Annotated in this window: 50 protein-coding genes (2 of these 50 only partly in view); 11 read left to right on the plus strand and 39 right to left on the minus strand. The window is 60.9% G+C overall.

The annotated features are described in order from the left end of the window. Positions 1-1,842, minus strand: the 5' portion of a protein-coding gene (locus VSP_RS31510) for an ATP-binding protein (protein ID WP_009965754.1). It extends 813 nt beyond the left edge of the window; 1,842 of the gene's 2,655 nt are visible here — the first part of the coding sequence; the start codon lies at positions 1,840-1,842; its stop codon lies beyond the left edge, outside the window. A 947-nt stretch (positions 1,843-2,789) separates the two neighbouring features. Here VSP_RS31510 and VSP_RS31525 point away from each other — a divergent pair. Continuing rightward, a complete protein-coding gene (locus VSP_RS31525) occupies positions 2,790-3,254 on the plus strand; it encodes a hypothetical protein (protein WP_009965758.1) in 465 nt (154 codons plus the stop codon). Then, positions 3,254-4,297, plus strand: coding sequence for a serine/threonine-protein kinase (locus VSP_RS41645; RefSeq protein ID WP_075089646.1), 1,044 nt, complete (start codon positions 3,254-3,256; stop codon positions 4,295-4,297). Before VSP_RS31525 ends, VSP_RS41645 begins: the two co-directional genes overlap by 1 nt. A 664-nt stretch (positions 4,298-4,961) precedes the next feature. On the opposite strand, the gene VSP_RS38380 is transcribed toward VSP_RS41645, so the two are convergent. Next, positions 4,962-5,282: a transposase gene (locus tag VSP_RS38380; protein ID WP_081452841.1), complete on the minus strand. Its 321-nt coding sequence runs from the start codon at positions 5,280-5,282 to the stop codon at positions 4,962-4,964. Between the two features lie 282 nt (positions 5,283-5,564). On the opposite strand from VSP_RS38380, the gene VSP_RS31540 reads away from it, so the two are divergent. The 4 genes from VSP_RS31540 (at position 5,565) to VSP_RS31560 (ending at position 10,967) form a co-directional block, all read left to right on the plus strand. Further along, the gene (locus tag VSP_RS31540; protein WP_009965762.1) at positions 5,565-6,269 is read left to right on the plus strand and encodes a hypothetical protein; all 705 of its coding nucleotides are present in this window, start codon (positions 5,565-5,567) and stop codon (positions 6,267-6,269) included. 333 nt (positions 6,270-6,602) lie between these two features. Continuing rightward, the gene (locus tag VSP_RS31550; protein ID WP_081452842.1) at positions 6,603-8,678 is read left to right on the plus strand and encodes a discoidin domain-containing protein; all 2,076 of its coding nucleotides are present in this window, start codon (positions 6,603-6,605) and stop codon (positions 8,676-8,678) included. After that, on the plus strand, positions 8,675-9,337 hold the full coding sequence (locus tag VSP_RS31555; RefSeq protein WP_009965765.1) for a response regulator transcription factor: 663 nt from the start codon (positions 8,675-8,677) through the stop codon (positions 9,335-9,337). Before VSP_RS31550 ends, VSP_RS31555 begins: the two co-directional genes overlap by 4 nt. Positions 9,338-9,605: 268 nt before the next feature. Next, positions 9,606-10,967 (plus strand): alkaline phosphatase family protein, encoded by a 1,362-nt coding sequence (locus VSP_RS31560; RefSeq protein ID WP_009965766.1) that lies wholly within the window; start codon positions 9,606-9,608, stop codon positions 10,965-10,967. 682 nt (positions 10,968-11,649) lie between these two features. On the opposite strand, the gene VSP_RS31565 is transcribed toward VSP_RS31560, so the two are convergent. From VSP_RS31565 to VSP_RS31580, 4 genes are all read right to left on the minus strand, one after another. Beyond that, positions 11,650-11,970 (minus strand): DUF4844 domain-containing protein, encoded by a 321-nt coding sequence (locus VSP_RS31565; protein ID WP_009965767.1) that lies wholly within the window; start codon positions 11,968-11,970, stop codon positions 11,650-11,652. 226 nt (positions 11,971-12,196) lie between these two features. Then, a complete protein-coding gene (locus tag VSP_RS38385) occupies positions 12,197-13,597 on the minus strand; it encodes an efflux RND transporter periplasmic adaptor subunit (protein WP_009965768.1) in 1,401 nt (466 codons plus the stop codon). Positions 13,598-13,725: 128 nt separating this feature from the next. Continuing rightward, on the minus strand, positions 13,726-16,092 hold the full coding sequence (locus tag VSP_RS31575; RefSeq protein ID WP_009965769.1) for an ABC transporter permease: 2,367 nt from the start codon (positions 16,090-16,092) through the stop codon (positions 13,726-13,728). A gap of 139 nt (positions 16,093-16,231) precedes the next feature. After that, positions 16,232-16,984, minus strand: a complete 753-nt coding sequence (locus VSP_RS31580) for an ABC transporter ATP-binding protein (protein WP_009965771.1) — start codon at positions 16,982-16,984, stop codon at positions 16,232-16,234. A gap of 376 nt (positions 16,985-17,360) precedes the next feature. Between VSP_RS31580 and VSP_RS31585 the strand changes: the two genes are divergently transcribed. Beyond that, a complete protein-coding gene (locus VSP_RS31585) occupies positions 17,361-17,621 on the plus strand; it encodes a hypothetical protein (protein WP_009965773.1) in 261 nt (86 codons plus the stop codon). Between the two features lie 162 nt (positions 17,622-17,783). Next, the gene (locus VSP_RS31590) at positions 17,784-18,677 is read left to right on the plus strand and encodes a site-specific tyrosine recombinase (protein WP_009965774.1); all 894 of its coding nucleotides are present in this window, start codon (positions 17,784-17,786) and stop codon (positions 18,675-18,677) included. A 731-nt stretch (positions 18,678-19,408) separates the two neighbouring features. Here VSP_RS31590 and VSP_RS31595 read toward each other — a convergent pair. Genes VSP_RS31595 through VSP_RS31615 form a run of 5 tightly spaced genes read right to left on the minus strand, consistent with a single transcriptional unit; the run spans position 19,409 to position 26,666 of the window. Continuing rightward, positions 19,409-20,800, minus strand: coding sequence for a DUF1501 domain-containing protein (locus tag VSP_RS31595; protein ID WP_009965775.1), 1,392 nt, complete (start codon positions 20,798-20,800; stop codon positions 19,409-19,411). A gap of 42 nt (positions 20,801-20,842) precedes the next feature. Beyond that, entirely contained in the window at positions 20,843-22,876 is a 2,034-nt protein-coding gene (locus VSP_RS38390; protein ID WP_009965777.1) for a DUF1549 and DUF1553 domain-containing protein, read from the minus strand. Between the two features lie 42 nt (positions 22,877-22,918). Further along, positions 22,919-24,472, minus strand: a complete 1,554-nt coding sequence (locus tag VSP_RS38395; protein ID WP_009965778.1) for a pectate lyase — start codon at positions 24,470-24,472, stop codon at positions 22,919-22,921. A 20-nt stretch (positions 24,473-24,492) separates the two neighbouring features. After that, entirely contained in the window at positions 24,493-26,214 is a 1,722-nt protein-coding gene (locus VSP_RS31610) for a M56 family metallopeptidase (protein WP_009965779.1), read from the minus strand. After that, positions 26,211-26,666, minus strand: a complete 456-nt coding sequence (locus VSP_RS31615; RefSeq protein WP_009965780.1) for a BlaI/MecI/CopY family transcriptional regulator — start codon at positions 26,664-26,666, stop codon at positions 26,211-26,213. The genes VSP_RS31610 and VSP_RS31615 overlap by 4 nt, the downstream gene beginning before the upstream one ends. A 255-nt stretch (positions 26,667-26,921) precedes the next feature. On the opposite strand from VSP_RS31615, the gene VSP_RS31620 reads away from it, so the two are divergent. Next, positions 26,922-28,175, plus strand: coding sequence for an FG-GAP-like repeat-containing protein (locus VSP_RS31620; protein ID WP_009965781.1), 1,254 nt, complete (start codon positions 26,922-26,924; stop codon positions 28,173-28,175). A 108-nt stretch (positions 28,176-28,283) separates the two neighbouring features. Here VSP_RS31620 and VSP_RS31625 read toward each other — a convergent pair whose 3' ends face one another. The 5 genes from VSP_RS31625 to VSP_RS38400 form a co-directional block, all read right to left on the minus strand. Then, entirely contained in the window at positions 28,284-29,861 is a 1,578-nt protein-coding gene (locus VSP_RS31625; RefSeq protein ID WP_198141274.1) for a hypothetical protein, read from the minus strand. A 102-nt stretch (positions 29,862-29,963) separates the two neighbouring features. Then, positions 29,964-31,529 (minus strand): hypothetical protein, encoded by a 1,566-nt coding sequence (locus tag VSP_RS31630; protein ID WP_009965783.1) that lies wholly within the window; start codon positions 31,527-31,529, stop codon positions 29,964-29,966. Further along, positions 31,526-31,894 (minus strand): hypothetical protein, encoded by a 369-nt coding sequence (locus tag VSP_RS31635; protein WP_009965784.1) that lies wholly within the window; start codon positions 31,892-31,894, stop codon positions 31,526-31,528. Before VSP_RS31635 ends, VSP_RS31630 begins: the two co-directional genes overlap by 4 nt. A 15-nt stretch (positions 31,895-31,909) precedes the next feature. Then, a complete protein-coding gene (locus tag VSP_RS31640) occupies positions 31,910-32,422 on the minus strand; it encodes an RNA polymerase sigma factor (RefSeq protein WP_009965786.1) in 513 nt (170 codons plus the stop codon). Between the two features lie 104 nt (positions 32,423-32,526). After that, complete coding sequence (locus VSP_RS38400) at positions 32,527-34,137, minus strand: PhoX family protein (protein WP_157211169.1); 1,611 nt, start codon at positions 34,135-34,137, stop codon at positions 32,527-32,529. A 99-nt stretch (positions 34,138-34,236) separates the two neighbouring features. Between VSP_RS38400 and VSP_RS31650 the strand changes: the two genes are divergently transcribed. Further along, positions 34,237-35,394 (plus strand): right-handed parallel beta-helix repeat-containing protein, encoded by a 1,158-nt coding sequence (locus VSP_RS31650; protein ID WP_009965788.1) that lies wholly within the window; start codon positions 34,237-34,239, stop codon positions 35,392-35,394. Between the two features lie 16 nt (positions 35,395-35,410). On the opposite strand, the gene VSP_RS31655 is transcribed toward VSP_RS31650, so the two are convergent. Beyond that, positions 35,411-36,070 carry a hypothetical protein gene (locus VSP_RS31655; protein ID WP_157211170.1) on the minus strand — a complete coding sequence of 220 codons (660 nt, stop codon included), beginning with the start codon at positions 36,068-36,070 and terminating at the stop codon, positions 35,411-35,413. 170 nt (positions 36,071-36,240) lie between these two features. Continuing rightward, positions 36,241-37,317, minus strand: a complete 1,077-nt coding sequence (locus tag VSP_RS31660) for a hypothetical protein (RefSeq protein WP_009965790.1) — start codon at positions 37,315-37,317, stop codon at positions 36,241-36,243. Positions 37,318-37,506: 189 nt separating this feature from the next. Between VSP_RS31660 and VSP_RS38405 the strand changes: the two genes are divergently transcribed. Continuing rightward, the gene (locus VSP_RS38405; protein ID WP_157211171.1) at positions 37,507-37,986 is read left to right on the plus strand and encodes a CesT family type III secretion system chaperone; all 480 of its coding nucleotides are present in this window, start codon (positions 37,507-37,509) and stop codon (positions 37,984-37,986) included. A 65-nt stretch (positions 37,987-38,051) separates the two neighbouring features. On the opposite strand, the gene VSP_RS31670 is transcribed toward VSP_RS38405, so the two are convergent. From VSP_RS31670 to sctV, 21 genes are all read right to left on the minus strand, one after another. Next, complete coding sequence (locus tag VSP_RS31670) at positions 38,052-38,633, minus strand: YbjN domain-containing protein (protein WP_009965792.1); 582 nt, start codon at positions 38,631-38,633, stop codon at positions 38,052-38,054. Between the two features lie 61 nt (positions 38,634-38,694). Continuing rightward, the gene (locus VSP_RS31675; RefSeq protein ID WP_157211172.1) at positions 38,695-40,794 is read right to left on the minus strand and encodes a hypothetical protein; all 2,100 of its coding nucleotides are present in this window, start codon (positions 40,792-40,794) and stop codon (positions 38,695-38,697) included. A 97-nt stretch (positions 40,795-40,891) separates the two neighbouring features. Further along, a complete protein-coding gene (sctU, locus tag VSP_RS31680) occupies positions 40,892-41,935 on the minus strand; it encodes a type III secretion system export apparatus subunit SctU (RefSeq protein WP_009965794.1) in 1,044 nt (347 codons plus the stop codon). Beyond that, positions 41,932-42,720, minus strand: coding sequence for a type III secretion system export apparatus subunit SctT (gene sctT, locus VSP_RS38410; RefSeq protein WP_009965795.1), 789 nt, complete (start codon positions 42,718-42,720; stop codon positions 41,932-41,934). The genes sctU and sctT overlap by 4 nt, the downstream gene beginning before the upstream one ends. Next, the gene (gene sctS / locus VSP_RS31690) at positions 42,717-42,986 is read right to left on the minus strand and encodes a type III secretion system export apparatus subunit SctS (RefSeq protein WP_009965797.1); all 270 of its coding nucleotides are present in this window, start codon (positions 42,984-42,986) and stop codon (positions 42,717-42,719) included. The genes sctT and sctS overlap by 4 nt, the downstream gene beginning before the upstream one ends. Before the next feature lie 22 nt (positions 42,987-43,008). Beyond that, positions 43,009-43,677 (minus strand): type III secretion system export apparatus subunit SctR, encoded by a 669-nt coding sequence (gene sctR / locus VSP_RS31695; protein WP_009965799.1) that lies wholly within the window; start codon positions 43,675-43,677, stop codon positions 43,009-43,011. After that, positions 43,674-44,702 (minus strand): type III secretion system cytoplasmic ring protein SctQ, encoded by a 1,029-nt coding sequence (gene sctQ, locus VSP_RS31700; protein ID WP_009965800.1) that lies wholly within the window; start codon positions 44,700-44,702, stop codon positions 43,674-43,676. The genes sctR and sctQ overlap by 4 nt, the downstream gene beginning before the upstream one ends. Before the next feature lie 80 nt (positions 44,703-44,782). Continuing rightward, positions 44,783-45,727, minus strand: a complete 945-nt coding sequence (locus VSP_RS31705; RefSeq protein WP_157211173.1) for a hypothetical protein — start codon at positions 45,725-45,727, stop codon at positions 44,783-44,785. After that, entirely contained in the window at positions 45,714-46,226 is a 513-nt protein-coding gene (locus VSP_RS31710; protein WP_009965802.1) for a type III secretion protein, read from the minus strand. The genes VSP_RS31705 and VSP_RS31710 overlap by 14 nt, the downstream gene beginning before the upstream one ends. 33 nt (positions 46,227-46,259) lie before the next feature. After that, complete coding sequence (gene sctN, locus VSP_RS31715) at positions 46,260-47,576, minus strand: type III secretion system ATPase SctN (RefSeq protein WP_029190914.1); 1,317 nt, start codon at positions 47,574-47,576, stop codon at positions 46,260-46,262. A 50-nt stretch (positions 47,577-47,626) separates the two neighbouring features. Next, complete coding sequence (locus VSP_RS31720) at positions 47,627-48,265, minus strand: HrpE/YscL family type III secretion apparatus protein (RefSeq protein ID WP_009965804.1); 639 nt, start codon at positions 48,263-48,265, stop codon at positions 47,627-47,629. Then, positions 48,253-48,939: a SctK family type III secretion system sorting platform protein gene (locus VSP_RS31725; RefSeq protein ID WP_009965805.1), complete on the minus strand. Its 687-nt coding sequence runs from the start codon at positions 48,937-48,939 to the stop codon at positions 48,253-48,255. Before VSP_RS31725 ends, VSP_RS31720 begins: the two co-directional genes overlap by 13 nt. Continuing rightward, entirely contained in the window at positions 48,936-49,682 is a 747-nt protein-coding gene (gene sctJ / locus VSP_RS38415; protein WP_009965807.1) for a type III secretion system inner membrane ring lipoprotein SctJ, read from the minus strand. The genes VSP_RS31725 and sctJ overlap by 4 nt, the downstream gene beginning before the upstream one ends. A gap of 105 nt (positions 49,683-49,787) precedes the next feature. After that, complete coding sequence (locus tag VSP_RS31735; RefSeq protein ID WP_009965809.1) at positions 49,788-50,243, minus strand: hypothetical protein; 456 nt, start codon at positions 50,241-50,243, stop codon at positions 49,788-49,790. After that, the gene (locus tag VSP_RS31740) at positions 50,240-50,647 is read right to left on the minus strand and encodes a tetratricopeptide repeat protein (protein WP_009965810.1); all 408 of its coding nucleotides are present in this window, start codon (positions 50,645-50,647) and stop codon (positions 50,240-50,242) included. The genes VSP_RS31735 and VSP_RS31740 overlap by 4 nt, the downstream gene beginning before the upstream one ends. Before the next feature lie 39 nt (positions 50,648-50,686). Beyond that, the gene (locus VSP_RS31745) at positions 50,687-50,944 is read right to left on the minus strand and encodes a hypothetical protein (protein WP_009965811.1); all 258 of its coding nucleotides are present in this window, start codon (positions 50,942-50,944) and stop codon (positions 50,687-50,689) included. A 66-nt stretch (positions 50,945-51,010) separates the two neighbouring features. Next, the gene (locus VSP_RS31750) at positions 51,011-51,265 is read right to left on the minus strand and encodes a hypothetical protein (protein ID WP_009965812.1); all 255 of its coding nucleotides are present in this window, start codon (positions 51,263-51,265) and stop codon (positions 51,011-51,013) included. Next, entirely contained in the window at positions 51,262-53,199 is a 1,938-nt protein-coding gene (locus VSP_RS31755) for an FHA domain-containing protein (protein WP_009965813.1), read from the minus strand. Before VSP_RS31755 ends, VSP_RS31750 begins: the two co-directional genes overlap by 4 nt. Further along, on the minus strand, positions 53,196-55,148 hold the full coding sequence (sctC, locus tag VSP_RS31760; protein WP_009965814.1) for a type III secretion system outer membrane ring subunit SctC: 1,953 nt from the start codon (positions 55,146-55,148) through the stop codon (positions 53,196-53,198). The genes VSP_RS31755 and sctC overlap by 4 nt, the downstream gene beginning before the upstream one ends. An 8-nt stretch (positions 55,149-55,156) precedes the next feature. Continuing rightward, positions 55,157-55,573: a type III secretion system chaperone family protein gene (locus VSP_RS31765; protein WP_009965816.1), complete on the minus strand. Its 417-nt coding sequence runs from the start codon at positions 55,571-55,573 to the stop codon at positions 55,157-55,159. A gap of 14 nt (positions 55,574-55,587) precedes the next feature. Beyond that, positions 55,588-57,671: the 3' portion of a type III secretion system export apparatus subunit SctV gene (gene sctV, locus VSP_RS31770; RefSeq protein WP_157211174.1), read on the minus strand. Its footprint extends 7 nt past the window's final position; the window shows 2,084 of its 2,091 coding nt (coding positions 8-2,091); the start codon falls outside the window, past its right edge — the gene reads right to left on this strand; the stop codon is at positions 55,588-55,590.

Genomic DNA, 57,671 nt, shown 5'->3' on the forward strand with positions numbered 1-57,671 from the left:
CAGACCTCGAACCTCCACATACCGCTGGGTCGCTGCAAGCATCTGCAATCCTTTCGGTGCCTGCCCTGGCAGCTCCAGCGCCGCCTCCACCGCAAACCGGATGTTGAACTCCTCCTGCCCCACGGTCTCCAGCCATTCCCCCTGGCCATGACCACGGATTTTGGGAGCGGCCTGGATGGCGAAGTTTAGGAAATAATCCAGATGGCGGATGCGAAAGGCCTCCGCCTCGCCGGCGTCAGCCAGCTTCTCATTCGCATAGTCCCAGATGGACTCCAGGATGAAATAACGTGCGCCATGCCGGGGATGCTTCTCCACATAGACCAGGGACTTGTCCACGAGCTGGGTCAGCAGGTCGATGATCTCAAACTCCTCCACGCCCGCTCCGGAGCAGATGGCCTCGATCGCCTCCAGCGTGCGGCCCCGGGCAAAGACGGAGAGCCGGCGGAAAAGACGGCGCTCGGGATCGCTGAGGAGATCGTGACTCCAGTCGATGAGCAGTCGCAGCGTCTGCTGGCGGGGCACGGCATTGCGGCTCCCCGTCGTCAGCAGGTGAAAGCGGTCGTCCAGCCGGTCCACGATCTGCTGCAGGGTGAGCACGCGGATGCGGGAGGCGGCCAGCTCAATGGCGAGCGGAATGCCATCCAGCCGCCAGCAGATCTGCGCCACGAGCGGGGCGGTCTCGGCATTCAGATGGAAGGCCGGGCGCACCATGCGGGCCCGTTCGGCAAAGAGGCGCACCGCCTCATGGCCGCCCAGACGCTCCAGCGCCCCCGGCGCGGTGCTGATCTCCCGCCAGTCGTCAGGGAGGGACATCGGCGGCACAGGCCACGCCGTTTCCCCCGCGATGCTCATGGCCTCCCGGCTGCTGGCGAGGATGCTGAGGCGGGGGCAGGCGCGAAGCAGCACCTCAGACAATCGGGCACAGGCGGCGACCACGTGCTCGCAGTTGTCGAGGATCAGCAGCAGATGCCGGTCCCGCAGAAACTGGGTGAGCGTGCTCGTGAGGGGGCGCTCCGCCTCCTGGCGCAGATTCAGCGCCGCCGCGACGGTCTCCAGCACGAGACTGTCATCATCAATGGTGGCGAACTCCACGAGCCAGACGCCATCCGGGTAGTGGTCCAGCACGTCCGCCGCCACCTGGAGGGAGAGGCGCGTCTTCCCCGTTCCACCCATCCCGGTGAGCGTAAGCAGGCGGGTGGTGCCCAGCGCGCGCTTCACCTCCGCCATCTCACGCTCGCGCCCGATGAAAGTGCTGAGCTGGATGGGCAGATTGTTGGCGACGCTCTCCAGCGACCGCAGCCCCCCGAACTCCGAAGGCAGGTCCGCAGCCACGAGCTGGTACAGCTGCTCCGGCCGGGCCAGATCGCGCAAGCGATGCTCCCCCAGATGGCGGAGGCTCACGCCCTGCGGGATGTGATCGCGCAGCAGCTCCTCCGTCGGCAGGGACACCAGCACCTGCCCACCATGGGCAGCAGAGAGAATGCGGGCCGTGCGGTTCAGCGCCTGGCCGAAGTAGTCCCCATCCCGGTGCTCGGCAGCCCCAGTGTGCAGGGCCATGCGCACGCGCAGTCCCCCCACCTCCCGCCAGTCGGCATCCCGCAGCGCCCGCTGGCACTCCAGCGCCGCCGCCAGGGCCCATTGCGCCGTGTCGAACGCCACGCAAAAGGCATCGCCGATGGTCTTGAAAACATAGCCGGAGCACGCGGCAAAGATCTCGCGCAGCATCCGGTCGTGCTTGCCCAGCGCCACCTGCATCGCGTCAGGGTGCTGATCCCACTTCTTCGTGCTGCCCTCAATGTCGCTGAACAAAAAGGTGATGGTGCCGGTAGGCGCTACGGTCATGACCGCGCAATGTGGGACAGGCCCCGCGCTTCTCAATGATTCACAGTGAAAAGTTGAGAGTAAAAAGTGAAAAGTGACGGCTCCAGGCACCCTCAGGGGACTCTCGCCGCTGGCCGCCGCCTCCCGTGCCATGCCTGAGCTCCGGTCTTTCGTCTTTTGGCTTCAAGCCTTCTGTCTCCCGCGAAGCGCCACTGGGCAGAAACTCGAAGATCATGCGACTCCACCAAAAAGCCATCCTCATCTACGGAGCCGGTGCCTTTGCCTCGATCATGATCGCCTCCTTTTTCATGGGTCGATCCAGTTACGGCATATTTCTCGCCTTGCTGCCCGCATTGGCGACTACCAGGTTGGCAAACCGGCACCTGGTTTGCCCGCACTGTCAAAAACGCGCCACCGTGCTGCAAGGCGGCATAAAGACACCCTGGGTGGGCAGCAAATGCCGCTCATGTGGGAAGCAGGGCCGGGCCCAGTAGTGTGTTAGTGTTTGATTGCCAAGACGAAAACCGGGCCATGTACCAGACTTAAGCAGCAACACAGTGTACACAGGCAAAGCTGAAGCTTCAAACTCTGGGTGGCAGGCGTGGGGAGGCGAACTTTCAGTGGGACACCTTTTCAGCGAGGCGGCCGCCTGCTGTTGCACAACAGGGATCCTTGGCTGTCAAACCATAGCATATGAGAAATGCATACTGGCAGGCTTCCAAATCCCCCCTTAAATTATACGTTCCGCACGATCGCCTTGACGCTTGGCCGCGTAGAGTTCAGGCAATGATTTGGGTGGAGAATGGTGTATTTCATCTTTCCGCATGGCCCCCCCCGCACAAACAGCTAACGTTCGGTTCCAGCATCAAACCACTGTTGACTAATAGGCACCCTGTGACAGGGTGTAGCACAAATCTATTCTGCACGCTTCTCAGCAAGCGTCCGGCCAATTTTTCATCGAAAAAGGTATGCCTCAAAAACTAGCAGGGATGACCATTGGAGGAAATTCCGTCAAACTTGTTGTCTTGGTTTTGGAAGATGACAAGTCATTTACTTTCGAAGATCAGACAACATTCAATCTCCAAGCCGGCTCTCGTCCTAGTGCGTACTGCTACATTAGGGATCAAATCAACGAATATCTCAGACACCGACACGTCAGCTGCGTGGGTGTAAAAGAAAGCGCCCTCAGCAGATCGGGCATGCGAATGTCGCACCTTTACTCAGCCGAATTGAGGGGGGTCGCGCTCGCCGCCGCCGCCGCCGCCTGCGAAAATGTTAAGCTGACCAACAAGTCTCAGGTTAGTAAGAACTTTGGCGAAAGAAAGGTGGACGAGTATCTTGGTGATGACAAATGGTGGCAGGAGCGATCACTCGATTCCATCCAGAAGGGAATGCGTGAAGCCGCCTTTGCTGTCATCAACCATTTCGCATAATGCCATTCGAGAGCGACCTCCAGCTGGGACCTATTCTGGGATCAGGACACTTTGGCGAAGTGCTTGAGGGCAATGAACCTGCTCATGGACTAGTGGCAGTAAAAAGGCTAAAGCAAGCCGCGGGTGAAACACAGGCCGCATTCATTGCCCGCAACTCACACCTTCTTCAGGAAGCCCAGCATTTGAGTGCCGCCGCCCACACAAATGTAGTTAAAGTTCACTCGGTTGTCACAGAGACCAGTTCAGGGGCGGCTCATATGGTAGTGGAATTTTGCGAAGGTGGCTCGTTGCTTACGGAATATGAGGCGGGCCCTTTGAGTGTGATGCGCACCCGCACAATTATGACTCAAGTGGCCGCAGGTTTAGAGCATATTCATAATTTGGGGTTGTTGCATAGGGATATAAAGCCTGCAAACATTCTTTGCAAAGGAAGTGCTTGTAAACTAGGGGACTTTGGACTTGTGACAGATGACCTCGTGCTAGGATATGCGAGCGCGGCAGGATATTTGGACCATCTTGCACCTGAAGTTTATCATGATGGCGTGACTAGCGTCCGCACGGACGTATGGGCAATGGGAATGACAACTTATAGGCTGCTCCATGGCCACGATTTTTATCAGCGGCATTTTGGTGCCGCCAATCCAGCGGCCCTCATTCCACTTGGAAAATTTGCAGGGTCACTGCCTTGGTTGCCGCATATCTCTAAAGAGTGGCGGAAATTTGTCTGCGATTGTTTGCGAGATAATCCAGCAACAAGAATTCAATCCGCTCATGATTTTCAACAAAAGTTGGCTCGGATCCGAGTGTCTCGAGATTGGCGATGCACGCTTGCTACCGATTCCACCCAGTGGGAGTGCGATGAGAAAAATGGTCGGACCGCAATTGTGGAGCTGACAGTGCACAGCGCGAATGAACACGAGTGGACTGCGCATCGGGAAGGCGCTGGAATCCTCCGCAGGAAAATAAGTGGTGTAGGATCGAACGGACGACTCGCTCCCAAAGATGCCCACCAACAGCTATCGGCCTTTTTTGCCCAGTTTTGAGATTTGCCTACCTGTAGGAATTAGATATTTGGCGTCGAGAATTGATGCACCCTTGCTCTCAAAATAAGCTTTTGCACATTTCACACGTTGACAACTGCAATCTGAGCAATGGGGAGAGCGCCTCATTGCGGATGAAATGTGCATATTGCCACAGTATTCACAATGGCCAGAATTGATACGCATCATTTGAACAGTACTATAAAATTATTAAATTGCAATTGCTTTTTCTGAAAACATCGTATGCGTTGTCCCGATGTGTGGAACTGTAACTTGGCACCCTGACCAAAATCCACGAGAACCCAATTCCGCAGTACATAAGCAAGACGGTTTCTATGGGGCAGTTGACGAAGGTAACCACCGCGCGTGGCGAAACCTTTCACAACTGCAAGGCACTGGCCACTTCGGAGTTGTTGAGCCCTTTTGTGCATGGATTGCCACCTGATACCGCAAGGCTACCGCCTGGCTGGTCTCGTGGTGCCAAACTCGAAGTCCAAGGGCAAAAGGATGTCTGGAAAAACAAGACTTCGCTGCCGCCCCTCCAGGGTGGAATATCCTATCACTCATCAGGGGTATTGGTCACTACGCCCCCCCTCAGCCACCCAGCAATCTCTTTGAGGTGCCACCTCCGGCACTGAGAGGCGTGAATGGCATTCGCACGGCTGCATTATGCTGCCTCCACGCTGGTAGTTATACTGCGTGTCAGGAGGCTTTTGAGTTCGGCTAGGTAGTCGGTGGCCATGCGTTGGAGACATTCGTCAACGGCGAGGCGAAAGTCCCGGAACGTTGGGTACTGCCGGTTGCACAAGCACTTCTTCTTGGTGAGCTTCCAAAGCCTTTCGATGAGGTTGAGATTGGGGCTGTAGGCTGGCAGGTAGAGCAGTTCAATGTCTTGGGCCGCCGCATGGGCGGCCACTTCCTGGCAACGCTGGTAGCGGGCGTTGTCCAGGATCAAGGTGATGGGCGCAGTGGGATGAGCCCTGCGTATCTGCCAGTTCCACCATCAACTGCGGAATGGCTAATCCGTCTGCATGCCATGCTCACGGATGCCCCGGAAGAAGGTGTCATTGCCCAACGGGTTGCAAACCACCGCGCCAGCAAGGCAACTCAAAAATCTGGACTCGCCAGCGATCCCCACAGAGCGAAGGGCCGACTTGCCCGACCTTAGCTGCCGTACCACAGTGATCTTGAACGGCTGAGGTAAAACTCTCACCCACTCCCATTCACCTTCTCCCTTGACCAACCGGGGTTTGTTTGGTTCGTTGCGACCATGAAACCCTCCCCCCTGGGCCTCATCTTTGGTGCACTGTGCACCATTGCACCTTTTGCTGTGGCCGCAGACGATTTTGCGGTGCAGTTGCTCAAGGTGACCACCTCGCGTGGCGAGACCTTTCACAACTGCAAGGTGTTGAACTTCACTCCGGATACGGTCACCCTCATGCATGACGATGGGGTGAAGAAGGTGAAGATGCACCAGCTTCCCGAGGCGCTGCAACAGCGGTTCCACTACGATGAGGACCGGGCCACGGCTTTTGCCGAGGCGGAGCGGGCGCAGCGGAAGGAACAAGAGGAGCAGGCCCGGAAGCAGGAGGCTGAGGAGGCACGCCAGGCGCAGATTGCGGCGGCTGACCACCTGTCCCGGATGCCGGTCTATCCGGATCAATCGTCCAGCGTCGCGGGTCTGGAGCGGCAGGTCCTGGCGGCGGCCGGATACAGCAGCGGCTACTACGTCCCCAACTACAGTGACTACAGCAGCCGGTACTACGCCCGGCGCAGCGCCTACCGGGCGTCTTCGTACTACTATTCCTCGGTGCGGCGGCCGGTGGTGATCTACTACACCGCACCAAGCTGCTACGCTTATTCGAGCTCCATCATCAGCCCCTGCCGGTCCCAGGCCGCGGGGCGTTCGGCGTCGGCGATGCGAACCTCACGCCCGCGGACATCCGTGCAGCGCTGGGTGAGCCGGCCACGGTAGAGCGCAGACACAGACGGGAAGCGGCCCCATGCCAGTCAAGAGGCAGATGGGCTGGACTGGCGATAAAAGAGAAAACAGCCCATTTCCGCGAACCTTCATGATCAAACTGGCTCCTGATGCCAAAGCGCACCTTCCAGTGACGCATCGGCACGAGCCCGGCGGCTATGAATCCGGGCTCTGGATGTCCCCAACGGCCTGAAAGACGCCTCCCTGATCATGGCCCGGCCCCTTCTGGGGATGCTCGTGAAGCTGAAGCCCCCGGGATTGCGACTTAAAACACTCGCCTGAGACTTCTGCCTGCGCCAGAATGGATGCCCTGACTTCCACTCTGTGATGCTCCCGAGTCCATGCGACACCCATCCAGCGGGAGGCAGCCGGGAAATGTCCGGCGCTCCCGTCTCCCTCTGCCATCGCCCTCTGGCGTGGGCACGGTGGCGGTGTTGGGCCGTTTTCATCGCGGTCGCGACGCTGCCTGCGCTGGCCAGCCCGCTCCGGGCAGCCTCCGTCTGGTCATGGTTTCACGCACCTCTCCGGACCCTGGAGCAGGAGTCACAGGCACTGGATGCGCGCCTGGCTCAGTTGCCAGCCCTGCCCAACCCCCAGTCTCATGAGCGGGCCGGTTACCACAGTGGCTGGGCGGCGGACGCCGATAGCGTGCGCTGGGTGCAGGTGGATCTCGGGCGCGAGATGCCTCTCGACGCGGTGGTGGTGATCCCCGCCTTTCTCGGCGGCTCCACCGCCTACGGTTTCCCCGCCCGCTTCCGCGTGGACCTCTCACGCGATTCCGAGTTCGCGGAGTCCACCACGCTCTTTGACCACACCGGCCAGGACTACCATCAGGCCATGGCCCCTGTCTATCTGCCCGCAGAGGGGCAGAAGGGGCGCTACGTCCGCTTCACCGCCACCCGCATCACTTCCGGCACCGCCCCCCGCCACTATTTCTGTCTGGGTGAGCTCCTGGTCTTTTCGCATGGGGCGGTCGTCTCGGCGCGCTGCCCCGTCACCTCCTCCAAGTCCAGCGACACCGCCCCCACCTGGAGCAAGACCAATCTGGTGGACGGGATCAGCGCCCTGGGCCTGCCGGTCCTGCCGGGAGCACAGGCCACCAATGGCTGGCATTCCGCCATTCACAAGACCCCGAACCGCCAGAGCTGGGTGCAGATGGATCTCGGCGGCATCCGACCGCTCGATGAGATCCGCTTCATCCCCACCCACCCGGCAGACTTCCCGGACCGGGCCGGCTTTGGCTTCCCCGAGTGGTTCCGGCTGGAGGCCTCCGATGACGAAAATTTCCTGAACCCGCAGCTCCTCTTTGGTGCCGTCACCGCCCCCTTCCCCAATCCGGGCGACAACCCGGTGCCCTTCCCCGTGCAGGGACACCGGGCCCGCTACGTGCGCATGACCGCCACGCAACTCTGGCCGCGCAGTGACGACTACGTCATCGCCTTCTCGGAAATGCAGGTGTTCTCTGAAGGGCACAACATCGCCATGGCCGATGGAGTAAAGGTCACCGCTTCCGACGATGTCTTTGCCCCACTCTGGCAGCGGGAATGGCTCATGGACGGCCTGGCGGCCAACGGACGCCTGGTGGACTGGCCGGTCTGGTTGCAACAGCTCTCCCAGCGACGGGAGCTGGAAGGCGAGCAGGAGGACTTGAAAGCCCGCACCGCCCTCGCGCTCGCCATCGCCCAGCGCCATGCCACCTGGTGGGGGGCGGCTCTGGCGGCGGCAGTCGTGGGACTGGTCATTGTTTCCTCGATGCGCAGCCGGCGGGCCCGGCTGCGGGAGATGGAAGCCCTGCGGCAGCGCATTGCCCGCGACCTCCATGATGAGGTGGGCAGCCACCTCGGCAGCATCTCCCTGGCCAGCGAGCTCGCCCTGCGCGAGTCCCCGGAGGAGGCTCATGCCACGCTGGACGAAATCCACCGCATGTCCCGCCAGGCGGCCGAGTCCATGCGCGGCATCGTCTGGCTGGTGAGAGAGGGGGGTGAGCCCACGCTGGACCGTCTCATGCAGGCGCTCCGGGACAGCGCCACCACCCAGCTCCAGGGCTACGCGTGGGATCTTCATGTTCCGGACCATGCGCCCCGCCTCGCGGCCTCGCTGGACTTTCACCGCCACGTTTTCCTCTTCTTCAAGGAGGCCGTGCACAATGTCGTACGCCACGCCCATGCCACCGCCGTGCATCTGGAGGTGACCTGGAACCAGGACCGCTTCCAGCTCCTCATTGAGGACAACGGCCGCGGCTTCGATCCCGCCGTTGCATCCAGCGGCAGCGGCATGGCCAACCTCCGGCATCGCGCCGCCGCCCTCCATGGGGAGGTGTCTATTTCCTCGCATCCCGGTGTCACCGGCTCCCGCGTCACCCTCACCGTTCCTCTTTCATCCCCTTCCCCCTCCCGCCCATGACGGACTCGCCCGCCGACAGCTCCGCCCCCAGGATCATCTGGATCGTGGAAGACCACGCCTCCTTCCGCCGCACCCTCGCCCGCGTGGTGCAGAGCGAGCCGGACCTCTCCTGCGCCCATGACTTCGACTCCTGCGAGACCGCCCTCGAGGGCATGACCCGCTTCACCCGGCCCGACGTGATCCTCCTCGATGTCGGCCTGCCCGGCATGAGCGGTCTGCAGGGCATCCGTCTTTTTCGCGAGCGCAGCCCCGACACCCTCGTCATCATCCTCACCGTGTTTGAAGACGACGAGAAGATCTTCGATGCCATCTGTGCCGGTGCCGCCGGCTACCTCCTGAAAACCGCCGGAGCCGATGCCATTGTTTCCGCGATCCGCGAAGCCCTTGCGGGTGGCTCGCCCATGAATCCCCGCATCGCCCGCCGCGTGCTGGAGATGTTCTCCAAGCTCGCGCCCAAGACCCACGACTACGGCCTCAGTGCCCGGGAAAAAGAAATCCTCGACCTCATGGTCAAAGGCCTCATCAAAAAAGAGATCGCCGACCGCCTCACCCTCAGCGTCCACACCGTGGATACCTACCTGAGAAGGATCTATGAAAAACTCGAGGTCAACACCCGGACTGGGGCGGTGGCGAAGGCATTGAAGGAAAGACTGATTTAGCCACAGAGAACACAGAGGAATGATTTTTTAGACAGAATTAACGGAATTAACAAAATTCAGGTTCGAGCTGCGGACAGGATCGTGAACACACGGTCATTCAGAAGCTGAACTCTAATTCCGTAAATTCTGTTAATTCTGTCTAAACCTCAGTCTCATTCCTCTGTGTTCTCTGTGCCTCTGTGGTTAAACCCCAATCCCCTCCCACCCCTGACGTAATTTTCCCTCACGTCATCCGTATTCTACCTCTCACCACTTACCTCTTACCAGAATGCGCCTCACGCTCGCCCTTTGTCTCAGCCTCAGCCTCCCGCTCCTCGCCCCTGCGCTGGAGCCCAAGGACCGCAGTGTCGTGCTCATCAGCGTGGACGGCTTCCCGGCTTACATGTGGAAGGATCCCTCGCTGCCAATCCCGAATCTGCGCAAGCTGGCCGCTGAAGGTGCCAGCACGGAGGCGATGACCGTTTCCAATCCCTCCATCACCTGGATCAATCACACCACGCTGGTCACCGGCGTTTCTCCCCGGAAGCATGGCGTGCTTTTCAACGGTCTGCTGGTCCGTCAGGGTGTGGACAAGCCGCCGGTGATTGAACAATGGGTGGACAAGGACAAGCTCGTGTTTGCCCCCACGCTCTATGATCTGGCGCATGCCGCCAATCTCACGACGGCGGAAGCCGATTGGGTCGCGGTGACGCGCGCCCCCACCATCACGTGGAGTTTCCCTGAACTCCCCAACGCCGAAGGCCCCATTGAGAAAGAAATGATCGCCAAGGGCCTCCTCACGCCCGAGCAGGTCACGTGGTTTCACAAAGGCCCCCAAGGCAAGAACATCGCCTGGCGCGACTCCACCTGGACCCAGGCCGCCATTCACATGCTCACCGAGCACAAGCCGAACTTCCTGATGTATCACACGCTGAACACAGATGCGAACCACCACCGTTACGGTCCGCAGAGCTGGCCCAGCTACACCGCGCTCGCTTACGCAGACCGTCTCATCGGTGACGTCGTGGCAGCAGTGGAAAAGGCCGGCATGAAGGACCGCACCACCTTTTTCATCGCCACCGACCACGGGTTCAAGAAGGTGCAGAAGTACGTGTACCCCAACGTCATCCTCAAGCAGGCCGGCCTGGTGCGAGCCCTCGGCCCCAACATCCGCCAGTGCGAAGCGGCCGCCGTCCCCCAGGGCGGCATGGCCTTTGTTTATGTCACCGATCCCGCCCGCCGGGCCGAGTTCCTGCCCAAGCTCAAGGAACTCTTCAGCCAGGCCGAGGGCATCGACAAGGTCATCGAGGGAACCGACGGCCCCACCCTGGGCATGCCCACTCCCGAGGAGAACCAGGGCGTCGGCGACCTCATCCTCTATCCCAAAGCGGGCTATGCCTTCAACAACAGCGCCGCCGGGGATGTGACCACCGGTCCCACCGAGAACTACGCCGGCACCCACGGCTACCTCGCCAGCGATCCCGAGCTCGACGGCATCTTCATCGCCTCCGGCCCCGGCATCAAACCCGGCGTCGTCCTCCCCCGCATGGCCAACCTCGACGTCGCCCCCACCATCGCCAAGCTGCTGAAGCTTCAGATCCCCAATGTGGAAGGGCGCGTGCTGGAGGAGATTTTGGAGAGCGGGAAGTAGAGCCCTACCACACGCCGGGCCCAAGTGGATTTATCGAGCCGCACCGGTGGCTGAATAGCTATCAGACAAAGTAGCGTATTCTCCACCTGGCGGCGCAGCCGCTGTGGAGTGCGTGCGTGAAGCGCCGCTTTTGCCTGCTGAGTAAACGTGTGTGACGGCAGATGACACCTCAGCATGACGAACCTTTGCTGGGCACCTCGATCTCTCCACGACACCCCCTGTTCATCGCCTCGGGTTCGATTAAACTACCCCGATCCACGAAAGCGGCGCTTCACGCACGCACTCCACAATCCCGCAAGCGGGATCAGGTGATGTAAATCAGTCGATGTCAGGACGCATATACCGCCTCCAATCTCAATGTCCTATGTTGCCCGATCCAAACCCGAGATCGGATCACTCCACCAACACACCCTGGGTCCTCGAACCCGAAGGGTTCACCATGCATAGCCATGGGTGAAACGAGCGGAGCGAGTGCAACCCATGGAATACGAGCAAACGCAATTTCTACCGCGGAGCGGTAGGCCGTCAGCGCGATCAAACGTCTCACGGAGGAACCACCCGCCCAAGGCCTACCGCTCCGCGGTAGCGCGGCATTGACGCTTTCCACGGGTTTGGCTCGCTGGACTCGCCCAACCCGTGGCTATTCATGGTGAACCCTCCGGGTTCGGTATTCACCTCCCCCTCACACGTTGTCCTCCCAATCCTCAATCTCCAGGGTGGTCATCACCTCCGCGATGTATTCATCTGCCCGCTCGGCCTCTTCGGTCTCCTCGTCTTCAAAGGCGATGGTCAGCTTCTGGGCCAGGTGAAAGATGTCCTCCACTTCCGCCCCACGCTTCAGGGCCATGACGACCGCCTGAATGAACGTGTTCACCATCCGCTCACAGTCTTCCCGGATCTCCTCCGTAGGGGCACCGGCGTAGTACTCCTCTTCGTTGAACTTCACCTGCTCAATCAGCATATGCAGGTCGGCGAGGGTGGCAGAGGAGTAGGAGAGTGGCATGCGAATGCATAGCGCGACTCCGTAGCGCTGAAAACAAAAACTATGGAGCCCGCCCGATGAGCCCCATCCGCATCCCCCGCGCCCTCTACCAACGCACCCGTCGAGATGAGACCACGCCAAACCTCCCACGCCAATCATCTATCATAAGAAAAGACCTGTAGACCCCATCCTGTTAATCTTAAAAAATCTTGTCAATCCTGTCTCAAAAAGCGTCTCCCCGCTCCCGTCACCCCTCCCCACGCGCGATCACCGCCACGCCGTCCTTCACGATGTCCGGCGGATGCAGCAGCACTTTGGTTCCCACCTCGATCCCGCCCAACACCTGCGTCTGGCGGCCGTCGGTACGACCTGCGTTGACATCGATCTTCTTCGCCTTGGCGCTCACGCCATTCTTCACCTTGTCTCCCACCGCGGACTTGAGCCGGTCCATCGTGCCGTTTCCGCTGCTATGGGCCTCATTGCCACCGCTGCCTGAGCCATGACTGCCAGTATCATACACAAAGGTCTTCCACGCGTTCCCCTCGCGGAACAAGGCCCCTGCGGGGATGAGCGTCACGTCCGGCTGCTGCCATACGGCCACACGCACCTCCACCCGGTAGCGGTCGCCCAGCGCCGCGGCTTCCTTGGGCGGATCCACCAGATCACTCAGCACATACACGCGTTGTTCCTCGACCCCCAGGGCGGACACCTTGGTGAAGGCAGCGGGCTCCACGAGGCGAACGCGCCCCTTCAATGGCGCATCGCCACCCCATTGCTCGATGAGCACGTCCGCGCCCGGCTTGATCGCCACGGCATCACGCGAGAGGATCTCCGCCTCGATCTCGATGTCTGAGGGATCACCAATCTCCATGATCGCGACTCCAGGAGTTACCACCATGGCGCTCTCCTGCTGCACCTTCAGCACTCGTCCGGACACCGGAGCCCGCAGTTCAACCTCGGCACCGGGCACCCCATCCGTCCCCACCGGGGACTCGATCTGAAGCAGCGCCGCCTTGGCCTGCTGCCACTCATACTCTGCCACCTTCTGGGCAAACTCCGCCGCACGCACCTCCCGTGCCCGCATGTCGGCATCCCGCTCGGCGTTGTCCCGATCCGTCACGGAGATGCTGCCCGTCTTGGCCAGCCCTTTGTTCCGTTCCCAGTTGGCCTGGGCAAACTTGTCGGCGGTGCGGGCCATTTCCAGGGACTGCTTGGCGCGATCCCGACTGGCATCTGCCCCCTGCAAGCGCGCCTCCGCCTGAGCCTTGGCACGAGGATCCAGCAGCGGGGTGGTCACTGGTGCAATGGTCGTGATCACCGTCTTGTTGGCCTCAATGACGTCCCCCGCCTTGAAAGGCACACGACGCATCTGCCCGGCCACAGGTGCCGAGATGACGTAGCGGTTGCGGATGCGGGTCTTGCCCTCCTCCACCACGTTCACGGTCAGCGGCCCCTTGCCCACCTCACCCAGCTCCACCTCGATCGGCTTGGGCTTCAACCCATAACCCACCAGGCCAACCATCGCGAGGATGAAGACCCACATGAGGAACTTTCGAAAACGTCCCTTCTTGGATTTGTTTCGCTTCGCATCCCACGGGGGTGTTTCAGTATCCTGCGGCTTGACGATGGGGGTGGAGTCGGTGGCCATGGTTTCGGTAAGGAGTAAGAGGTAAAGTGGTAAGCGGTGGATGACGGCGGCGCTCAACCTTGGGCTGACGCCCTCGAGGCCGTCTCAGTCATTCCTAATTCCAAATTCATCATTCCAAATTTCAATGGTCAGTCCCTCGCCTTCAGCACACCCACCATGTCCAGCTTCTGGATCAGGCGGCTCACCACCAGGAAGGAGAGACCGGCGGCAGAGAGCACCACAATCACGGCCACCGAGTAGGTGGCGGGATTGATGACCAGCGGCATGCGGACGGTCTCGGTGCTGAAGGAGTTGATGATAAAGGTGGTGAGCCCCCGGCCAAACAAGAGCCCCAGCGGCAGAGCGCCCAAGACCAGGAGGCCCAGCTCCCCCAGCAGCACACTGGCCACCTCCTTCTGACTGAAGCCCACCACCCGCAGCGTTGCCAGATCGCGACTGCGCTCAGAAAGGGCAATGCGGGAGCTGTTGTACACCACGCCAAAGGCCACGATGACCGCCAGGGTGAAGTACAACTGACGCAGGATGCCAATGCTCTGCCCGGTGGTGTTGCGGAATGCGGCGAGCTGTTCCTTCTTCACCAGGACAACCGAAGCGCGGGGGGTGTCCTTGGCCTCGCGCATGAACTCCGCCCACTTCGCCTGATCCACCGTCAAGTAGGCACCATTGATGGTGTCTCCCTCCCGCATCATGCGGCGCAGGCTGGCAATGTCCATGTAGGCGGCCACGCCGGCGTAGTCTGTGATCAGGCCTGTGATGGCCACGCGGCGCAGCGGGCGCTGCCCCTCCAGCACCTCCACCTGCACCTCATCGCCAATGCGGGCCCCCAGGATCTCCGCAAGCTTCTCTGACATCACCAGCCCCTCGTCCGGCAGGATGATGGTGTTGCCCTTGTCATCCAGCAGGCGGTTCAGGCTGGCCCCTTTAGGCATGCCCGTAATGGCCAGCTTGCGGGAATGATGACCATACCGCAGCCGTGCCTGCACACTGCGCACGGGCTCCGCCCGCAGCACGCCGGGCAGATGCTCGATGTCATGGAATCCCGTCGGCGATGCCGGCTCCGTGAGGAACACCACCACGTCTTGCCGCTGCTGCAGATTCCACTGGTAGGTGAGCAGGTAGTCGATGCTGTCGTTCATCGCTCCCGGCAACACCATCAGTCCGGTGGCCAGGGAGAGGCCGAACATGGTGAACACCGCCTGCCAGGGCTTGCGCTCGATATTTCGCAGGGCCATGCGGAAGCCGGGGCTGAACCCCTTGGTCAATCCGAGTCGCTCCAGAAGGGAGGGCTTGAAATCTGCGGGCGGTTCCGGACGCATGGCTTCTGCGGGCGGAAGTTTCACCGCCTGACGCACCACCTTCACGACTCCCAATGAGGCCGCACCCGCACTCACAAACAGAGCCAGGCCCAGCGCCCTGAAGTCGAACGTGAACTCCAGCGACGGGAACCGGAAGAACATGGTGTAGAGATTCACCAGCCCACCGCCCATGTAGCGCCCGGCAATGCCGCCCAGAATGGTGCCCAGCACCACGATCACGAGCGCGAACTTCATGTAGTGGAACCCCACCTGGGTCGAGGAGTAACCCAAAGCCTTGAGCTGGGCGATCTGCTCCCGCTGGAGCCGCACCAGGCGTGCGAGCACAGCATTCACCATGAAGGCCGCCACGCTCAGGAAGACCACCGGGTAAGCCACAGAAAGCGCGGTCAGCACGCGAATTTCGTCATCCAGCCGCATGGCGGAGGCATGATCCTTCCTGGTGTAGGCCCCCAGTGCCCCATAGTTGATCAGCAGGCGGTCCATCTCTGCCAGCACAGGTCCGGCCGCCGTGCCCGGGGCGAGATCGGCGCAGAAGTCATTGAAAGCGCCGTCCATGTTGTACGCCACCGCCACGGCGCGATAGTTCATCCAGAACACCCCGTACCGTCTGTTGTCCGGCAGCGTTTCACCCGCCCGGGCTTCGAACACGAACTCCGGTGACAACGCAATGCCCGTGATCACCAGGGTGTCCCGTCGTCCGTTGATGACCGCAGAGACCGAATCCCCCGGTTTCAGGAAATTCGCCTGAGCAAAGGCCTCGCTCACCACCACCTCCCGCCGCTCATCCAGGCGCGGCATGCGTCCCATGCGGAGGAAGAGCTGGTTCAACACCTGCGGCTTGTCCTCCGGCAGGGAGACAATGTGCCCCGTGGCCGGCTCCGCCAGCCCGGGCAGGTCCAGCGTCACATCTAGCACCACGCGCGGCTCCACCGCCGTGACGCCGGGGATCGCCGCCAGCCGGTCCGCCATGGCGAGCGGCGCCCGTTTCAGCGAACCAAACACATCCGCCATCCGGTAGCGCTGGTAGTAGGCCTCCCTCGTGGAATCCAGCGTAAGGATGAGGCTGCGCGTCATCACCATCATCGCCAGACCGCAGGCCATGACCAGGCTCACCGCCACAATCTGGCCCTTCATGCGGCCCAGGTCACGGAACAGCTTGCGGTCAAGAGGAGAGAGCATGGGGGAAAAATTATGAATTATGAATTATGAATGGAGCCCCCCGGAAGCAACCTCCCGCGAGGCACCATGTTGTTTCCTAATTTTTAATTTATCATTTCTAATTTATAATTCTGCATTTTCCGCCTCCGGCAGCGGAGTCTCACCATTCCAGCTTAGAAGCAGGCATGCGGGTCTCATTCGTGCGGGTCTTCACAATCTGTCCGTCGGAGAGGTGCAGCACACGGTCGGCCATTTCCGCCATGGCGGCGTTGTGGGTGATGATCACCGTCAGCGTGCCCAGCTCGCGGTTGATCCGCTCCACCGCCTCCAGCACGGTGATGCCGGTATGCACGTCCAGAGCCCCGGTGGGTTCGTCACACAGCAGCACCTCCGGCCGCTTCGCGATGGCCCGGGCGATGGCGACACGCTGCTGCTCTCCCCCGGAGAGCTGGGAGGGAAAGTGGTCCATGCGCGCCGAAAGTCCCACCATATCCAACGCCTCCTCCGGCTTCATGGGATCGCGCGCAATGTCGGTGATGAGCGCCACGTTCTCCCGCGCCGTCAGGCTGGGGATGAGGTTGTAGAACTGGAAGACGAAACCCACACAGTTCCGGCGGAACAAGGTCAACGTGTTCTCATCCGCATCTGTCAGCTCCCATCCCTTGTAATGGAGCGAGCCGGAGCTCGGCACATCCAGCCCTCCCAGGATGTTGAGCAGTGTGGACTTGCCACTGCCGGAAGCTCCCAGCAGCACGACCAATTCACTGGAATAAAAGTCCAGGTTCACCCCGTGCAGGGCGACGACGTCGAGCTCGCCCGTATGATAGACCTTTTTGAGCTGCCGGGCCTGAAAAACAATCTGCTTGCCGGCTGCGGCAGCCGCGGGCGGGGAGGAGGCGGAAAGCTGGGGCACTGGGGTTTGCCAGTGATCGTTTCTGGCGCGTCAACAGAGTGGAACAACCCGGCGATTTTGCCAATGACAAGTTATTGCATTGTGCAAAGAATCGGCCCTCTCAGGGTTCCCTCCCTCACTTAATGAGTTGAACCACAGTCGTTTATGCAAGGCTGATTCCCGAGGCCGTCCGCGACAATTCGCCACGGATGATTCATTCGCCGTGCGGCGGGCTGCATCAGCTTTTCTCACAGGTTGGTGCAGGCAGGCAACGGTACTTTGGTTTGGTTTATAAATTCACCTGCCGTTAATACTTGCGCTCCGCTTGATTAGTATTACTAATGCTCAAAGGGCGGATGCGGGTATTTCCGCTGAGAATTCAACCTGCTAATGGTGCATGACTGCTTCCCCTGTTCACTCTGCATCAGCACCAGCGGTAGCCACGGGCTGGCTTGATGCCATCCGTGCGCTCCCCGCAGAGGCTGGCACGCGAGTTGCCGCCATCATGCCTGAGCGCAAGAAGGAGGAGGCTCCCTGCCTGCGTCATCGTCGCTTTGCGCCGACCGCTCAGTCCAAGGCGGGATTGGCACGCCGTTTTGCGCGCACGGTGAGCCAGGCCGTCGCCAAGCAGGTCCAGGATCCTCCCGCCGACCCATAAAACCTGTTGGGATAACAAACCCGACAGTGGCAGGTGAGGTTGGGCTGAATGAATGAAGTGCGGCGGCGGCGGAATGAAAGCCCGCCCCTGCGGGTGCGTCCGCGCTCCGCAGTTCAGCACCCCGCGCTTGCTGGGTGCCCACCTCTGGTCCATCGCTAAGAGGTGACTGCCCACATCGACGCCTTTCTTCTCCATCTGGCCACGGAACGGGGGCTTTCGGTGAACTACCAACTGCTCGTGAGACGGGTGCTGGAGACATTTGCCTCCTGGTTGCATCGTGAGCACGATTCAGACGATATCGCCGATGTCACCACCCAGCACATCAGCGGGTTCCTGGGCCATCGCAAGGGGGATGGACTCATCCCCTCCAGCCTGCGCGTGGAACTGGTCGCCCTGAAGATCTTTTTCCGCTGGCTGGCCGCCCGGGGTCGCCGCTTGGGCGATCCTGCCGAGCCGGTGCTGCCGCCTCGCGTGGAGCAATCCCTGCCTGACACGCTCAACGAACCCGAGGTGCGCCGGCTCCTGGAATCCGTGACCGGTCAGGAGCCCCTCGACCTTCGCGACCGCGCCATCCTGGAGATTTTCTACGCCAGCGGTCTGCGCATCAGCGAGGTGACAGGTGCTCGTGTGGAGAACCTCAGCCTGGAAGAGGGGTGGGTCCGCGTCACGGGCAAAGGAAACAAAACCCGCCTCGTGCCCGTGGGCGGGGCGGCCCGGGACGCAATCTCCCGCTACCTCGACTCCGCCCGCCCGCAGCTCGTGAAGCCCAAAACCAAGAGCTTTATTTTCCTGAACCGCAACGGCGGCCAGCTCACCACCGCCCGCGTCTGGCAGATCGTCAAAGAACGGGCGGCTGCGGCCGGCATGGATGCCGATCGCATCTACCCGCACCTCCTGCGCCACTCCTTCGCCACCCACCTGCTGGGCAACGGTGCCGACCTCCGCGTCATCCAGGAGATGCTCGGCCACGCCGACATCGCCACCACCCAGATCTACACCCATGTGGATCAGAAGCGGCTCAAGGACACGCACCGCAAGTTCCACCCGAGAGGGTGACGCGCTCTGCGGGAGCGCGTCAGGTTAACAAGATACAGAATCCAAGAGGAGGTTGTTACTGTGTCTGCACAGAGGCAACCCCACGCCAACGGCGTGATACAAAACAGCCCGGGGTCAGACCGCTAAGCGGTCGCCACCCCGGGTCGCACGCGAAAGCCCTGGAACTCCAAGGGAGTTCTACAAACCGTCCAGATCACCCGGAGACGGCTCTCCTGCATGCGGCAGACACCTCAGGGAGGTAGTCACGGTCTGTAGAACTCACTTCGGAGTTCCGGTGCGCCTGCCCATGAACCCAGGGTGGCGGCTCGTATCTCGCCTTACCCTGGGCTGGTATATGTTTGACGCCCTTGGCGTCAGAGGACTCGTGCCCCATAACCTCACGCGCATGCGCTCCACGGGGAAACTCAAGACACAAGACCTGAGGTGGGCTGAAAGCCTGATGATGGCCAAACTGGCGAGCCCGCTACCCCGACTCCTACCGCCACATCGAAGCTCGAACCCGGAGGGTTCACCATGAATAGCCATGCGGTGAAACGAGCGGAGCGAGTGCAACCCATGGTACGTTCACACCAGGCCATCTACCGCGGAGCGGTAGGCCCATCGCCTTGCCCTCCTCTGACTCCTTTCCACAACATCCCGCCCATCGCCATTTGTCTCCTCAGGCCTACCGCTCCGCGGTAGAACTCTCCAGCCACCCTTATCCCTTACCCCTCTTCCCTTATCCCTCTCCCTCAAGCTACCACCTCCATCGCCACCCTCCCGGACACATCCGTCAGCCGGAAATCCCGCCCGGCATACTCGTAGGTCAGGATCTCGTGATCCAGGCCCAGCAGGTGCAGCATGGTCGCGTGCAGATCATGTGTGCCCATGATGCCGGAGACGGCCTCCGCGCCTGTTTCGTCCGTGGCACCATGCCGCATGCCGCCCTTCACACCGCCGCCGGCCATCCACATGCTGAACCCCTTGGCATTGTGGCCGCGACCGTCGCCATTGCCTTTGTCATCATAAGCACCGCGGCCGAACTCCCCGCCCCACAGCACCAGCGTGTCTTTCAGCATATCCTTTTGTTTGAGATCTGTCAGTAGACCAGCGATGGGCTGGTCGATAGAGGCAGCCCGGCCCAAGGTCCCGATGCGCAGGTTGTTGTGATGGTCCCATCCACCATGCGTAATCTGGATGAAACGCACGCCTTTCTCCGCCAGACGTCTTGCCATCAGGCACTGGGTGCCAAACCTTGCGGTCTCGTTGTTTCCTAATCCGTAGAGGCTCCGCATGGACTCTGGCTCCTTGTCCAGATCCAGCACGCCCGGCACGGAGGTCTGCATCTGGCAGGCCAGTTCCATGGACTGGATCACGCCTTCCAGTTCCGGGTTCGCCGGATCATGCTGCTGCAGCAGACGACGGTTCAGCTTCTGCACAAAGTCCACCTGCCTGCGTTGCGCCGACATGGAAAGATGCGGGTCCAGATTGGGCAGCGCCTGCTGACCGGTCCGAATGCGCGTGCCTTGGAACGTCGCTGGCAGAAACGCCGAGCCATAGTTCATCGCCCCACCCTGATCGTGCGGAGGATCGATGGTGATGTATCCCGGCAGATCCTGCGCCTCCGTGCCCAGACCGTACACCGTCCACGATCCCATGGAGGGCCGGACAAACATGTCATTGCCCGTGTGCAGCGCCACCGTGGCCTGGGAATGCGAGGGCGTGCGCGTCTGGCATCCATTCAGCAGACACAGATCGTCCGCATGCTTCGCCAGCTCTGGAAATGCCTCAGAAATCATGAGCCCGCTCTGGCCCGAAGGATGGAACTTCAATACCGGCCCGAGCAGAGCGTGATTGCCCCCCTCCTTCCCCACCATCTCCGGTTTCCAGTCAAAGGTCTCCATGTGACTGGGACCACCCTGCATGTAGAGGAAGATCACCCGCTTCGCCTTGGCCGGGAAATGCGGCGTCTTGGGAGCCAGGGGGTTCACATACCGGGTGGCCTGCTCCCCGGGTTGCTGGCCATACGTCTTCTGACCGGCCATCGCCGCCAGCGCCAGCCAGCCAAACCCTGCACTCGTCTGCTGGAGAAAGGCCCGCCGGGTATGAGCCAGGACGGTGTTGGAGCAGGTTCGGAGGTTCATGCTGGTGATGGGAGAAAGACGATTGGTTCAATGAAACTCAAATCAAAGCAGATAGCGGAACTCTGCGCTGCACAGCAGCCCCTGCAAAAAAGCGGCCCAGACCTCCCGCCCGGCGAGCCCGCTGCCGGACAAGTCCTTCATCAGGGCCATGGCCGCCTGCACCTCTTGGGCGTCTGGTTTGCGCCCCAGCACTCTCCGCCATCCTGCCTGAACACGTGCCGTGTCATCGCGAAGCGTCTCGTCCTTCACCAACCGATCCGCCGCTTCTTGAGCCAGTTTCACAGTCAGCTCGCCGTTCATCAGGAACAGCGCCTGCGGGGAGACAGTGGTCACTTCCCTTTGTCCTTTGATCTGACTCGGATCTGGGAAGTCAAAGGTCTCCTGCATGGGGCTCAGCAAGGATCGCAACACGGGCAGATAGACACTGCGGTACGGCTCATCTTCATCCACCAGACTTCGTAGTCTGGCCTCGCGGCCCTTGCCTCCGAAGCCTGCCACCTGCACCCCTGTGGGCCGGCGCTCCACCGGCGTACCCGCCACAAAGAAGAGACTGTCCCGGATGGCCTCCACCTCCAGCCGGCGGGAGTTCATCTTCCAGAAGAGCTCGTTGGCCCCGTCCGCCTGCTCTCGCACCGGATCCCCACGACTGCTCATCCGATAGGTGCGGCTCAGCATCACAGTGCGGATCAAGCCTTTGACCGACCACCCTTTTTCCACGAACCGCACCGCCAGATGGTCCAGCAGTTCCGGATGTGTGGGCGCATCGCCTGTCTGGCCAAAGTCATCCACCGATCTCACAATGCCCCGGCCAAAGAGGTGCTGCCAGATCCGGTTCACCATGACGCGTGCGGTGAGAGGATGATTGGGCTTGGTGAGCCAGCGGACCAGTTCCGTCCTGCCGCTCGCCTTCGCATCCACTGCTGGGAACTTGGGCAACTGGGGAATGGCCAGCGCGCCCCGTGCGGGCGCTTCACCCCGGTCATACGCATCCCCTTTGATCGCGATGGGACAGTCCTCCATCTCCCCTTCCTCCACCCCCATGGCGCGCGTGGGGTCGTAGCGGAAGTACACCGGATAACCCCGCGAGGGCTGCGTCATCTCCATGGCCGCCATGGAGCCGCCATCCTCCTCCATGTCGGACTGCCCAGATGCACCCTTCCCATCCACACTGGCCACTGCCGCAGATGCCACCTGCTTCGCCACCGGCACGCGCAGCAGCGCCTCCTCATCCACATATCCGTTGGCTCCTAGATTGCCCTTGGGGCGCTGTCCCGACCAGGTCTGGGTGCTGTAGAAAATGCCCGCCAGGGCGTAGTAGTCCCGCTGAGTGACCGGATCCGTCTTGTGGTCATGGCACCGGGCACAGCTGATCGTCAGCCCCATGAAGGCCCGGGTGGTCACGTCGATCTGGTCATCCACCCGGTCCAACCGGAACAACTCGCCCCCTTCTGACAAATCCAGCGATGCCATGGTGAGCAGGCCTGTGGCGATCAATTGCTCAGAGCGTTGGGCTGGCGTTGACGCAGGCAGCAGATCCCCCGCCACCTGCTCCGCAATGAAACGATGGTACGGCTTGTCCTGATTGAAGGCATCAATGACATAGTCGCGATAACGACGGGCAAACGGAAAGGCCGCATTCATCGTGCGCCCCACGCTGTCGGAGTAGCGCACCACATCCAGCCAATGCCGCCCCCACCGTTCGCCAAACCGGGGTGACTGGAGCAATCGATCCACCACTTTTGCAAAGGCTGCATCGTTGGAAGCACGATCTTGAAGAAAGTCGTCCATCTCCCGCTCCGTCGGTGGGAGGCCGGTCAGGTCATAGGTCGCACGACGCAGCAGCACTTCCCTGCCAGCATCGGGATTGGGCTGGATGCCTTTGGCCTCCAGACGTACCAGGATGAACCGGTCGAGATCGTCCTTCACCCAGTTCACCGCCAGGGGCGCTGGCATCGCAGGCCGGTATAAGGGGCGGAAGGACCAGGGAATCTCCTTTTCCTTGGCCAAGACTTCCCCTGTCGAGGTCAGCAATGTGACTCCGATGGCGACCCCATGTATGATCAACTGTGCATTCATAGCATGCAGCCTTTGATTTTGAGTCCGTATCTTCCCTCGGTTTCACCCCTGCTTGCCCAGCCAGGCACTGAGGGTCTGCACATTCTTCACAAAGGTCTCGCTGTAGATCACGCCGCCGGGCGGGGTTGTCTTTTTCCCGTTCGCATCTCGCATGACACCACGGTCGCCATCCTTCTCCCTCCATGCCCCCTGGCTGTCCAGGGCGGCCACGATGTCGGCGACCTCCGCATCCGTGGGTGGCTTGGCAGCAGCCTTGGATTGGACAAAGCCCGGCACCGGCGTGCCTTGATGGATCCGTTGCCAGGCTGCCTGGATCAGATCCAGTTCCGGATCCCAGAGCCAGCCGTAGTTGGAGGCCGTGCGGTCGTCTTCATACGTCAGCTCGTGCCCTTTGCCACCCGGCCCCCGCTTGAAGTAGAGCGGCTTGTTGGTCTCCAATTCATAGAACCTGGCCAGCTTGCCGGAGGGCAGGATGGACTTGCGCAAATACACCACCGCTGGCGGGATGGGTTGCAGGTATTTCTTGTCTCCCGTCACCGCCGCCAGGCGCAGCAGCGCCCACATCATGCTCTGGGACTCCCTGCCGCTCACGGCGGGACACTCAAAGGCCCTGCTCCACACGGGCTGCATGTTCTCATCATACTGCTGCGCCCAGGCAGGTTGGGGTTGGGGAAGCTGCGCCAGCAGGAGGAAGTCACCCGCGCGTTTTGCCGCCTCCAGATACTTGGGATCCTGGTACACCTGGGAGGCCAGGATCAGGGCGTCCATCGCTGTGGCATGCAGGTTGTCGTTCGTCACGTAGCACCCGGTGAAATCCTTCGTCCAGGTGCGGGACCAGGATTTAGGAAATGACGCCTGCTTCAGGGGATAACGCGACACCGACGGCGGTGCCTCGGGATAGGTCTCGTGATTGGTGGACCAGCCTCCCGCAGGATACTGCACCTTCAACAGGGTCTCCAGGGCAAACCGGGCCGCCTCGTGGATCTCCTCATCCTTGAAACCTGTGGCCTTGTCAGCACGCACCAGCAGGCGGATGGCGCTCTGCGTTACATCATCGTCCAGAGTGGTCTGGTTGTCCCCCTTGTGCTTGCCCACCTTCCACAGGTGCCACCCCGCCTCCCCCTTGGGCCAAGTCTGTCCCGAGATCAGCTTGCCCTGCGCGTCACGACGATAGAGCCACTTCTGCCGGTCCGCGCTGCCGAAACTGCCCGAGTAGTACCACCCCCCAGAGCTGAGTTGCGTCCGGCTCAGGGCGTGCGCGGCATCCACCGCCGCCTTCAGACACGCAGGGTCGCCAGTTGTTTCATAGGCATCCAGAAACGCGAGCCCCACGGCCGGAGTGCCTGGAGGCTGGATCCAGATCGTGTCCGGGCCGGGGATGCCCTCCGCCTCCCGCAGGGAGAAATCCGCACTGTAGCGGTACACATACCCGCCGTGTGTGGCGGCTTTGCCATGGTAAAACGCCACCGCCTTCAGCAGCGCGGCCTTGGCCGTGGCCGGAGAAGCCGGGGGCGCTGCCGACAAGGGACCTGCCAGTGGGAGCAAAAGCAGCCAGCCCAGCCCCGAGATGGAACCGGTTGTGAGGAGTCTTTTCATGTCAGGACGTATGGTGGCGGTTACCTTGAACCTGCGCCGACTGCCTCCCCGGGCCGTGTCGACACGAAACCCACATTGACCACTTGGGCCTGCTGACACAGCTCCAGCGCCCGCGTCACATGCTTGTAGGCGGTATCGGGCGTGGCCTGTAGCTTCACCACCTGGTCTCTCCCGTTGGCAGCCTGCTGTTTCAGCTTGGCCAGCAAGATCTCCTCCGTCACGTCCTGCCCGTTGGCGGTGAAGGAGCCGTCTGCCTGAATCCCCACCAGGAGATCGATCCGGTCCTTCCTGGTCGCCTTGCCTCGCACAGCCTCCCCATCAGCTGCGCCCTTCTTGCCCTCAGCAGCACCCGCTTTTCCATCGCGATCGCCCTCTTTGCGCGGTTGGTCACCGTCCTTGAGTCCGGCCTTCTTCATTTCGCCATCACGGGGTCCCGCCTTTTTGCCTTCACCATCGCGCGGCCCTTGCTTGCCGCCATCGCCATCGCGAACGCCTGCTTTTTTCACGCCATCGCCATCACCATCGCGCCGTCCCTGCTTGCCACCATCACCATCTCTTTGCCTCGTCTTCACTCCTTCTCCGTCACGGGCGGATTCTTTGTTTCCTTTATCCCCTTCTTTGACTCCGCCTTCTCGCGGAGCACCATCCTCTTTGGCAGCCGGTCCCTTCGGGGCTTCGCCATCAGCCTGGGCGGTGGTGAAAGTCACCAGCGCCAGCAGGGGCACCAGGGCAAGGGCGACGCGATGCCACCACGGAGAGGGAAGCGGAGAAGCAATCATATGGATGCGTTTTTGGATCTCACGTTGTCTTTTGCCAAAAGGCATGAGCGCCGCCCCCGCGGTCGCAGGCACACGGACCGCCGTCAGGTGATTCTCCAGTGTCTTGAGCAGGGCCATGCCGTAGGACACCCGCTGCTCCCCGCTCATCGCCGCCAGCGCCACGCGGTCGCATTCCAGCTCCCGGTCTGCGCGCAACCGCCGCAGCATCAGCCACACGAGCGGGTTGCACCAGTGCAGTGCTGCCACTGCCAGCCCCACCCAGCCCCACAACACATCCTGCCGCTTCACATGGGCCAGCTCATGCAGGAACATGCCCCGGATCTCATCTTCCGTGTAGTTTCCTGCAAGCTTCGATGGCACCAGAATGCAGGGCCGCACCCAGCCCCAGAGGGCTACCGTGGGCAGCCCGGGCACCTCCAGCAGCGCCGGACGACGTGCGACACTCAGCCGCTGCGCCGCCCAGTCCAGCATGGGCTGCAACTCCGACCCAGCGGCCCTGCCACGCTGGCGGACCATGCGCCACAGCATGGCATGCGAAGCAGCAGCCCATCCGGCCACAGCCAGCACACCGACCGCCCACAGGCCCGTCAAGATCGTGGCTGCATTCGGCCATGTGCTCGCCGCACTCCGCTCCCCGGGTTGCTGAATCGAGGAAACAATCTCTCTCTCAGCGCCTGCCTTCACGAACTGCCCGAGAGATTCCTGCCGCACCGGCTCGTGACTCACGGACAACACTTGCGAACCTTCCAGCCAGCCGAGCGGATGACTGGCCAGCGTTGGCACCGCAGGCAACAGCAACCGCACAAGGAAGAGGGCTCCCAACAGCAACCGCACGCGGACCGGAAATCTCCCCCACCAGCCCAATGCCACCAGCAGGGCCAGCGCAGGCACCATCACCAGTGAAGTATGTCCCGCCCAGGCGGCCACCTTTTCCAGCAACGGAAGCATGAGATCTGCATTCATGACTGGCTCTCCGGTGCGGGTTTGTTCTGTTGGCTCAGTTGCTTCTGTTGCAGTTCCAGGAGCTTGCGCATCTCCTCCAGCTCTGCGGGCGTGCACTCCTGCCTTTCCAGAAAACAGGCCAGCAAAGGAGCGAGCTTCCCGCCAAAGACACGATCCACAAAGGTCCGGCTGGCCTCATGCACGCACCGGTCCTCCTCCACCCGGGGCAGGTAAACATACTCCCGCCCCTGCTGGCGAAAGCCCAAAGCTCCCTTCTGTACCAGCCGGTTGATCAGGGTCTGCACCGTCTTGGGTTTCCACGCCTGCCGTCCCTTGAGCGTCTGCACCACATCCTTCGCCGTCGCCTCCCCCAGCCTCCAGAACTCCGTCATCACCACCCACTCCGCATCTGAGATCGGCGGGATCGCTTCGTGGTTGTCGGCAGTTCGGGGAGTGGGCTTGGCGGCAGGCATGCGCTGAAAATGAAATTCGGGATTGGATTACACACGTAATCGCAATTCGATCACAATCGTAATCGATCGACAAGCAGGAAATTCAGTCCTTCAAAAAAACTTGGGCCGCTCTGATGCCGCTCCACCAGAAAACTGAAAACTTGAAACGGAAAACTCCTCACCCCGCAAGAACTCCCATTGTCGCCAAGTTTGTCTTGTCCGGGCTTTGCCCATCCGTTCTGATCTGATGCGCTTCACGCCGCTTTCTCTCTCTTCATGAAACCATATCTCGCCCCCCTCTTCACGCTCTCCCTGGCTGCCGCCTCGGCCCTGGGTCAATCCACCCCACCGCCCGCCGCCACCGGCAAGTGGGCCAAACAGCAGCTCACGGATGTCTTCTGGGCGGAAGGAGTGGCCGTGGCTGATGTCAACAAGGACGGCAAAGCCGACGTCCTCTACGGGCCCTACTGGTATGCAGGTCCGGAGTTCAAAACCAAGACCAAAATCTATTCCGATGCCGACCGGTTTAAGGTGAAAGCCGCCGATGGTTCCGAGACGGAGCTGGAAGGGTTCAAGGGTGCAAAGACGCAGGAGAATGGCTACAGCAACAACTTCCAGTCCTTTGCCCACGACGTGAACAACGATGGCTGGGCCGACTACGTGGTGGTCAGCTTCCCCGGCAAGGAAACCTTCTGGTTCGAGAACCCGAAGGGTGGCCAGGGTGAGTGGGCCAAACATGTGGTCTGGACCCCCACCGACAACGAAAGCCCCATGCTCACGGACATCAATGGCGACGGTCTGCCGGATCTGCTCTGCATGAGCAACGGCCATCTCGGCTTCGCCACCTACGATGCCAAGGCCCCCACCCAACCCTGGTCCTGGTACGGCGTCACGCCTCGCATGGCCTGGCAAAAGTACACCCACGGCATCGGCTACGGTGATGTGAACGGCGACGGCAAGGTGGACCTCCTGGAAGGCAGCGGCTGGTGGGAACAACCCGCCTCGCTGGAAGGCAAGCCCGCCTGGAAGAAACACGACGCCACCTTCGCCACCAAGGGCGGAGCGCAGATGTACGTGTACGACGTGAATGGCGACGGTCGCAACGACGTGATCAGCAGCCTCGCCGCCCACGAATACGGTCTGGCCTGGTTCGAGCAGAATGCCGACGGCACCTTCAAGCAACACCTCATCGTCGGCACCCCTGCCGAAGCCGGCACCACCGGCCTCATCTTCTCCCAGCTTCACGCCATTGAGCTGGTGGACATGAACGGCGACGGCGTGAAGGACATCGTCACCGGCAAGCGCTTCTGGGCCCACGGTGCCAAGGGCGACCCCGAGCCCAATGCCCCCGCCGTCCTCTGGTGGTTCGAGCTCAAACGCGACGGTGGCAAGGTCACCTGGGAGCCCCACTTCATCGACGGCGACTCCGGCGTGGGCACCCAGTTCGTGGTGGCCGATGTCAACGGCGACGGCAAACCCGACGTGGTGGTGGGCAACAAGAAAGGCGCCTACGTCCACACCCAGAAGTAAGCTCGTTCACTCCTGAACCTCTCTCTCTAGCCCAGGGCCCGGCCTCATGTGCCGCCCTGGGCTTTTTCATATCCACGACACTCCCAGCTCATGGAAGCTGTTCGTAGTTCAATCTTTAGATTGCTCAGTCTTGACCTCCACATATTCCCATACCCAATCCCCTTCGTAGCCAGGCTCATACAGCTTGGTCTTCTCCGGATTCTCTGAATCGAGGATGCGCCTTCCACCATCGTCCTCTCTGTCAGGCCCCGTCATCCAAAGTCGATATCGCCCGTCCTCGGTGCGTCGATAGCTGACAGGACCGTTCGTCATGGGATCCACAGCTGCCCCCACCGGCTTGCCATTCTCATCTACTAACTCAGTCAGTCTCTCCGGGTAACTTCCGTGAACCAGATAAAAAGCCTCCAACGAGCATGCTGTCCTCATCATTTGCACCATTCCTTCCGCGTTGGCTGTGCGCTGCACGATCCTGGTCATCATGGGAAACACCAGGCGGCTCAGGAAGTAATCCGGATAGAGAAAAAGACTCGATTTTGATTTTCCCTTCAGTTCCTCCACCTCACGGTGATGTTCTTTCATCGTCGTGAAACCCTCATCCCGCAGGGGCTTGATGAAGTGTTCGAGGTAGATCGCAGCCATCGTCGCTGTGTTGGCATCATAGGCTCCGGTCGGCACTCCTTTCACCAGCGCATCTTTCCACCATGCTCTCGATTCCCCCGCCGCCAGTTCACCTGCCACTCTCTTGTCAGGATCATCCCGTATCCAGCAGATACTGCTCACGTTCGTTGCCAACTCCCCTCGAAATGCCTGCAAAACCGCCGTGTAGGGACTCATCTGGTCAAGCTCCCTGCGAAGCCGACGGAAGTCGTCCGCAGTTCCCGCTCTGGCCCGGCAAAACTCCCACATGGGTTGCGTCACGATGGCCGTCTGTGTTATTGCAACCAGTGCTCCGATGACCAACCCTTCTTTTTCCGTAGCCTGAGCAAGGCGCAATTGCAGCAGGATGGCCTCGTACCCAGCGCGGGCATGTCCCGCCTGAAGCGCTGCCACAGCTCTGAGCGCAAGATAATTGGTCATCTCCTGGATGTGCTTGTAGTGGGGAACCTCCAGGGCGAACATCATATCTGGCAGCTCGCGGGTCTTCAACGAGGGCACCCACATGGCGTGTGGACGATCCACACCGGACATCATTTCCTGAACCAACGAGTCTTGGGCGGACAATGCCGTGAAGATGTCATCTGCGTCATTGCCTGTGGCGTCGCGCATCCTCACCTTGCCTCCGGCTCTCAACCATTCTGCGGTCCGTGCAAGGTTGACGGGCGAGCTGAGTGAAGCCCAGGGGTTCGTCGTCGGACGCGGTTTTTCATCTCCAGTCTTGGCAGCAATTTCAAACCCTGCCAACCGCTCCCGCACCCCATCACCCTCCGCTCCCGGCAACGTGATGTTCTTGAAAACGGGCAAGCCACCCAAGTTCTCGCTGTCTGGCGGTGGCTCAGGCAGCAGGGACTTGAAATCCAACGTCTCCCCTTCCCTGGCAATCTGCTGCTCGGCGTGGAGCAGCATCTGCCGGCCTTTCCAGTTCAGCAGCCAGTAAGTTCCAACCACCAACAACACACAGACAAGGGCAAGCCCCAGCACGATGCGAAACCAGAGCGGGCAGAAGAATCTCTTGAGGGCTCTCAACAAAATCATATGGGCGGGGGGATTCTCCGTCTTATACCCCGCCTTGATGACGGAGAAAACCCTGCACTGCACCCTTTTTTGACACGGAGACTCACCCAACCGAGTTCACTTGCCACCCCTCTCCCACACCCAGTCCCCCTGATACTTCTCATCCGAGTACTTGGTGGACTCCGGATTCTTCGCATCCAGCACCCGCTTCCCTTCGTCGTCCTTCCGATCGACACCCGCGGTCCAGAGCCGGTACTGCCCATTCTCCAGCTTCTGGTAGCGGAGAGGCTGGCGGTTCAGAGGGTCCAGGGGAACCTCGTAACCTTCAGCCTTCAGTTCCTCCAGGTTCGCGGGATAACTCTGACTCTGCAGGAAGTGCGATTCCAGGGCGCAAGCCGACTTCATCTGCATCACCAGAGTCTCGATGTAAGCAGTCCGGATGATGACGCCCCTCAGGGCTGGCAGGGCCAGTTGCGCCAGAATGGTGTTGGGATTCCACAGGTAATTGGCCCGGGCATCCATGAGCAGGGCTTCCAGTTCCGGCTGCCGGTCGATGCAGCTGGCCAGTCCCTCGTCGCGAAGGGGTTTGATGAAATACTTGAGGTGCAGCGTGATGAGGGTGGCCAGGTTCGCATCGAACCAGCCGTCCGGAATGAGCCGGACCGTCGGAGCCATGTCCTTCCCCCGCGAGTGCCCCAGCAGGGCGATCATGATGTCTTCATCCTCCTGTCCCTTCAACGATTGCACAGAGGTGACCGCCATGGTCATCTCCGCACGTTCCCCCACCAAGAGCGACTCGGATGGCTTCAACCAGCCCACCGCGCGCCCCAGACGCTGATAGTCTTCCACCGTCCCCACCCGGGCCTCACACACCTCCCAGAGGGCCTGCGCCAGCATGGTCGTCTGAGCTATGCTCACCAGGGTGCCGATCAACATGGGATCCTGCTGGGTGGCTTCCGCCAGCCGGGTCAGAATCAAGAGTGATTCGTGAGCCACCTTGGCATCGCCCACTTGCGCCGCAGCCACGGCCCTCAGGGCAAACCAGGTCCCCATCTTGTTCAGCACGTCATAATGGGGCACCTCCAGGGAGTACATCATGGCAGGGAAATCGCGTGTCTTCCACGCTGGGGTCCACTGTGCCTCAGGACGGTCCAGCCCTTTTGCTATTTCCTGAACCATGGCGTCACGCGCAGCCATCCACTTCAAGATGTCCCGGGCCGGGTCTCCAGAATCCCCCAGAAGGATCGGCTCCTTAGCTTTCGCGTTCTTCAACCACGTCAGCCACGCGGCCAGATCCGTCTTCTTGCCCATGTTCAGGCCGTTTCCCAGCTTGGGCCGGGGTGGCCCTTCCGCGTCCGGCAGAGTGAGTGCACGCAGAGCCTGACGCACGGCTTCCGCCTCCGCTGCTCCCGCCTGGCGGTTCCCGAGAGCCAGGTTCTTGAAGACGGGGAGCGCGCCAAAATTCCTCTCATCAGGCACGGGGTCGGGTACCACGGCACGATACTCCAGCGACTCTCCCGTCGCCGCCACCTCGGCCCGCACCTTCGCCCAGGCGCGGGCTCCAACCCAGTTGTAGCATTGGTAGATGAGGACCAGCAGCGTGACCAGGGAGGCCACCAGCCAGGTCAGGGCGCGGAACCACCGGCGACGCCAGCAGGATTGGATAAAATCAGGTACTTTCATGGAACTTCGACAGCTTGATTTTGTGCATTGATCGCCAGGAGGGCATCCAGAGCGGTGAGAGGCAGCTTTCCCCGGGAGACCCCTCCATCGGCATCGCCAGGATGGTTCAGCGTTGCGACCATCGATGGTGACGCCACATCACCTACCTTGGGGGTGGTCAGCTTGAGGACAAAAATCACGCACCAGGCAGCTCCCAGAGTCACCAGCAGCCAGCGGGGACCCACCGCCTTCGTGGTCTGATCGCGCGACTCTGACGCCCGCGCTAGAATCTCCTGCTTCCAGGCAGGCGTGGGATCATGCCGCTGCCCTCGTGCCTCCAGCAAGCGGTCACGCAGCTCTTGTTCAAAGTCATCGTCGTGGTTCATCACTCAGAAAGGGTTTCAGGTTTCCTGTTTCAGTTCCTGGTACAACGGCCGCAACAGGGTGCGGAGCTTGTCCATGGCATAGCGGTAACGGCTGGCCGCCGTGTTCGCTGGGATGCGCTGGGTCTCCGCTATTTCCTCGAACGTCATCCCCTGCCACAGCTTCAGCTCCGTGACCGTGCGTTGATCCTGCGGCAGGGATGCCAGGGCCTGTTCGAGCTGGCTCGCCAGCACGTTCGCATCCGGATCCTCCGCCACACTGAACATTGCTCCAACTTCGTCAGCAGAGCGCAGCTCATAGTCCGCCCGCGTCTTCCTCCTCCGGAGCAAGTCCACCGCCAAGTTGTGCCCCATGCGATAGATCCAGGCCTTTTCGCACTCAGCCAGCACTGCCTTCTCACGGGCCAGCTTGATGAAGAGTTCCTGCAAGAGATCCCGTGCGTCCGCCTCGCACTTCACGATGGCGGCAAAGTAGCGGAACAGACCGGATGCATGCGCATCGTAGAGGCGTTCCAGATCTTCGTCTTTCATGGCGGTCGCAGCGGAGGGATCTCAATTTCCCCGCTACGACGCACCCCACCGGAAAATTTGTCTAGGCTCCAGACAAATTTTCCGGTTTCCGCTCCTCGGCGTTTTTAAGCCCGGCTGATCGCGATCATCGCACTGCGCGGCTGTGACGTGCCGCCTTCTGGCCAGTGGCCTCTGCCACCGTCTCCCGGATGCTGCACGTTCACCCAGAGTTCCGTGCGGCACGGAGACAGCGTGGGCGAGCACAGCTCTGCGCCAAGTGGCCCGCTCATGAAGCGACGCACCTGACCCCGATGCTCACCCTTGGTCGGCACGATGAGCAGGTTGTTGTTGCCGAACCACTCATGCGGCGAGTTCGCCGGAGGCTCCACCACCTCGTAGTCCGTCGTCACCATCAGCGCGTTGTCAGGCCCAAAGCCAATATTGTCCGGCCAGGCCAGCCCGGCCTCCTTGCCGCCCAGCACAAAGACCTGATGCTCAAACGCCAGGGCGCCGTGGTCTCCCTCCTTCTCGCGCACGACCATGATCGCCCCCACATTGTCCGTGCCATTGTCATAGGCCGTGAGGCACACATAGATTTCACCGGTCTCCGGATGGATCTCCACGTCCTCAGGACGCGCCAACGGGGTGCCCCCCGCAAACTCCACAGCCACCCGTGTGCGCACGCAGATCTCGGCCAGATCAAAACCCTTCTCCTTCAGCACCGGGGTCTGCTCCGGATCCAGTGGGATCCAACGGCCGTTCACCGTATCCGCCACGTAGAGCGTGCCGTCGGAAAGCAGGCGGCGGTTTCCCTTCCCTGCCGCCGCATCATACTTCTCGCGGGAGATAAATTTGTAGAACCCCATCGCGTTGCGGTCATCGCCCATGTAGCCCACCAGGCGACCGTCCTTGGTGAAGCCGAAGGCGATGTTCTCATGCCCAAACCGACCGAGCGCCGTGTGCTTGAAGACCTCTTTGGTCTGGGGATCCACCTCCACCATCCAACCGTAGTGACGAGGGTTGCGCTGCAGGTCATCCGGCAGTCCGTGCAACGGTGCGTCCATCGACTTCGGGTTGTCGAAGTCGCCCCAGAAATGGTAGAAGTTCTCCTCCCCGCTGAAGAAGGTGCCCCAGGGGGACACAGCGCCGCCGCAGTTCCCCACGCTGCCGACCACCTCATTGGCCCCATCCAAGGCCTTGCTGCCCGCAGCCGGTCCCAGCAGCTTGATCTTCGTATCCAGCCCATTCACCCGCAGGTTGTCCTGCGAGGTCAGATCGGGACGCCATTTCCCTGAACCCGCGTCCTTGCGCAGACGGATACAGGAACCACCCACATCGCTGAGCAGTTCTTTGCCCTTGAGGAAGAAGCTGTTCTCGTGATTGATCCACAACCAGCCCGCTTCATCGTTCTCCAGATGGAAGGCCAGATAGTCCGCCTGATCGCCAAACTGGAGACCGCTCGGGTGGATCTTGTCGCCGTGTTTGAGGATGACCTCGTACTTGTATCCCGGCGGCAGCGTCACGGCATCCTCCAGCGTCTTGCCCACTTCCTGGAATGAGAAGTCATCAAAGAGCGGCGTGGCCTGGGAGGCCTGCGTCTGCACGGGCTGGGCTGTCAGCCAATTGGGCGTGATCCGGTTGGCGGCGGCACAAACCGCACCTGCGCCGAGATACTGCATAAACTGACGACGTGATGAAGCCCCCATGAGCGGGGACGGTGTTGGCAGGGAATCCATGCCCCAATCGTGAAAGATTGTCCGGCATTGCTCCATACCGGATGGGTGGCAATAATTTCACAATTCCCTCTCGTCCAGGTCAGGGACACTATCAGCCTCATGCCTTTCCTCTCACGTTCCCTCCTCCTTCTAGCGCTCCTGCTCGACTCTGCATCCGTCCTCCATGCCCAGTCGGAAGCCGCCATTCAGCAGTTCATCAATGAGGCCACCCAGGCTGGCGGGGGCAGTGTGGTCATTCCCCCTGGCACCTATGTCATCGAAAAAGGCCTCGTGCTCAAGGATGCCAAAAAGATCAAACTCAGCGGCCTTGACCGGGAACGCACCATCCTAAAACTCGCCCCCATCGCCTACGCGGAGGCAGTCTCTGACACACCCGCCGGGGCCAGCGAACTTCCCATCCGCAGGTCCCAAAACCTGCGTCCCGGCATGCAACTCCGTATCGAGTCCTCCGGCGATCTGGACAGCTTCACGAAGAAACCCAAACCCTACCATCTGGCGGTCGCCAAGAGCGTCACAGGGGACCGGCTGGAACTCATGGCTCCGCTCAAGCACCCCGTACCCGCTGGCACCCAGCTGCGCCATGCCGATGCTCCCAATCTCATTGAGATCCGTGGTTCCAGTGAGCAGATCCTCATTGAAAACCTCACGATTGATGGCGGGCGCACGGCGACAGATCCTCCCGTCCGCGGCCATGCCCAACTCTGTGGCATCTTCGCCGCGGGCAAGTATGACTACGAGAAAGGTCCCGCATCCCTGGTCAAGGGCGTCACCATCTCCCGTTGCATCATTCAGAACTGCTTTGGACGCGGCGTCACCTTCTATGCGGTCGAGGCCAGCACCGTGGAGCGCTGCACCATCATGGACACCAACGATGAGGCGATCGATTTTGACCACTTCACCGTCCGCTCCATCGCCCGGTACAATCACATTGCCCGCAGTCTCACCGGGATTGAGCTGAATGATGCCACCGACTGCCAGATCTCTGGAAACGACATCCGCTCGTGCGGTACGGGGCTCAACCTGTGGCGGTGGTGTCGCCAGCCCGGCCTCAACGAGCGCAATCGCATCCTCGACAACCTCTTTGCCAGCACGACGGGCAACGCCATCCAGGTCGGCAAGGACACCGGAGCCAACGTGATCGTGGACAACCACATCGATCAGGCGGGCAAAAACGGCATCGTCCTGAACAGTGTGGGCCAGACCCTTGAAAACAACCGGTTTGAGGGCGTGAAACTCAAGGAAGTCACGGGGCCATGAACCTGCGGCCCAAGTCCTAGCGGCACTCTGCTTGCAAGGCAGGCAGCAGGATGGAGGTCACGAGCTGGATCTGCACCGCCTTCAGGGGATCCACCAGGGCGTTGATTTCCTCCTTCAACTCGCGGGGATCCGCATGAGGCCGCTGCGCCTTTTCCTTGATGGCACTCAAGCGGGCATCGAGGTCGGGCACATCACTGCTTGTTTGCAGCCAGTGCTCAACGTGCCCGGTCGTGAATTCCGACCGCACCGCATCCACAAAGACCTGGGCCGCCACCGCGGAGTCCACCTCAGGCAGCTGCTGGGTCATTTCCAGGAATCTCACGGCCTGCCCTTCCTCTTTGCCAAACTCGTCCGCGATGCGCTTGAGACGCTTAACCAGAGTAGCTTGGTCAAAAATCGCTTCCACGTTCACCGTGCCATCAGGCATGCGAGGCAGCGGGACGGGATGCCGACCTGGCCCAACAGCGGACAACTCCGCCGATTCTGCCCGCTTGCCCAGCCCGCTGAACAGACGCTTCACCCCCTCAAATTTGGAGGCAATCTGCGATTTGACGGTCTTTTTAGGAGGCGGGGCGGGTGCCACCGTCACACTCATCCCCTCCAGCCGCCCTTCAGGAGCCGCCACCCGAGCCACGGTATCAACCGTCTTCGGAGGAGTGACCTTGGTGACGCTCATGACGCTGGGATGAAGAAGAGAGGCGGAAGAACTGGTCCGGGTCTGGATACGCACGTCCAGGGCCATCTGGCTGGCCTGAAACTTGGCTCCTTTCCTGTCCCTACTCTGTCCACCATCCCACATAGGGTTACACAGTTTGACGAAAACTTTTCACGGCTCAAAGAATTGCCTCAGTTCCCTGTGACGAGGGCCTGACGAGCCTTGAGCGCCTGGATGGTCTTGTCATCGATCCCCAACTCACGGCCCATCTCCTCGATGCGATCAGGACTCATCTTTGCAATCGCATCCAGCGTCTCTTTGGCCCCCTCTTTTACCCTATCCACCAGAGATTCTGGATCCGCGTCATCGCCGGCCGCCCGGGCGATGTGTTGCGCCGCTCTGTCGAAGAATGCCTCGTTGCCGGACAAGACATCGTCCAACGCCCCGCTTTCGTCTGATCCTCCCACATTTTGATCGATTCCCACAATCCCCAGTTCGGGGTGCTTGGGATCTATCATGAAGTTGGAGGAGTTGATCCCACCCCCGGTGCTGTATTCGCGTCCCGACACCAGTCCATGGAACGTGTCCGGCTCCTTGATGAAAGCCGCAAAGGCCAGCCACTTGCCAAATGACTTGGCCAGGTCCTGGCTGCTGGTTTTACCTGCCTTGCCGGCCTCATCCACCGTCTTGCCGTTCACATGCTCCATCACGATCACGGGATCATCATCGCCGCCGTTGCGATCCGGCATGGTCACCCCCTGATCCCGCATGCCTTGGGCGATCTGTGACTGTTCCTCTGAGGTGAGCAGGCGGGTCTCCGGAGCAGGCAACCCCAGTTCACGAGCCAGTTGGGCTCCATACACTTCACGGATGGCCCCAGTCTGGGACCCGCCTTTGATCACCACCGTGGAATCCTCCAGCTTCACAAAGCAGGCTCCCCCATTGCCCGAAGACATGGGCTTGAAGGATTTGGCCTTGCTGAAATCCATCTCCTTGAGCCCCTCTCCCAGCAGGGGGCCGCCATCGCCTTTCTTGCCGGTCCTGGCAGTCGGGGGTTCACCCACCGTGGCCTTGCGCTGCGTCAGCGATTTGAAGAACTGGCCGATCTCGCGAAAGAACTCCTTCACCTGCGCTTTGAAGCCCTTTTTGGGGGCAGTGGCACCTTGGGTCAGCGTCATCCCATCCAACTGGCCGACGTCGCCAGTCTGCCCGGTGGCTCCCAGCCCGCCCGTGGTGGAGATGTTATAGTTGTTGTTGTTTACGTTCATGGTGGTGTGATTCGGAAGCACCCGGGCCGCCTGTGCGCGTTGGCATCTGCGTGCACTGCCCCAGCTACCTTCTGTCCACCGGCAGGTGTGAGTTACATCGGGAAAGAGACCGTCCCCGTTTGCCTCCACAAACCGGTGTGGCAGAATCGTGACATGCACCAGCCGGTTGATCCAGTAGAATCCCGGACCATGAACACCAAGGCCCGGGATCGGGTGAATGACCTTCTGTCGGAGTTTGGCGTCTCAAGAGGCCTGATGGGAGCGAGACTGGATGACTCGGGCATTTGCGCCTTCGAATACCAGGAACTGCTGGACATCGTGCTGGAACTGTCTTCTGACGGGGCCACCCTTCACTTCTACAGCAGGCTCTGCGAGCTGCCCACACAGGAGCGCGAAGCGTTCCTCACGGAACTGCTGGAACGCAACCTCCTCTGCGCCCAGACCAACGGCGCCACCCTGGCGGTGGATGCGCGGGAGAACCAGGTCGTTCTCTGCTTCAACCAGCCGGTCGATTCCCTGGATCCCGCCACCTTCTCCACACTGATGGAAAATTTCCTCGATACCGCGCTCAAAGTCCGGAATGATCTGGAAGGTGTAAGCGAGCCGTCGCTGGCCGCAGCCCCGCACGCCGAGCATGACCGCATGCTCTCCTTCGGCATGCGCATCTGACCGTGCGAATGGAGCGGGCAGGGAGGCCCGACTGCCGGACCTCCCTCATGGCCCCCAGGCCAGGCTCACCCTACGCGGAACAGCTCCGGGCTCCCCACACTCGGGATCTGGTGCCCACTCTCCTCGAACTTGCCGAGGAACTCCTTCACTGTGGATTGCCCCAGCGAGATCTTCTCAAAGTGCGGGCCGTACTCCCGGCAGGCAAACTCCAGCGCCTGCACCGCCTCGATCACAACGCTCTCCGGCACCGCACGAGAATCAGACGCCAGGCAGTAGCGGAGAAACACCGCACCATCCTCCTCACTCACGCCAAAGGCCCCCAGCGGGAGGAGGCGGTTCACATAGTTGCACAGGCGCATGGACTCCAGCAACGTCTCGGCCGGGAAGCTGAAGGGCAGAATCAGCATGAACTGCGTGATCACCGCCTCCTCAGCATCCGTCTCATCGCCGAAGGCCTCCATCACATCATTGATGAAGTAGATCTCCAGGCCGTACTCGAGCTCCGGCCGGGCGTCCTCCACATCCAGAGTGAGATAGAGCCGCTCATATATCCCGTCCTCCTGCACGGGTTTCAGATCAACGTAATATTCCAGGTCTGCCAGGGGGCCTGCCAGCGCCGCCAGCGGGGATTGGGTTTGTTCAGTCATGAGATGGAGTTGAGGTGGTAAAACTAGCGATTCATTGAGATAACTTCCTCGCAGCCGGCCATCAGGCGAGCTTCAGCTTCTTGGTGAGGAACTTGATGGAGTCCGACGAGCTGCTGTCGCGGAACATGTCCAGCGCCTCGGCCTTGTTGAGGCTCAGCCCCAGCGTGCTCATCAGCCCCACGGCGGTGCCCACCGGCCGCTCATCCTTCTTCGCGGTCAGGTAGTCTTCCATGTCCTGCTCGGTGGGGTCGGTGATGCCCTTCTGCGCGAAGTGCTCCGCCAGTTCTTCCTTGAACCGATGGTAGAGCGAGGCCGTGGCCACCCCGCTGTCCCTCGCCAGCAGTTTGCTGGAGGCGTAGGCCTGCACCTCCGCGACCGTGAAGTCGGAGGCCTTGGCCGTGATGCCCTGCGCCTTCAGCGCCTTGATCATCTTGTCCGTCACCCGCGTCATGGCCTTGGCATCCTTGCCTTCCAAACCCAGGTCGGAGATCTTTTTGGCCCCGTCCTGGCCATTCAGGTTCTTCAGCGTCGTCTGCAGCGCGTCTTTGATGCCCTTGCTGTTGAGGTGTCTCGCCAGCTTGTAGATGCCGTATCCGATCGCCGCCAGGGCCGCTCCGCCCGCCAGAGCCCAACCAATCGGAGTGGCAATCACCACTCCCGCTGCCGTTGCAGACACTGCTCCAGCCGTCACGGCAATGGCCACCGCTCCCGCCGTCGCTGTACCCACACCGCCCAGTGCGCCAAAGAAGTTCTTCGTGGCGCTCAGGCCCTTGTCCACGGACTGCTTCTTCTGCTTCAGACGCAGACGCTCTGCAATCGCCAGCAACTCCACATCATCCTGCTTGATGACATCCGTTCGGCTAAGCGCATCGGTGGACTTTTTCTTCAGGGCCAGAAACGCCCGGTTGTCTGTCACGTCATTGTAGAACTCGTAACTGTTCACTGCCACGGTGAGCGGTCCCACCACCACGCCGGTGACGCCACCGGCGAGCTTGAACCCTTCACTCACCACCTGGGTGCCGGCAGAGCTGATGGTCCCGATGTCCAGGACCGCCTTTTGACCATCCCAGAGGGACTTCACCATCTTGGCACGCTCCAGACCCACGTTGTCGTTGTAGCTGGTGAGATCCTTCTCTGCCACCCGGCCTTTCATGCGTCCGGTGGTGGTGTTCTTGGTCAGGGCATCATCCACCGTCTTCAGCAGATCATTGCATTCAGTGAGTTTTTCCTGCAACCCGTCCAGTTTGGTCTGTCGCGCATCCACCTTCTTGCTGCACGTCTCCCGTCTGGCAGCCAGGTCATCGCGTTGCCCCTGAAGGTCATCGAGCCTGCCTTGCAGTTCCACGCCCTGCTCCATCAGGAAGTCCTCCCCGTAGCCACGGGCGCGCATCAACTGGACGTTCTCATGAATGCCCTTGAGCTTGCCTTTGATGAGGTTGATCTCCGCATCCTTGAGCTGGAGATCCCGGTCCAGGCTCTTGAGCTGGGTGGTGGCGGTCTTCACCAGGCTCTTGGCCTTGTCCACATGCCCCTCCAACTTGCCCTTGATCTTCAGCACATCGCTGCGGACACCTCGCAAGTTCGCCTCCTCCTGCTTCATCTTCCCGGGTGAGAACTCCTTCACGACTTCCAGATCACTCTTGGCTTTGTCGATCTTCACCTTCGCTAGATACAGATCAGAGACGGTCTCCACGATCTGGGCCCCGGCACCGATCCCACCGGTGATCTTGGAGACATCGTGACCGCTGCCGCCGATGTACTTGGCCCCATCCCCGCCGGCCTTGATCGCCTTGCCGGTGTTCTTGAAGACGGACTTGAACTCCTTGAGGAACTTCTGGAAACGCGACTGCGTGTCCTTGCTCTTTTCCTTCAACACCTTGTCGCGCTCCGGGCCACTGGACGGCGGGCTGTCAAACTTGGCCTGCTTCGCGGCGCGTGCGTCCAGCGTCTTCTGCATGCGGGCCCGGCCCTTGTCAGACACCTTCAGTCCCTGCGTCTTGTAGGATGTAGGGGCCGTGCTCCGCATGTCCGTGGGCGGCACCTGCCCTTTGGGCTTGGGCGGTTCCACCTCCTGCAAGCCACCGCCGGATGGGTCGGGTGGGGCCAGGTGGGGCAGTGATTGTACGGAAGACTGTCTGGAGATCGTCGAGGTTTGGTCCATGGCAACAGCTGGTGGTTCCACCAAACTATGCCCGGCTACCCTCCACGCTTACACTCCGCGATGTGACAATTGCGTTGCGCGACCGACTTGCTGTAACTCAGCGAAGTTCTTTCCACTCCTGCACCCACCGCAGCACCTCGGCCATGGGCTCGATAAGGTCACTGGGCACGAAGCGGTCAATGTCCACATTCTCATAGAGCGCCCTCGCCAGCGGGACATGCTGCATGACGGGGATGCCCTCCTCACGGGCCACTTCCACCATGCGTCTGGCCACATGGTCTTCACCCTTCGCCAGCACCCTCGGCATCTTGTCATCGTTCTCGTCGTAGTAGATGGCGATGGCCAGGTGCGTGGGATTGGTCACCACCACTGAAGCTTTGCGGGTCCGTCCCATGGTGTCGCTTTGAGCTGCCTCCTGGGCGAGTTGTTTGCGCTTGCCTTTGATTTCAGGATTGCCTTCGCTCTCCTTGTACTCGCGTTTGACCTCGTCCTTCGACATCTTCAGCTGCTTGATGTGCTGATATTTTTGGAAAAAGAAGTCGGCTGCCGCGATGATGATGTACGCCATGACCACATTCATCGTCAGCGCCTTGATCATCGGCTGCAACGCCGTAAGCACCGACTCCTCCCCGCCATAGGGCAGCCGCGTCAGCGGGTCCAGGCTCGCCTTCGTGACGTAGTAGATGATGATCCCGATCACCCCTACCTTGATGGTGGATTTCAGCAACTCCACCAGGCTCTTCATCGAAAAGATCTGCTTGGCTTTGTCCATAGGGTTGAGCTTTTTCAGCTCAGGCTTGAGAGGCTCAAAGGTGAGCATGAACCCAATCTGGCCAAACCCCGCCGCCAGGCCCACCACCATCACCACCATGAGGATGGGCAGGGACATGAGCAGGACCTTCCGGCCAATCGCCAGCATGAGCTCCATGGAGCCCTGCTGGAACGGCTTGTCGTAATACTGGACCGGCAGCAGGATGAGTTCCTTCGCCTGCTCCACCATGGAGGGCCACATGATCCCGATCGTGACAAAGCTCGCGATGGTCAGGGCCGCGGTGCCCACATCCTGACTCTTCGCGACCTGACCCTTTTTGCGGGCGTCGCGAAGCTTCTTCGGGGTTGGTGGCTCGTTCTTCTCGCTCACTCAAAGATCTTGTTATAGAACACCCGGATCTGGCCCGGCGTGGGGAACTCATTGCGCAGGAAGCCCACCAGGAACACGAGATAGAAGATGATCAAGACGGCAGCGATGCCGCTCTTCACCGGCATGGCCAGAAAGAACACATTCAACTGGGGGCTGAACCGGTTCATCAATCCCATGCCAAATTCCGCAATGAACATGGCAATGACCAGCGGCGCCGCAAAGGTGACGATCAATCCCATCATCTTGTCCAGCACATGCAGGAACACGACAGGGAAAGCGGGCTCCATCTTGGGGAACCAGGAGAACACCGGCCAGTGCACATAGCTGTCATACATGATGGTGAGAAAGGCCATGAAGCCGCCTCCCACAAAGAAGAAGACGCCAATGATGCGGGCAAACAACAAGCCAAAGGGCGAGGTGCTTTCGCCAGACATGGGGTCAAACATCTCCGCCATGGAACTGCCGCGCTGGTTGTCGATGAAGAAGCCCGTTCCCTCGGCAATCCAGAAGGCCATCCCGGTCACAAACCCCAGCAGCATGCCAATGGCCACCTCCTTCGTCAGCACGCCGATGAGGTAGAGCATGTCGGGGTTGTCCGGCACACCAGAATAGTGCACCATGGGGATGGCCAGCGTCGTCAGGCTGATGATGACCACCTGCCGGGCAATGCCAGTGATGAACTGCTGGGCAAAAAACGGCGACACCGAGAGCGCCGCCATCATCCGGGGCAGGGTGAAGGCGACCGTCAGCAGGATGTCCCGGTGCGCTATCAGGTCGAAGGTCACCTTCGGAGAGTCGGAAAGGTGTCAAAGATGTGCGTGGTGAAGTTGATCACCTCCGCGCCCGTCCAAGAGGCGGTGGCGATGATGACCACCGTCACGACAATGAGCTTCACCGCAAAGGACAACGTCTGCTCCTGCACCTGGGTGAGGGCCTGAAAAAGGCTCACGACCACCCCCACCACCGTGGCCACCACGATGGGAGGGAGGGAAAGGATCAGCACCAGAATCAGCGCCTTGTTGGTAATGTCGATAATGTAGGCTTGATTCATGACAAGCAGGGGTGCACGCCTCTCACCCGCCGGGCATGGCGTAGGTGATGACTAGTCCGTGGATCAGCCGCGCCCAACCGTCCACCAGGACGAAGAGCAGGAGCTTGAACGGAAGGGAGATGGTCATGGGTGACACCATCATCATCCCCATGGCCAGCAAAATGTTGGAGACGATAAGGTCAATGGCGATGAAGGGCAGGTAGAGCAGGAATCCAATCTGGAAGGCAGCCGTCAGCTCGCTCACCGTAAATGCGGGGATGAGGACGAAGAAGTCATCCTTGTCGATCTTCACCTGAGCCTTGTCGCCCCAGAGCCGGCGGGCGGTATCGAGGAAGAACGCCTTTTCCCGGTCGGCCGTATGGTAGGCCAGGAACTTTCGTATGGGCGTGCTGCTCCGGTCCATGATGCCCTTGATGCTCTCCACGCTTAAATTCTTCAGATCCTCCTTTTCCAGGTTGGCGAAGGTTTGCTGGCCGATCGGGGCCATGATGTAGATCGTGAGGATCACCGCGATGCCGTTGAGCACCATGTTGGGCGGGATCTGCTGCACGCCCAGGGCATTGCGCACCAGGCTGAGCACGACCACCAGTTTCACATAGGAGGTGACCATCACCGCCAGGAACGGGATCAGTGCCAGCACAGAGGCCAGCACGATCAACGTGAGCGGATCTGGCATCTGCAGGTTGTTCATACCTTGGCCAGCTCCGTGATGCGTACTCCGATGCGGTTGCCGATGTCCAGCAGCTCACCCTTGCCGATGGCGCGACCGTTGGCACAGATCGTCACCGCCTGGCTGGCAGGTGTGGGGAGTTCGATGCAAGCCCCCGGAGCCAGGCTGCGCAGTTGCTCGAGCGTGGCGGCGTGCGTCCCCACCAGGAAGGTGAGTTCGACTTCAAGCTGGTCCACCAAGGCCAGGGGCTCGGTGGCGGCGGGTGTTGGGGCGGGATCGCTCATGATGAATTGTTGAATCGTCAGTTTTTTGTCCTGCCAGGTGGCAGCGGCATGGCGGCGGCCGGAAATCAGCACCTCACAGGCACCTTGGACTCGCCAGCCCTGCAAGTCTGCCAGCACGGCATCCGCCTGGCGCAGTTCACGGAATTCCTGTTGCGAAAGGGTGACGCGCCCCGCAACAAAGGACAAAAGAAATGGGAGCGCATCCATGCTCCTCACCGGCTGGGCCGGTACGCGGGTCATGAGCTGGGCCAGATGTTCCAGAGCCGCGTCATCCCCTTTCAGTGTGCCGCGGATCCAACCAGGATCCCCGTCTTTCTCCACCACGAAGGTGAGGGATTCCGCCTGCGCCTTGACAGGAGCACCAGCGGGCAACAGCGCTGCCAGCACCACATCCACGCCTTTGCTTTTGAGCTGATTCAGCCCCATCTCGAATGCCGCCGCCAACACGCCACAAGCAAGCTCGGCAGGCAACACTTCCAGATCCAGGCCGGCCAGGGCAGCCGAGAGCGCCGACACATCCGGCAGGCGCTCCAGTTGCACCTGGAATTCATGCCCGTCCACAATCACTCGGGCGACCCGCGCAGCCGGGCTCAAACCTCTGACGGCGGAAAACTTCAGCGTGGCCGCTTGCCCGTTCCAGGCAAAGGCCACTGGCCGGTTGCTCCCGGCAATAGCCTGAATGGTCCGCGCGAACAAGGGGCGGACTTTTTCCAGGGCCAGGGGCTGAAGGTCAACTTCAGTGCCGGTTATCTCCAAGGGCATTCGGGCGGACATCAATCAAGAGAGTGTTGAGGAAGGCGGACGGAAGCAGGCGGGGAGTGAAGAACACCTGCTGCCTCAGATCAGGCGGACGCTTCCTCCTGCTGTTGCTGCTGCTGGCGGGCCTGATCCCACGGAGTATTGCGCTCACGAGAGCGACCATCAGCCGGGGCATCGCCCGAAGAGTTCACAGTGACCACTGATGGCGCAGATTGAAGCAACCGCTCATCCAGGCGTTGCGAGAGCATGACGATGCTTCCCTCCAGCCAGCGCACTGAATCCGCCCGGGTGGAGACGAACTCCACCATCACGCGCCCGTCCTCTCTCCAGACCCTGGCCTCCGTACCAGGCAGAATGCCCTCCTGGAACTTGATTCTCACCTCCTGGTTCTGCCCTGACAGCGGATCCGTCACGAGCACGCGATCCACCATGGTGTTCATCAGGTTTTCAATCTGGGCCACCCGTTCGGCCATGGGGCTGGCAGGCTCCGCAACCACTGTCGGTGCCGGGGCGGACACTCCGCTGGATTGCGAAAAGAAACTGTCCAGGATGGCTGAGCCGAGCGTGTCGGGTTTGACCTCCACTCCCCCAGCTTCCGCCGGAGCATCGGCCACCACCACGGGCGGAGCGGCACCTTCCCCGCTCTTCACCATGGATTTCAAAGCTTGGGCAGCATACACAGTCACATTCCCGCTCTCAGGAACGGTTCCAGGAAGAACGGGGGCGGAAAACTGCGACTGGCGTCCCGTGTCGGCAACGGTTGCCTGGCCGCCTTTGTCATCAGTGCTCACCCCCGTTGCAGGCAGAGGCACTCCCGGAAGGGCCACACCTTCCAGAATGGACCAGTCCGGCCCTTTCTGATCGTCGTCAGCGAACCCTTCGTCCGTACCACCACCGGAGCCAGAAGGCCTCTCCAGAAGCGCCTTCAAGATTTCCAGGGCAGACGGATCACTCGTCTCGGCCACAATCTCACCCGCCGGGCTTTCGGTCACCGGGTTGGAATGGGATGCGGAGTTAATTGTATTCATGGTTTTGACTCCCGGTTAAATTGAAGAGCGCTGATTTGGGGGATGTGAAATCTTCCATCTCCAGGTCGGCGAGGCGCTCCTCTTCCAGCGCCTGCTCCCGCCGCCAGAGCTGGCGGTGTTCCACGAGTTTTTCCAGTTCCTGGGTGGCTTTGATGTGGGCTTTGCGGGCCTCTTCCAGCAGTTCCTTCGCACGATCAAGGTCGGCCTCCGCCTTGCGGAGCAAGTCCATGTAGTCCAGCTCCTTCTCACGCATGCCGGCAATCTCAAGTCGCAGGTCCGTGATGTCGCCCAACTTCACCGGCTTCAGCATGATAGAGTCCATCAGCCGCCGTTCCTCCACCACCCGCCACACTTTGTAGTCATCCAGTTCCTTCTGGCGCTTCTCCACCAGCTTCTCCGCCTCCGCCACAACCCGCCGGGCCGCCGTCACAGCCTTGCTCGCCTTGTCCTCGCGATGTTCGCGGACAAAGATGAGATCCTGCAGGAGGTAGCGGGCCATGGGGTTGAGGTGAAAGAGGATGGAGTGCCCGTGCTAGCGGGCCAGTTGCATCATCGCCTGAAGGGTTTGTTCAAAGGTGCTCTGCTCACGCAGACCTTGTTTCAAGAAATTGTTGATCGCATCCACCTTGGCAATCGCCTCGTCAGAAGAAGCGTCGCTGCCCTTCTTGTACTCACCGATCCGCACCAGAAGCTCCACCTCCTGATACTTCGCGAGCAGGTTGCGCAGCTTGCCCGCCGCCCGCTGGTGATCAGGGGTTGCGATCGCGGTCATCAACCGGCTCACACTCGCGAGGACGTCGATCGCAGGATAGTGGTTCGCGGAGCCAAGCTTGCGGGAAAGGATGATGTGTCCGTCCAGAATGGAACGCGTTTCATCTGCGACGGGTTCCGTCATGTCATCCCCCTCCACCAGCACGGTGTACAAGGCGGTGATCGAGCCATTCGCGGAGCAGCCGGCGCGCTCCATCATCTTGGGCAGGGTGGCGAAGACTGAAGGCGGAAAACCTCGCCGGGTGGGCGGCTCGCCTGCCGCCAGGCCGATTTCACGCAAGGCACGGGCAAAGCGCGTCACGGAATCCATGAGCAGCAGCACCTTCCGGCCCTTGTCACGGAAATACTCGGCAATGGCCGTGGCCACATAAGCGCACTTGAGACGCTCCATGGCCGGCCGGTCGGAGGTCGCAATCACCGTCACTGCGCGCTTCACGCCGTCCTCGCCCAAATCTCGTTCCAGGAACTCACGCACTTCACGACCACGTTCACCGATCAGCGAAAGCACCACGATATCAGCCTCGGTGTTGCGGATGATCTGGCTCAGCAGGGTGCTCTTGCCCCCGCCCGCCGCCGCAAAGATGCCCATGCGCTGCCCTTCACCACAAGTGAGCAGCCCATCCAGCGCCCGCACACCCAGATGAATGGGCGTGGAGATCAACTGACGGGTCATCGCGTTCGGCGGATCCGCCGTCACGGCGTAGTACTCCTCAATTTCAATCGGGCCTTTCCCATCGGAGGGGTTGCCCAGACCATCCAGCACGCGGCCCAGCATCGCCGGCCCCACGGGCACGCGGTGCACCTCGCCCGTAGGAGTCACCTCGGTGGAGGACGAGATCCCCTCCAGTTCGCCCAGTGGCGTGAGCAGCACCAGGTTCTTGGCAAAGCCCACCACTTCCGCCATCAGGCCTTGTTCCTGCCAGGGATTCCGCAGATGGCAGAGCTCCCCGATCTTCACACCGGGCGCATAGGCCTGGATGATGGTGCCCACCACCTGCACCACCCGGCCGCGCGGCACCAGGGGACGCGCCGTCTCCACCCCGCGCATCAATCGCCGGTTGAGGGCTTCAAAGTCCATGGTGGGTCGCAACGGCATGTCTGGACGGGATGAGTTTGGGATAATGGAAATTACTTTAGGGAGTTGATCAGCGCCTTCTCAATGGCCCGCAGCTGGGTCTGGATGCTCGCGTCCACGACGCCGATCTCCGTCTCCAGCACGCAACCGTCTTCCGCCAGCCGTTCATCAGGCAGCACTTCCAGGAACTGGACCTTGGGGCATGACTCCAGCATGGACTGCACGCGAGACTGGAGCCACTCTGCCTGGGCCGGGGCCACACGAACGGTGACATGCCCCTCATTGCGGGTGGTTTCCAGCGCATGACGCACGGCCTGCTCGACAATCTCCTTCTGCTCAAAGGTGCCAAGGACACGCCGCAGAGCCCGCATCACCAGGTCGATCATCACGCCTTCCACTTTGGAAAAGTAGGCGGCGCTCTGGGTCATGCATTCCATGATCTGCCCGGCGATCTCCGCCTTGCCCTCCTCCTGACCTTCCTTGAACCCCTCCTCACGGCGGCGCTCGTACTCTGCCTGCGCTTCGGCACGCTTCTGGTCCGCATCCACCTGGCCGGCCTTTCGCAGCCGGATGGATTCACTGACCGCGGCATCCACGATCGCCTTCGCACCGGCGATCACGGCATAGTCTTCCGCCCTGACCACCTTCGCGCTGGGCTCTATGGCCACTCCCGTTGCATTCAGGCAAAGCATGCCATTTCCTCCTTGGTAAAAACTTCATTCCCGATCTTCCGGACGAATGTCCAGATCTGGTCGCACTCCTCGGTGGCCAGCTTGGGTGCGGCGTCCTGCTGCAGGGAAGGCGGCAGTTTTACCGAGAACCTCCGGAGCAGTTCCGAGGGTTCATCTGACAGCATGCCCAAGACGGTGGCCCAGCCCGTGGTCAGCACCTGCTGGCCCAGACTGCCCTCGCTTCGGGCGGTCAGCTGCGGTAACGCAGGTGCCGCCATTATTCGGCCCCGTCGCAAGGCGAAGGCGTGAGCCGCCGCACCAATGGCCGCCTTCAGCTCCAATGTCTGCACCCGGGCGATGGTGGCTGCGATCTTGGTCGCGTGGATGGCAGCCCCACAATAGCAAGCCAGCTTTTCCAACGTCATCCAGCTCATCAAAACCAGACGACGACGTGGTGGGGAGAAATCCCACCAGCCTGGCACTTGGTCTAATCCCAACTGGGTGGTCGCCCAGCGGGAGGCATGCTTCTGCCCCACCGGAGAATTTGCCAGGAATGCCAGGACATCTGCATGCGGCAACGCAGCGAGCCGATCCGGGTGGGCCCAATGCTGAGGCTTCCCCTGAAAGTCACCAATCAGCCGGAACAGGTCCGGCTGGCGGAGGGCCAGGTCTGCATACCATTGCGGCAGGTTCATGAGGCAGACTTGGGGTTGCCTTTGCGGAACATCAGAAAGAAGGCAGTAGCAAGGAGGAATCCTCCTGCGGCGGCGGCCGTCGGCACCCCCCAGGGGGGCAACGTCGCCAGCAGGCCGGCCGCCTTGGTTGTCTCCACCTTTTCCTTGCGACGCACCGGCTCCATGGCCTCAGCCGAGGTGATGACCAGCTCCACGTTTTCTGGTTTCAGTCCTTCCACGCTGCGGGTCACCAAGTTCTTCAGGTCCTGGGTGTTGTTCGCGAGATTGTATCCAGGGCGGCACTTGATGAAGACCGCCGCCGACGCGGGATTGGTCTCTTCAGCCAGAGGATCCGTGTCCGGCAGGGCGATGTGGACGCGGGCGGCCACCACCCCGTCGATCTTCATGAAAGTCTCCGAGAGCTCCTGGCTCAAGGCATAGATGAAACGCACGCGCTCTTCCGTCGGGGAACTAACCAGCCCGGACTTCTGAAAGATTTCACCCATGCGCTGGAAGCTCTGGCGGGGAAGGCCCATGGCCTGCAGCGTCTGCATGGCAAAAGGGAAGTCCTCGGACTTCACCTGCAAGGCCCACTTGTCTTCCTTGCCCGGAGTCTTGGTGCAGGCGACATCACGCTCCATCAGAGCGGCCATGACCTCATTGGCTTCTTCCTCACGCAGATCGCTGAAGAGGGGCACCTGCTTGGCACAGCTCACCAGCAGCAGGCCACAAAGACAAAGAGTGATTCGAGAAAGGGGAGCCATGAAATAGGGCGAAAGAGGAAATACAAAAAATCAAACAGATGACAGGTGCCGCGGACGAGGGCGTGTGGATGCCGCGGCCTCATCCGTCTGGCGCACCTGGCTGGCTCAACCGCCGCGGCTGAGTTCCTTGATGGTGTTGGTGCCAGCCTTGGAAGCATTGTCCACACCCATGACCGACATGCTCCACCGGGCGACTTCAACTTGAAGGGCCATGATCTCACCGAAATCGGTGCCGAGCTTCAACGGACCGGTGCTGGAGATGTGCTCCAAACGGGAGTTGATAGCACTCATCGAGTCATGATAGCCGGTGTTGAAATGGGAAATGCCGTCGAGGATGGAGTCTCCCAGCGTGTTGAATTTCGTCGGTTCCACAGCACCGGCTGCGGCGGGGGCGGCCGGTGCCTGGGCAGGCGCGATGGAGGGTGCCGCGGTGCTGGCAATCATGGCCCGCAGTTGCTCCAGATCTTGGGGCGAGGACACCCCCAGCGGAGCAGGCACGGACGCAGTGGCTGCGACGGCAGTCTGCGCTTGGACGGGAAGTGCGACAAGAGGTACGCTCATAGAAAGTTGCGTTTGGGTGCCAGTTGATCGGAAGACAGCGACAACAAATTGCTCGCCATCGCCCGGGCGTCGGGTTGCGAGGAAGTGCTGGCGACTTCCTGCAAGATGGCATGCCCTTCCTCCTCCCGGCCCTGAAGTCTCAACGCGCACCCCAGATGGGCGCGGGCGAGGTCAGAGCCGGGATTCAGGGTCAATGCACCTTCCTTCAGCGATTTGATGGCCACCTCGGGGTTGCCCGAGAGGATGGCGACGACTGCCCCTCCAATGATGGGAATCTCGCTCTCCGGTCGCACAGCTTGTACGCCGTCAAAGACGGCGATGGCCTCCTTGTAGAGACCATTCCATGCGGCCAGGTAGCCTATGCGCATCAAGAGACGGACGAGCTCAGAATCGACGGGGATCATGCACTGGCAGACGTGGTTCTAACGTTGATGGGCCAGAACCTAACGAAGGTTGCTGACAGCGTTCTTCGCGGGCTCCTGGATCGCTTTCACAAGGTTGGAGACAGCCGTGGCTGCGTTCGTCACCTGGTTCACGCGCATCTGCAGCAGCACCACCGCACCCGGGTCGGAGAAGTCCGTTTGCGAGGCATCCGTCATCACCTGGGTGGTTTCTTCGTTCAGCGTGTTGGCCATCGTGGTCACGGTGTTCCAGACGGGCGAGTTGCTGCCGAACAACGGGGGATCAAAGTCAATTGCCATGGTGTTTGTGTGCCTTTCTTTGTTTCTTGTTTGTTTGTAGGTTTCCGATGTGGAGTTTTGAATGACTCAGTCGTTTTGTTTATCCCCGCCAGTGGCGAGCACCTTGAGCGTGGTAAAAAATCGGATCAGTTTTTCAGCCTGATCAATGCTGTGGGCGAGCCGGTTGGCGGCCTCATAATCACCAGGAGCCAGACCTGCACTGCGGGCCTGGTTCAGCTTGTCCCGCCAGGTGCCGAGATATTCAGTGAGCTGGGCACGGAAGGTCCCGTCCTGGTCGTTGGCCAAGGCATCCGCAAGATCTGGGGTATCAATGTCTGTCATGGTTTGGATTCCTTGTGACCGGACGAGGCAACTGGCGGTTTGCTGGAGTGAGGCTGGGGCGATTCACTTGCTGCCACCGCAGCCTCCAATGCCTCCTGCTTGGCCTTCTGCCTTTCTGAGAGGCCGGGTTTCTGAAAATCTGCGGGAACGGCTATGGAGACGGTCTTTTCCGGAGCAGCAGCCGGCGCCAGCTCCGCCGTTGGGAGCGGAGGCTCCACGTCTTTTGGAGCAGAGGCTTTCTCCGCAGAAGGGAGAACCGGCTCCGCGTCCGCTGGCAGTGCCCGCCGGACGGAAATCGCCTCTGCCGTGGTGCCGCTGTCTTGAAGCGCCTCCGAAACGGTGGCGATGTCCATGGTCGTTTCTCTTGAGGCGGCTCCCGAGGTCGCACCCAGGATGACCATGTCGCCAATTCCCACCACCCGTTCGCTCTCGCCTTCCTGGATGACCACGCGCCCTTCACCGACCTGCTTGATCACGCCCCCGAACGGCAGACGGGCTCCGGCAAAATAGATGCCCCCGCTGCTGAGTCGCATGGAGCCCAGCCCGCCAGGACGATTCTGAATGGTTTCCACCGTGGCGTCAGGCTTGTCGATGGTGGGGAAAAGAGCCCGCGGCACCGGAGGAGGGGCCTGGAAGAGCCCTGTTGCGGAAGCGGCGGCATTCACCGCCCCAGCGCCGTTCGCTCCCACGCCACGATCTGGAGCACTGGAAGTGATGCCCATGCTGCCACGATTCGGGATCATCGCTGGCTCGCGCGGGGCCTGGGTCTGGCTGATGCGTTCCGCCGAAGCTGCCGCCAAGCCCGCCGCAGGAGTGAGGGTTGCGGCGGCGGCAACGCCATCCCCCGCCCTCTTCGATGGCGCGCCCGCCGTGTCTGTCTCACCTTGCTTTTGTGCCGCAGCATGCGCGGGAAGCGTCACGATGACCGTCCGGTCTGTGGGCTTCATGATGGACGGCACTGTGACTTGGGAGTCCACTCCAGTGACCCCCGGAATTTCATCCGTGAGCTGCTGCTTCACCCGGTTCCACAAATCGCGATCCGCAACACTGCCACTGACCACCAGCCGGCCTTCGGCGTTCGCCGTGACATCCAGCGGCAGGCGTTGCAGGCGGAGGATGGAACGGGCGCTTTCTGCCAGCGACTCAAGACTCCAGATCCGGGGCACCACACCGGAAGCCTTGGTGCGGAGGTCCACTTCAATGTCTCTCAACTGGTCCGACTTGGGGACATAACCGCGGGCATAGAGCCGACCGCCGTCCGATTCCACCCGCACATCTTCTGAGGCACCATGCAACTTGAGCACCGCTTCAGCCCGGGATTTCAGGTCATTGTCGTCCCCCCCGCCAGGCAAGGGATTGTTCCCCTTCCAGATATTAAACAGAATCAACCATGCGGTCAGCAGCAGCAGGCCAAATGCCACACCAAAGATCGCCACCGCCCGCTTGGGAGGGGGCGGGGTCTCGCCCTCCGCACCAGCGGTTGCTGGACCTCCACCCCCATTCCCCGCCGCTGCGCCCGGGGTTGCGGCAGAGCTCTCCGCCGCTTTGCCCTCCGCGCCAAGTGCTGGCTCGGGGGCTTCTTTCTCCAATTCCGGCGCATCGCCCGCAGAAAGGAGAGGCCACTTGCCATCCACTGGACCGATCACCAAATGCGTGCCACCCAAGGTGATGAACACAAAGGGTTCCACCTTCTGGCGGGTGTCTTTGACGCGCTTGCCCGCCAGATACACACGGCCGCCCAGAGGCTCGACAAACAACGCCTTGGGACCGGCATCGATCGCCATGTGCTGCGGGGCGATCAGGACATCGTGCAACACCACATCGCAGCCCTCATCGCTGCCAATGAGGCTCTTGCCGGGTGCAAGGTCGATCTCCGCGCCCTGGTGGGGGCCCGCGATCACCTTCAGCAGCCACTGGGAACGGGTATCACTCATTTGGGATTGATCTTGATGCGGGGAAGCACAGGGGGGGCGTCATACTCAGACGATTGCCGGACCGTGGATCCGCGGGGCTCCACTACAGGGTGGGAAGTCTCTCCAGCAGGCACTCCCGGGGCGGGGAGCAAGATCGGATCCAGCATGGTCGGATTGGGGTTGGACGCCTTCCAGGCCTCATTGGCCACTTCCCGGGCCCGGATGGCGGAGGGGTGAACGTCATCACGTACCGCAGGGGTGGAGTGCAGCTGCACATCCACCACCTTGGGTGTGATGAAGAAGAAGCGCTGTTTGCGCTCATTCAGGACCTCCTTGCGTTTGAAGGCATAGCCGACCACGGGAATGTCGCCCAGGATGGGTATCTGGCGGGTGTTCTTGGTCTTTCGTTCGATGAAATAGCCTCCTACCAGCAGGGTCTTGCTCTCAGGGACGATCGCCTGGGTCGTGATGGCACTCTCCCGGGTGCCGGGGATGTCATCCACAGAGGTGTCTTCGAAGTTGCCGTCCGTAATGTCCAGGTGCAGGCGGAAGGAACGTTTTCCATTCTCCACTACCAGATTGGGAGTGACGCGGAACTGCACGCCGGCAGTCACGTCGAAAAGATCCACTTCCTGATCCCCAGCCACCCGAACATAGAAGGTCTCCTCGGTGCGCACCACGGCCTCGACGTTTTCCATCGTCAGAACCGATGGGCTGGAGACAATGTCCGCACCGCCTTTCGTCTCAAGGGCTCGCAAGCGGGTCAGCAGGTCAAATCCTTCCCCTCCAATGAGGGCCGCAACATTCAGCCCGCCACCCCGGACGAGATTGGTGCCGTCCACAAACGATGGGGTGGTCTCAGGGGGCGCTTCTCCGCCATCGAACTGGCTGCGGTCCGCTTCAAATCCAAACCGGTATTTGTTGCCATCCTTGGCGGTGTAGTTCCCGAGGAACTCCATGCCGAAGTCTTTCCCATTGGTGGTGTCCACATCCACAATCGCCGCCGTGATTTCGATGGCGTTGGTGGGCACGTCGAGCATCTGGATCAGCTCATCATAGAGGGGCATGCGGGAGCCCAGATCGCGTACGACGATCGCATTCAGACGACCATCCACAACGATGATGGGCTCAATGGGGTCGCCAGGCTGAGGAGCATTGGAGGGCCCCGGCGCACCCCGCGGAGCACCACTGCCTGCCGGGGGCTGCCCAATAGAGGAAAGACCCTCGCCCCGCAAACCGTCACGAGACCGCAGACGCTCGGAGTAAACGGGACCATTCACCGGATTCGAACCCTTCGGGTTCATCAGATTCTGCAAGGTGGTGGCTACGCCGGGAATGCGGACGGAGGAACCCGATCCAGAACCCACGGTGGAATCCTGGGCGGTGGCGTACTTGAGGCGGTAGGTGCGCACCGTGTACTCGGAGCCGGACTGCTCCACCTTGATGGACATCTGGGCATCCAGCTCACGGGCGACAATCTCGGTTGCTTGAATGTAACGAGGCCCACCAGCCAGCAGCAGCAGCCCAGGACGGTCGGCCCCCTTGATCAGGCTTTCTCTGCCCACAGGTCCGCTGGCAAAGCCCACCGACCGCAGCGCATCCTCCAAGCTCTTGCGGGTCAGGGCGTTGACCACCAGCGTCCGCGTGAGCACTTCATCCGCAGCATCCACATAGATTTTGCCTCCGTCATAAAACCAGGTGCAGTTGCCCACCTCACACAGGGTGTCGAGCATGGCACTCGTGGCAACAGACTGGAAGTCGCCACTCACCACCGCCTTCACCTGCGGACTGATGATGGCCTGCAGCCCCTGTTTGGAGGCCAGCTCCTGGAGGAGATCTGCCACCGTGCGTTGCTGCACCGCCTGCAAGCTCACCCGGGCGGTTTTCCATGGGATGTCTGCGTGGGCCACCGGTGCCGCCAAGGCCGCCAGGACCGTACACGCAAAAAGACTGTAGGAGAAAGAGCGCATGCGTGGGGTTAGTTGGCACCAAGCCATTGCCGCCAGAAGCTGGCTTCGTTCAAGAGTGACTCGACGGCAGCCAGCCCGTCTGAAACGGACCGCAGCTCACCGTCAAAACGCCGCCAGAGGAACAGTTCCCGGGTGCCCGGCTCGAAGCAGATCGACTCCGCAGTGGCCAGCTTGCTGAAGCGGGCTCCCGAGAGAGCCAGGCAATCCGAAAGCAAGACCCCGAGCGGCTGCCGCCTGATCTGTGCCAAATCATCCGCCAAACCAATGACCCCTGCGAAAACAATTTTCCCATCCTGAATCCGGTAGAGACGCAACGGCACGCCATCCACCTCGAACGCGAAGTTTCCCGCGCCATCCGGGACAGGGCGGCTCAACCCCACCTCTTCACAGACGGCTGCTACGGTTTCTGAAATCGAGTCGGTCATGGTTCAGATGTCAATCAGGTCGCGATGCGTCCCAACGGCTGGATGGTGATCTCTTCGGTGAGTTCCTGGTGGGAGAGAACGGGAAGTTCGTAAAATTCCTGTTCGATAAGCTTCCGGGTGTAGCGGCGGACATCCAGGGAGGTGAGCAGCACGGGACGCTGGTTGCTTTCCCAAATGTTGCCAACCTGCTTGCGCACGGATTGCAGGAGCGCTTTGACCGTGCCTGGGTCGAGTGCCAGGTAGGCCCCCGCGGAGGTCTGGCGCACAGCCTTGCGAATGCTCTCTTCCAGACTGGGCTCCAGCAGATACACCGCCAGGAGATTTTGTCCGCGGCTGAATTTGTAGCTGATATAGCGGCGCAAGCTGGATCGCACGTACTCAGTCAGAAGCACCGCCTCCTTCTCCTTCTGGCCCCACTCGATCAATGACTGGAGAATGGTGCGCAAGTTTCGGATGGAAATCTCCTCCTGCACCAACCGCTGGAAGACTTCGGTGATCTTCTGCACTGGCAGGACACGCTGCACCTCCCGCACCACCTCGGCAAACTGGCCTTCCATTTTTTCCAGAAGGTATTTCGTCTCCTGCAGCCCCACGAAGTCTGCGGCGTATCGCTTGAGGATGACGGAGAGATGATACGTCAACACCTGGGTAGGAGCCAGGTAGGGCACATTGGTCTTGTCGAGGTCCACCTTGCGTTCTGCGGGAACCCAGAGCGGTGGCAGCCCCTTCAGGAAGGTCTTCTCCTCGACAAACGGGATATTGAGCATCTTGAGCGACTCCGCCTTCTCCCGCGCCAGAACGTGGCCTGCTTTGAAGCTCCCTTCGGCGATGGGCACCTCATGGAGCATGATCTTGTAGGCTCCCGCTGGAAGCGATTCGTTGAACCGGAGGTGGATGCCTGGGAACGGCACTCCTAGATCGTGATACAGTGCCTGCCGCACCCGGATCAGCTCCTCGTTCATCGATGCTGCATCGATGGCATTCTGACTGGCAGCAGAGACATCCATCAGCAGTGGGACGGTGATGGAGAACTCGTCATTTGCATCTTTCTTCTTGGGTTGCGGCTTGGATCCGGTGGGGGCCATCGCGGGCAGGTCCCGCTTGTCCTGCGTGGCCAGCACGGACTCGGCTGGCTGTTTGCGGCTCAAGGCAAAGCCCCCCACCCCGGACACCACCGCCAGGATCAAGAAAGGGATCTTGGGGAAACCCGGGATCAACGCAAATCCCACCATGAAACCGGCGGCGATCATGAGCGCCTTGGGCTGGGAAAGAAGCTGGTTGCCTACGTCACCCCCGAGCGCCCCCCCATCCTCTGAAGCCGACACGCGGGTCACAATCATGCCTGCGGTGATGGAAATGAGGAGCGCCGGAATTTGGGAGACCAGACCGTCACCAATGGTGAGGATGGAGTAGGTCGTGACCGCTTTGCCAATGTCCCAGCCTTTCTGCATCACGCCGATGCAGATCCCTGCAGTGATGTTGATGGCCGTGATGATGAGGCCGGCGATGGCGTCCCCTTTCACGAACTTCATGGCACCATCCATGGCACCATGAAGCTGGTTTTCTTTTTCCACCTTGTGTCGTCGGGCGGTGGCCTCCTCCTGGGTGATGGCTCCAGCACGCAAGTCGGCATCAATGGCCATCTGCTTGCCCGGCATGGCGTCCAAGGTGAATCGGGCACCGACTTCCGCGACACGTTCAGCCCCCTTGGTGATCACGATGAACTGGATCAAGGTGATGATCAGGAAGATCACGACCCCGACGACAAAGTTGCCGCCGACCACGAAATTTCCGAAGGTGTACACGATCTCCCCGGCATGGGCGTGCAACAAGATCAGACGGGTGGTCGTGATGTTGAGCGATAATCGAAAGAGGGTCGTGATGAGCAACAGCGAAGGGAACGTCGAAAACTCCAGGATGCCCGGCACATACATGGACAGCATGAGGAGCAGCATGGAGATCGCCAGGTTGATGGCGAGCAGCAGGTCCAGCACGGCCGGGGGCACCGGCAGGATCATCAGGGACAGAATGGCCACCACCACGACTGCAAGCAGCACGTCGTAGTAGCGGGAACCGCGAAGGATCGCGCCTTGGAGCT

The organism is Verrucomicrobium spinosum DSM 4136 = JCM 18804 (assembly GCF_000172155.1).
Lineage (GTDB): Bacteria > Verrucomicrobiota > Verrucomicrobiia > Verrucomicrobiales > Verrucomicrobiaceae > Verrucomicrobium > Verrucomicrobium spinosum.

Coding starts and splice junctions, on each gene's coding strand:
- VSP_RS31525 (WP_009965758.1), top strand. CDS start 2,790: ATGCCTCAAAAACTAGCAGGGATGACCATTGGAGGAAATTCCGTCAAA.
- VSP_RS41645 (WP_075089646.1), top strand. CDS start 3,254: ATGCCATTCGAGAGCGACCTCCAGCTGGGACCTATTCTGGGATCAGGA.
- VSP_RS31540 (WP_009965762.1), top strand. CDS start 5,565: ATGAAACCCTCCCCCCTGGGCCTCATCTTTGGTGCACTGTGCACCATT.
- VSP_RS31550 (WP_081452842.1), top strand. CDS start 6,603: ATGCTCCCGAGTCCATGCGACACCCATCCAGCGGGAGGCAGCCGGGAA.
- VSP_RS31555 (WP_009965765.1), top strand. CDS start 8,675: ATGACGGACTCGCCCGCCGACAGCTCCGCCCCCAGGATCATCTGGATC.
- VSP_RS31560 (WP_009965766.1), top strand. CDS start 9,606: ATGCGCCTCACGCTCGCCCTTTGTCTCAGCCTCAGCCTCCCGCTCCTC.
- VSP_RS31565 (WP_009965767.1), bottom strand. CDS start 11,970: ATGCCACTCTCCTACTCCTCTGCCACCCTCGCCGACCTGCATATGCTG.
- VSP_RS38385 (WP_009965768.1), bottom strand. CDS start 13,597: ATGGCCACCGACTCCACCCCCATCGTCAAGCCGCAGGATACTGAAACA.
- VSP_RS31575 (WP_009965769.1), bottom strand. CDS start 16,092: ATGCTCTCTCCTCTTGACCGCAAGCTGTTCCGTGACCTGGGCCGCATG.
- VSP_RS31585 (WP_009965773.1), top strand. CDS start 17,361: ATGACTGCTTCCCCTGTTCACTCTGCATCAGCACCAGCGGTAGCCACG.
- VSP_RS31595 (WP_009965775.1), bottom strand. CDS start 20,800: ATGAACCTCCGAACCTGCTCCAACACCGTCCTGGCTCATACCCGGCGG.
- VSP_RS38390 (WP_009965777.1), bottom strand. CDS start 22,876: ATGAATGCACAGTTGATCATACATGGGGTCGCCATCGGAGTCACATTG.
- VSP_RS38395 (WP_009965778.1), bottom strand. CDS start 24,472: ATGAAAAGACTCCTCACAACCGGTTCCATCTCGGGGCTGGGCTGGCTG.
- VSP_RS31610 (WP_009965779.1), bottom strand. CDS start 26,214: ATGAATGCAGATCTCATGCTTCCGTTGCTGGAAAAGGTGGCCGCCTGG.
- VSP_RS31615 (WP_009965780.1), bottom strand. CDS start 26,666: ATGCCTGCCGCCAAGCCCACTCCCCGAACTGCCGACAACCACGAAGCG.
- VSP_RS31620 (WP_009965781.1), top strand. CDS start 26,922: ATGAAACCATATCTCGCCCCCCTCTTCACGCTCTCCCTGGCTGCCGCC.
- VSP_RS31630 (WP_009965783.1), bottom strand. CDS start 31,529: ATGAAAGTACCTGATTTTATCCAATCCTGCTGGCGTCGCCGGTGGTTC.
- VSP_RS31635 (WP_009965784.1), bottom strand. CDS start 31,894: ATGAACCACGACGATGACTTTGAACAAGAGCTGCGTGACCGCTTGCTG.
- VSP_RS31640 (WP_009965786.1), bottom strand. CDS start 32,422: ATGAAAGACGAAGATCTGGAACGCCTCTACGATGCGCATGCATCCGGT.
- VSP_RS38400 (WP_157211169.1), bottom strand. CDS start 34,137: ATGGATTCCCTGCCAACACCGTCCCCGCTCATGGGGGCTTCATCACGT.
- VSP_RS31650 (WP_009965788.1), top strand. CDS start 34,237: ATGCCTTTCCTCTCACGTTCCCTCCTCCTTCTAGCGCTCCTGCTCGAC.
- VSP_RS31655 (WP_157211170.1), bottom strand. CDS start 36,070: ATGAGCGTCACCAAGGTCACTCCTCCGAAGACGGTTGATACCGTGGCT.
- VSP_RS31660 (WP_009965790.1), bottom strand. CDS start 37,317: ATGAACGTAAACAACAACAACTATAACATCTCCACCACGGGCGGGCTG.
- VSP_RS38405 (WP_157211171.1), top strand. CDS start 37,507: ATGAACACCAAGGCCCGGGATCGGGTGAATGACCTTCTGTCGGAGTTT.
- VSP_RS31670 (WP_009965792.1), bottom strand. CDS start 38,633: ATGACTGAACAAACCCAATCCCCGCTGGCGGCGCTGGCAGGCCCCCTG.
- VSP_RS31675 (WP_157211172.1), bottom strand. CDS start 40,794: ATGGACCAAACCTCGACGATCTCCAGACAGTCTTCCGTACAATCACTG.
- sctS (WP_009965797.1), bottom strand. CDS start 42,986: ATGAATCAAGCCTACATTATCGACATTACCAACAAGGCGCTGATTCTG.
- sctR (WP_009965799.1), bottom strand. CDS start 43,677: ATGAACAACCTGCAGATGCCAGATCCGCTCACGTTGATCGTGCTGGCC.
- sctQ (WP_009965800.1), bottom strand. CDS start 44,702: ATGCCCTTGGAGATAACCGGCACTGAAGTTGACCTTCAGCCCCTGGCC.
- VSP_RS31705 (WP_157211173.1), bottom strand. CDS start 45,727: ATGAATACAATTAACTCCGCATCCCATTCCAACCCGGTGACCGAAAGC.
- VSP_RS31710 (WP_009965802.1), bottom strand. CDS start 46,226: ATGGCCCGCTACCTCCTGCAGGATCTCATCTTTGTCCGCGAACATCGC.
- sctN (WP_029190914.1), bottom strand. CDS start 47,576: ATGGACTTTGAAGCCCTCAACCGGCGATTGATGCGCGGGGTGGAGACG.
- VSP_RS31720 (WP_009965804.1), bottom strand. CDS start 48,265: ATGCTTTGCCTGAATGCAACGGGAGTGGCCATAGAGCCCAGCGCGAAG.
- VSP_RS31725 (WP_009965805.1), bottom strand. CDS start 48,939: ATGAACCTGCCGCAATGGTATGCAGACCTGGCCCTCCGCCAGCCGGAC.
- sctJ (WP_009965807.1), bottom strand. CDS start 49,682: ATGGCTCCCCTTTCTCGAATCACTCTTTGTCTTTGTGGCCTGCTGCTG.
- VSP_RS31735 (WP_009965809.1), bottom strand. CDS start 50,243: ATGAGCGTACCTCTTGTCGCACTTCCCGTCCAAGCGCAGACTGCCGTC.
- VSP_RS31740 (WP_009965810.1), bottom strand. CDS start 50,647: ATGATCCCCGTCGATTCTGAGCTCGTCCGTCTCTTGATGCGCATAGGC.
- VSP_RS31745 (WP_009965811.1), bottom strand. CDS start 50,944: ATGGCAATTGACTTTGATCCCCCGTTGTTCGGCAGCAACTCGCCCGTC.
- VSP_RS31750 (WP_009965812.1), bottom strand. CDS start 51,265: ATGACAGACATTGATACCCCAGATCTTGCGGATGCCTTGGCCAACGAC.
- VSP_RS31755 (WP_009965813.1), bottom strand. CDS start 53,199: ATGAGTGATACCCGTTCCCAGTGGCTGCTGAAGGTGATCGCGGGCCCC.
- sctC (WP_009965814.1), bottom strand. CDS start 55,148: ATGCGCTCTTTCTCCTACAGTCTTTTTGCGTGTACGGTCCTGGCGGCC.
- VSP_RS31765 (WP_009965816.1), bottom strand. CDS start 55,573: ATGACCGACTCGATTTCAGAAACCGTAGCAGCCGTCTGTGAAGAGGTG.